This is a genomic window from Ectopseudomonas alcaliphila (assembly GCF_900101755.1).
In the GTDB taxonomy this organism is placed as follows: domain Bacteria; phylum Pseudomonadota; class Gammaproteobacteria; order Pseudomonadales; family Pseudomonadaceae; genus Aquipseudomonas; species Aquipseudomonas alcaliphila.
Genome location: NZ_FNAE01000001.1, coordinates 1 through 55,465 on the forward strand (window position 1 = coordinate 1; position 55,465 = coordinate 55,465).

The 55,465-nt window shown below is 63.7% G+C and carries 56 protein-coding genes, 1 other RNA gene and 1 pseudogene (1 of these 58 cut by a window edge); 27 read left to right on the forward strand and 31 right to left on the reverse strand.

Features of this window, described 5'->3' with window-relative positions:
- The 3 genes and pseudogenes from BLR77_RS24915 to BLR77_RS00010 all read left to right on the forward strand — a co-directional run.
- Positions 1–72: pseudogene (locus BLR77_RS24915) on the forward strand (organic hydroperoxide resistance protein); the annotation flags it as partial.
- A 59-nt stretch (positions 73–131) separates the two neighbouring features.
- Entirely contained in the window at positions 132–392 is a 261-nt protein-coding gene (locus tag BLR77_RS00005; RefSeq protein ID WP_074674865.1) for a DUF2790 domain-containing protein, read from the forward strand.
- Positions 393–428: 36 nt separating this feature from the next.
- Entirely contained in the window at positions 429–1,445 is a 1,017-nt protein-coding gene (locus BLR77_RS00010; RefSeq protein ID WP_074674866.1) for an alpha/beta hydrolase, read from the forward strand.
- Between the two features lie 120 nt (positions 1,446–1,565).
- On the opposite strand, the gene BLR77_RS00015 is transcribed toward BLR77_RS00010, so the two are convergent.
- The 6 genes from BLR77_RS00015 to BLR77_RS25560 all read right to left on the reverse strand — a co-directional run bounded on the left by BLR77_RS00015 (position 1,566) and on the right by BLR77_RS25560 (position 6,736).
- Positions 1,566–2,945 (reverse strand): aspartate aminotransferase family protein, encoded by a 1,380-nt coding sequence (locus tag BLR77_RS00015; protein WP_074674867.1) that lies wholly within the window; start codon positions 2,943–2,945, stop codon positions 1,566–1,568.
- 23 nt (positions 2,946–2,968) lie between these two features.
- Positions 2,969–4,315: a glutamine synthetase family protein gene (locus BLR77_RS00020; protein WP_074674868.1), complete on the reverse strand. Its 1,347-nt coding sequence runs from the start codon at positions 4,313–4,315 to the stop codon at positions 2,969–2,971.
- 28 nt (positions 4,316–4,343) lie between these two features.
- The gene (locus BLR77_RS00025) at positions 4,344–4,901 is read right to left on the reverse strand and encodes a helix-turn-helix domain-containing protein (protein ID WP_017677233.1); all 558 of its coding nucleotides are present in this window, start codon (positions 4,899–4,901) and stop codon (positions 4,344–4,346) included.
- Between the two features lies 1 nt (position 4,902).
- Positions 4,903–6,192 (reverse strand): NAD(P)/FAD-dependent oxidoreductase, encoded by a 1,290-nt coding sequence (locus BLR77_RS00030; RefSeq protein WP_074674869.1) that lies wholly within the window; start codon positions 6,190–6,192, stop codon positions 4,903–4,905.
- Between the two features lie 77 nt (positions 6,193–6,269).
- Entirely contained in the window at positions 6,270–6,569 is a 300-nt protein-coding gene (locus BLR77_RS00035) for an antibiotic biosynthesis monooxygenase (RefSeq protein ID WP_074674870.1), read from the reverse strand.
- Between the two features lie 20 nt (positions 6,570–6,589).
- A complete protein-coding gene (locus BLR77_RS25560; RefSeq protein WP_021489869.1) occupies positions 6,590–6,736 on the reverse strand; it encodes a hypothetical protein in 147 nt (48 codons plus the stop codon).
- Positions 6,737–7,065: 329 nt separating this feature from the next.
- On the opposite strand from BLR77_RS25560, the gene BLR77_RS00040 reads away from it, so the two are divergent.
- Complete coding sequence (locus tag BLR77_RS00040; RefSeq protein WP_074674871.1) at positions 7,066–8,013, forward strand: AraC family transcriptional regulator; 948 nt, start codon at positions 7,066–7,068, stop codon at positions 8,011–8,013.
- Positions 8,014–8,099: 86 nt separating this feature from the next.
- Here BLR77_RS00040 and BLR77_RS25915 read toward each other — a convergent pair whose 3' ends face one another.
- The 6 genes from BLR77_RS25915 to dnaX all read right to left on the reverse strand — a co-directional run bounded on the left by BLR77_RS25915 (position 8,100) and on the right by dnaX (position 13,299).
- A complete protein-coding gene (locus BLR77_RS25915; RefSeq protein WP_083366036.1) occupies positions 8,100–8,315 on the reverse strand; it encodes an acyl-CoA dehydrogenase family protein in 216 nt (71 codons plus the stop codon).
- A complete protein-coding gene (locus BLR77_RS00050; RefSeq protein ID WP_074674872.1) occupies positions 8,231–9,379 on the reverse strand; it encodes an acyl-CoA dehydrogenase family protein in 1,149 nt (382 codons plus the stop codon). The genes BLR77_RS25915 and BLR77_RS00050 overlap by 85 nt, the downstream gene beginning before the upstream one ends.
- Positions 9,380–9,445: 66 nt before the next feature.
- Positions 9,446–10,024 (reverse strand): eCIS core domain-containing protein, encoded by a 579-nt coding sequence (locus BLR77_RS00055; protein WP_074674873.1) that lies wholly within the window; start codon positions 10,022–10,024, stop codon positions 9,446–9,448.
- A 30-nt stretch (positions 10,025–10,054) separates the two neighbouring features.
- Positions 10,055–10,654, reverse strand: coding sequence for a recombination mediator RecR (gene recR / locus BLR77_RS00060; protein ID WP_074674874.1), 600 nt, complete (start codon positions 10,652–10,654; stop codon positions 10,055–10,057).
- Positions 10,655–10,864: 210 nt separating this feature from the next.
- A complete protein-coding gene (locus tag BLR77_RS00065; RefSeq protein WP_003460931.1) occupies positions 10,865–11,191 on the reverse strand; it encodes a YbaB/EbfC family nucleoid-associated protein in 327 nt (108 codons plus the stop codon).
- Positions 11,192–11,214: 23 nt separating this feature from the next.
- The gene (gene dnaX, locus BLR77_RS00070; protein WP_074674875.1) at positions 11,215–13,299 is read right to left on the reverse strand and encodes a DNA polymerase III subunit gamma/tau; all 2,085 of its coding nucleotides are present in this window, start codon (positions 13,297–13,299) and stop codon (positions 11,215–11,217) included.
- A 465-nt stretch (positions 13,300–13,764) separates the two neighbouring features.
- Here dnaX and BLR77_RS00075 point away from each other — a divergent pair, with 465 nt between their 5' ends.
- Positions 13,765–13,986 carry a hypothetical protein gene (locus BLR77_RS00075; RefSeq protein WP_003460929.1) on the forward strand — a complete coding sequence of 74 codons (222 nt, stop codon included), beginning with the start codon at positions 13,765–13,767 and terminating at the stop codon, positions 13,984–13,986.
- 53 nt (positions 13,987–14,039) lie between these two features.
- The gene (locus tag BLR77_RS00080) at positions 14,040–14,327 is read left to right on the forward strand and encodes a DUF3509 domain-containing protein (RefSeq protein WP_017677242.1); all 288 of its coding nucleotides are present in this window, start codon (positions 14,040–14,042) and stop codon (positions 14,325–14,327) included.
- Between the two features lie 131 nt (positions 14,328–14,458).
- On the opposite strand, the gene ffs is transcribed toward BLR77_RS00080, so the two are convergent.
- Positions 14,459–14,555: signal recognition particle sRNA small type (gene ffs / locus BLR77_RS00085), an RNA gene on the reverse strand.
- A 104-nt stretch (positions 14,556–14,659) separates the two neighbouring features.
- The gene (locus BLR77_RS00090) at positions 14,660–16,294 is read right to left on the reverse strand and encodes a methyl-accepting chemotaxis protein (protein ID WP_074674876.1); all 1,635 of its coding nucleotides are present in this window, start codon (positions 16,292–16,294) and stop codon (positions 14,660–14,662) included.
- Positions 16,295–16,489: 195 nt separating this feature from the next.
- On the opposite strand from BLR77_RS00090, the gene BLR77_RS00095 reads away from it, so the two are divergent.
- On the forward strand, positions 16,490–18,082 hold the full coding sequence (locus BLR77_RS00095; protein ID WP_074674877.1) for an esterase/lipase family protein: 1,593 nt from the start codon (positions 16,490–16,492) through the stop codon (positions 18,080–18,082).
- A 136-nt stretch (positions 18,083–18,218) separates the two neighbouring features.
- Entirely contained in the window at positions 18,219–18,497 is a 279-nt protein-coding gene (locus BLR77_RS00100; protein WP_017677253.1) for an HU family DNA-binding protein, read from the forward strand.
- A 45-nt stretch (positions 18,498–18,542) separates the two neighbouring features.
- On the opposite strand, the gene BLR77_RS00105 is transcribed toward BLR77_RS00100, so the two are convergent.
- The 7 genes from BLR77_RS00105 to arcD form a co-directional block, all read right to left on the reverse strand.
- On the reverse strand, positions 18,543–18,836 hold the full coding sequence (locus BLR77_RS00105) for a copper-binding protein (RefSeq protein WP_074674878.1): 294 nt from the start codon (positions 18,834–18,836) through the stop codon (positions 18,543–18,545).
- A gap of 18 nt (positions 18,837–18,854) precedes the next feature.
- Entirely contained in the window at positions 18,855–19,352 is a 498-nt protein-coding gene (locus tag BLR77_RS00110; protein WP_074674879.1) for a cupredoxin domain-containing protein, read from the reverse strand.
- Between the two features lie 117 nt (positions 19,353–19,469).
- Positions 19,470–20,882 (reverse strand): multicopper oxidase family protein, encoded by a 1,413-nt coding sequence (locus BLR77_RS00115; RefSeq protein WP_074674880.1) that lies wholly within the window; start codon positions 20,880–20,882, stop codon positions 19,470–19,472.
- 15 nt (positions 20,883–20,897) lie between these two features.
- Positions 20,898–22,298, reverse strand: coding sequence for a TolC family protein (locus BLR77_RS00120; RefSeq protein ID WP_074674881.1), 1,401 nt, complete (start codon positions 22,296–22,298; stop codon positions 20,898–20,900).
- Complete coding sequence (locus BLR77_RS00125) at positions 22,285–22,584, reverse strand: hypothetical protein (RefSeq protein WP_074674882.1); 300 nt, start codon at positions 22,582–22,584, stop codon at positions 22,285–22,287. The genes BLR77_RS00120 and BLR77_RS00125 overlap by 14 nt, the downstream gene beginning before the upstream one ends.
- A gap of 74 nt (positions 22,585–22,658) precedes the next feature.
- On the reverse strand, positions 22,659–23,054 hold the full coding sequence (locus tag BLR77_RS00130; RefSeq protein ID WP_074674883.1) for a hypothetical protein: 396 nt from the start codon (positions 23,052–23,054) through the stop codon (positions 22,659–22,661).
- Between the two features lie 69 nt (positions 23,055–23,123).
- Positions 23,124–24,551, reverse strand: a complete 1,428-nt coding sequence (gene arcD, locus BLR77_RS00135; protein ID WP_074674884.1) for an arginine-ornithine antiporter — start codon at positions 24,549–24,551, stop codon at positions 23,124–23,126.
- A gap of 167 nt (positions 24,552–24,718) precedes the next feature.
- Between arcD and BLR77_RS00140 the strand changes: the two genes are divergently transcribed.
- The 9 genes from BLR77_RS00140 to BLR77_RS00180 all read left to right on the forward strand — a co-directional run bounded on the left by BLR77_RS00140 (position 24,719) and on the right by BLR77_RS00180 (position 35,902).
- On the forward strand, positions 24,719–25,696 hold the full coding sequence (locus BLR77_RS00140) for an alpha/beta hydrolase (protein ID WP_074674885.1): 978 nt from the start codon (positions 24,719–24,721) through the stop codon (positions 25,694–25,696).
- Positions 25,697–25,834: 138 nt separating this feature from the next.
- Complete coding sequence (locus BLR77_RS00145) at positions 25,835–26,521, forward strand: hydrolase (protein WP_017677262.1); 687 nt, start codon at positions 25,835–25,837, stop codon at positions 26,519–26,521.
- 97 nt (positions 26,522–26,618) lie between these two features.
- Positions 26,619–27,197 (forward strand): antibiotic biosynthesis monooxygenase, encoded by a 579-nt coding sequence (locus BLR77_RS00150; protein WP_074676716.1) that lies wholly within the window; start codon positions 26,619–26,621, stop codon positions 27,195–27,197.
- Positions 27,194–29,176, forward strand: a complete 1,983-nt coding sequence (locus BLR77_RS00155) for an amidohydrolase (protein ID WP_074674886.1) — start codon at positions 27,194–27,196, stop codon at positions 29,174–29,176. Before BLR77_RS00150 ends, BLR77_RS00155 begins: the two co-directional genes overlap by 4 nt.
- Before the next feature lies 1 nt (position 29,177).
- A complete protein-coding gene (locus BLR77_RS00160; RefSeq protein WP_074674887.1) occupies positions 29,178–30,782 on the forward strand; it encodes an MFS transporter in 1,605 nt (534 codons plus the stop codon).
- 44 nt (positions 30,783–30,826) lie between these two features.
- Positions 30,827–31,564: an alpha/beta fold hydrolase gene (locus BLR77_RS00165; protein ID WP_074674888.1), complete on the forward strand. Its 738-nt coding sequence runs from the start codon at positions 30,827–30,829 to the stop codon at positions 31,562–31,564.
- A 31-nt stretch (positions 31,565–31,595) separates the two neighbouring features.
- Positions 31,596–34,607, forward strand: coding sequence for a sensor histidine kinase (locus BLR77_RS00170; protein ID WP_074674889.1), 3,012 nt, complete (start codon positions 31,596–31,598; stop codon positions 34,605–34,607).
- On the forward strand, positions 34,604–35,245 hold the full coding sequence (locus BLR77_RS00175; RefSeq protein ID WP_074674890.1) for a response regulator: 642 nt from the start codon (positions 34,604–34,606) through the stop codon (positions 35,243–35,245). The genes BLR77_RS00170 and BLR77_RS00175 overlap by 4 nt, the downstream gene beginning before the upstream one ends.
- A gap of 87 nt (positions 35,246–35,332) precedes the next feature.
- The gene (locus tag BLR77_RS00180; RefSeq protein WP_074674891.1) at positions 35,333–35,902 is read left to right on the forward strand and encodes a helix-turn-helix transcriptional regulator; all 570 of its coding nucleotides are present in this window, start codon (positions 35,333–35,335) and stop codon (positions 35,900–35,902) included.
- On the opposite strand, the gene BLR77_RS00185 is transcribed toward BLR77_RS00180, so the two are convergent.
- Together BLR77_RS00185 and BLR77_RS00190 are read right to left on the reverse strand one after the other, a co-directional pair.
- The gene (locus BLR77_RS00185) at positions 35,903–36,505 is read right to left on the reverse strand and encodes a glutathione S-transferase family protein (protein ID WP_074674892.1); all 603 of its coding nucleotides are present in this window, start codon (positions 36,503–36,505) and stop codon (positions 35,903–35,905) included.
- Between the two features lie 107 nt (positions 36,506–36,612).
- Complete coding sequence (locus BLR77_RS00190; RefSeq protein WP_074674893.1) at positions 36,613–37,770, reverse strand: aminotransferase-like domain-containing protein; 1,158 nt, start codon at positions 37,768–37,770, stop codon at positions 36,613–36,615.
- An 83-nt stretch (positions 37,771–37,853) separates the two neighbouring features.
- Between BLR77_RS00190 and BLR77_RS00195 the strand changes: the two genes are divergently transcribed.
- The 4 genes from BLR77_RS00195 (at position 37,854) to BLR77_RS00210 (ending at position 42,539) form a co-directional block, all read left to right on the forward strand.
- Positions 37,854–38,375 (forward strand): MarR family winged helix-turn-helix transcriptional regulator, encoded by a 522-nt coding sequence (locus BLR77_RS00195; protein WP_074674894.1) that lies wholly within the window; start codon positions 37,854–37,856, stop codon positions 38,373–38,375.
- A 203-nt stretch (positions 38,376–38,578) separates the two neighbouring features.
- A complete protein-coding gene (locus BLR77_RS00200; RefSeq protein WP_394328033.1) occupies positions 38,579–39,103 on the forward strand; it encodes an RNA polymerase sigma factor in 525 nt (174 codons plus the stop codon).
- Positions 39,100–40,059 (forward strand): FecR domain-containing protein, encoded by a 960-nt coding sequence (locus BLR77_RS00205; RefSeq protein WP_074674896.1) that lies wholly within the window; start codon positions 39,100–39,102, stop codon positions 40,057–40,059. Before BLR77_RS00200 ends, BLR77_RS00205 begins: the two co-directional genes overlap by 4 nt.
- Before the next feature lie 80 nt (positions 40,060–40,139).
- On the forward strand, positions 40,140–42,539 hold the full coding sequence (locus BLR77_RS00210) for a TonB-dependent receptor (RefSeq protein ID WP_074674897.1): 2,400 nt from the start codon (positions 40,140–40,142) through the stop codon (positions 42,537–42,539).
- A 75-nt stretch (positions 42,540–42,614) separates the two neighbouring features.
- Here the strand turns inward: BLR77_RS00210 and BLR77_RS00215 are convergent, their stop codons facing one another.
- Entirely contained in the window at positions 42,615–43,262 is a 648-nt protein-coding gene (locus tag BLR77_RS00215; RefSeq protein ID WP_074674898.1) for a hypothetical protein, read from the reverse strand.
- A 143-nt stretch (positions 43,263–43,405) separates the two neighbouring features.
- Between BLR77_RS00215 and BLR77_RS00220 the strand changes: the two genes are divergently transcribed.
- The gene (locus BLR77_RS00220; RefSeq protein WP_074674899.1) at positions 43,406–44,017 is read left to right on the forward strand and encodes a LysE family translocator; all 612 of its coding nucleotides are present in this window, start codon (positions 43,406–43,408) and stop codon (positions 44,015–44,017) included.
- Positions 44,017–45,207: a benzoate/H(+) symporter BenE family transporter gene (locus BLR77_RS00225; RefSeq protein ID WP_074674900.1), complete on the forward strand. Its 1,191-nt coding sequence runs from the start codon at positions 44,017–44,019 to the stop codon at positions 45,205–45,207. The genes BLR77_RS00220 and BLR77_RS00225 overlap by 1 nt, the downstream gene beginning before the upstream one ends.
- 138 nt (positions 45,208–45,345) lie before the next feature.
- On the opposite strand, the gene BLR77_RS00230 is transcribed toward BLR77_RS00225, so the two are convergent.
- The 5 genes from BLR77_RS00230 to BLR77_RS00250 all read right to left on the reverse strand — a co-directional run bounded on the left by BLR77_RS00230 (position 45,346) and on the right by BLR77_RS00250 (position 50,490).
- Positions 45,346–46,248, reverse strand: a complete 903-nt coding sequence (locus BLR77_RS00230; RefSeq protein WP_074674901.1) for a bile acid:sodium symporter family protein — start codon at positions 46,246–46,248, stop codon at positions 45,346–45,348.
- A 108-nt stretch (positions 46,249–46,356) separates the two neighbouring features.
- Positions 46,357–47,118 (reverse strand): SDR family oxidoreductase, encoded by a 762-nt coding sequence (locus BLR77_RS00235; RefSeq protein WP_074674902.1) that lies wholly within the window; start codon positions 47,116–47,118, stop codon positions 46,357–46,359.
- Positions 47,119–47,334: 216 nt separating this feature from the next.
- The gene (gene pyrF, locus BLR77_RS00240) at positions 47,335–48,036 is read right to left on the reverse strand and encodes an orotidine-5'-phosphate decarboxylase (protein WP_074674903.1); all 702 of its coding nucleotides are present in this window, start codon (positions 48,034–48,036) and stop codon (positions 47,335–47,337) included.
- Positions 48,037–48,271: 235 nt separating this feature from the next.
- Positions 48,272–49,189 carry a response regulator gene (locus BLR77_RS00245; RefSeq protein WP_139202839.1) on the reverse strand — a complete coding sequence of 306 codons (918 nt, stop codon included), beginning with the start codon at positions 49,187–49,189 and terminating at the stop codon, positions 48,272–48,274.
- Positions 49,186–50,490, reverse strand: coding sequence for a sensor histidine kinase (locus BLR77_RS00250; RefSeq protein WP_083366009.1), 1,305 nt, complete (start codon positions 50,488–50,490; stop codon positions 49,186–49,188). Before BLR77_RS00250 ends, BLR77_RS00245 begins: the two co-directional genes overlap by 4 nt.
- Before the next feature lie 232 nt (positions 50,491–50,722).
- Between BLR77_RS00250 and BLR77_RS00255 the strand changes: the two genes are divergently transcribed.
- The 4 genes from BLR77_RS00255 to BLR77_RS00270 all read left to right on the forward strand — a co-directional run bounded on the left by BLR77_RS00255 (position 50,723) and on the right by BLR77_RS00270 (position 53,949).
- The gene (locus tag BLR77_RS00255) at positions 50,723–52,117 is read left to right on the forward strand and encodes an ethanolamine ammonia-lyase subunit EutB (RefSeq protein ID WP_074674906.1); all 1,395 of its coding nucleotides are present in this window, start codon (positions 50,723–50,725) and stop codon (positions 52,115–52,117) included.
- Positions 52,117–52,881, forward strand: a complete 765-nt coding sequence (gene eutC, locus BLR77_RS00260) for an ethanolamine ammonia-lyase subunit EutC (RefSeq protein WP_074674907.1) — start codon at positions 52,117–52,119, stop codon at positions 52,879–52,881. The genes BLR77_RS00255 and eutC overlap by 1 nt, the downstream gene beginning before the upstream one ends.
- Positions 52,882–52,935: 54 nt before the next feature.
- A complete protein-coding gene (locus tag BLR77_RS00265) occupies positions 52,936–53,109 on the forward strand; it encodes a DUF2897 family protein (RefSeq protein ID WP_074674908.1) in 174 nt (57 codons plus the stop codon).
- An 81-nt stretch (positions 53,110–53,190) separates the two neighbouring features.
- On the forward strand, positions 53,191–53,949 hold the full coding sequence (locus BLR77_RS00270; protein WP_074674909.1) for a CPBP family intramembrane glutamic endopeptidase: 759 nt from the start codon (positions 53,191–53,193) through the stop codon (positions 53,947–53,949).
- Here BLR77_RS00270 and BLR77_RS00275 read toward each other — a convergent pair.
- Together BLR77_RS00275 and BLR77_RS00280 are read right to left on the reverse strand one after the other, a co-directional pair.
- Entirely contained in the window at positions 53,900–54,718 is an 819-nt protein-coding gene (locus BLR77_RS00275; RefSeq protein ID WP_074674910.1) for a substrate-binding periplasmic protein, read from the reverse strand. The two genes, BLR77_RS00270 and BLR77_RS00275, sit on opposite strands and share 50 nt — an antisense overlap.
- Positions 54,719–54,794: 76 nt before the next feature.
- Positions 54,795–55,465, reverse strand: partial view of a substrate-binding periplasmic protein gene (locus BLR77_RS00280; protein ID WP_074674911.1) — the 3' portion only. It continues 115 nt past the right edge of the window; the window shows 671 of its 786 coding nt (coding positions 116–786); the start codon falls outside the window, past its right edge; the stop codon is at positions 54,795–54,797.

Below are 55,465 nucleotides of genomic sequence, written 5' to 3' on the forward strand. Positions count from 1 at the left end.
CGCGCGCACATCGTCTGCCCGTACTCCAACGCCACCCGCGGCAACATCGACGTCACCTTGACCATCGTCTGACAGCTAGCAGCCAGCGCTCGCGGCCAAAGCCCGAGCGCGGCCCCAAGAGGAGAACCACCATGAAAACCCGCACCCTGTTCGCCACCGCCCTGACTGCTCTCGCGCTCAGCGCGTCGCTCACCACCCTCGCCCACAGTGCCGAGGCCACGCCCTACCGCTACGGCCAGAACCTGGATATCGCCAAGGTGATTTCCATCGACGTGCCCAACAGCTCGCAGTGCGAAGTGGTCACGGCGAAGATGACCTACCGCAACAGCGCGGGTGACGTGGAAGTTCTCAGCTACGAACAACTCTCCAGCGTTTGCACCAACCAGAACTGACAGCTAGCAGCCCAACTGATCGACAGGAGTTTGACCATGAACATTTCTCGCACTCTGACTGCCGGGCTGCTCGCTCTGGCCGTAAGCAGCAGCTTCGCAGCCGGCAGCCCCGGTGTGGAACGCAACACCCAGGGCTTCCTCGATGCACTGGCAGCCGGTGGCGGTCAGCCACTGGAAAGCCTCTCGCCGAAAGACGCCCGCGCCGTACTGGTAGGTGCCCAGGCCAGCGTCAAGGTGGACCTGTCCGGTATCGTCGTGGACACCAAGGTGATCCAGGTGAATGGCCAGTCGCTCACCCTCAAGGTGGTGCGCCCTGAAGGTGCTCGCGGCATTCTGCCGGGCTTCATGTTCTTTCACGGCGGCGGCTGGGTGCTGGGCGACTACCCGACCCACGAACGCCTGATCCGTGATCTGGTGGTGGGCTCAGGCGCTGCTGCGATCTACGTCGATTACACGCCGTCGCCGGAAGCCAAGTACCCGACCGCCATCAACCAGGCCTACGCCGCGACCAAATGGGTCGCCGACAACGGCAGCCAGATCGGTGTCGACGGCTCGCGTCTGGCCGTGGCCGGCAACAGCGTTGGTGGCAACATGGCCGCCGTGGTCGCCATCAAAGCCAAGGAAGCCGGTACGCCGAAACTGCGCGCCCAGGTGCTGCTGTGGCCGGTAACCGACGCCAGCTTCAACAACGCCTCCTACAACCAGTTCGCCGAAGGCCACTTCCTGACCCGCGGCATGATGGAATGGTTCTGGGACAACTACACCACCGACCCGAAGCAGCGTAACGAGATCTATGCATCGCCGCTGCGCGCCAGCCTGGAGCAGTTGCAAGGCCTGCCACCGGCTCTCGTACAGACCGCCGAGATGGACGTGCTGCGCGACGAAGGCGAAGCCTACGCTCGCCGCCTGAATGCCGCCGGCGTGCCAGTGACCGCCGTACGCTACAACGGCATGATCCACGACTACGGCCTGCTCAACGTAGTGTCGGAAGTCCCGGCGGTACGCTCCGCCATGGATCAGGCAGCACAGACGCTGAAGAACAGCCTCAAGTAAGCGGCTGAAAAACGAAACCCCGCTACCGTCACCGGTCGCGGGGTTTTGTTTTTTGTGGGGCGGCTTTTAGCTGCGGGTTGTTCCTGTCGCGGCTAAAGCCCCTCCCACCGTACTGCGAGATTACGCCAAGCTACGCACCTGCTCCCAGGTCAGATCCAGACACTTGCGCGCTTTCTCCACCAGCTCGTCGATCTCGGCAAGGCTGATCACCAGAGGGGGCGCGATGATCATGGTGTCACCCACGGCGCGCATGATCAGGCCATTGTTGAAGCAGTGGCCGCGGCAGACCATGCCCACGCCCACGTCACCGGAGAAGCGCTTGCGCATGGCCTTGTCCTGCACCAGTTCGATGGCACCGAGCATGCCGACGCCACGCACTTCGCCCACCAGCGGGTGATCCGCCAGCTCACGCAGGCGCTTCTGCAGGTAGGGCGCGGTTTCTGCCTTCACCCGTTCGACGATGCCCTCTTCCTTGAGAATGCGCAGGTTCTCCAGCCCCACCGCTGCCGCCACCGGATGCCCGGAATAGGTGAAGCCGTGGTTGAAGTCGCCGTGCGCCTCGATCACCTCGAACACCTTGTCGCTGACGATCAGCCCGCCCATCGGCACATAGCCGCTGGTAAGGCCCTTGGCGATGGTCATCAGGTCGGGTTTCAAATCGTAGTACTGGCTGCCGAACCACTCGCCGGTGCGGCCAAAACCACAGATCACCTCGTCGGCGACAAAGAGAATGTCGTACTTGGCGAGGATCTCCTTGATACGCGGCCAGTAGCTGTCCGGCGGGATGATCACACCACCCGCGCCCTGAATCGGCTCGGCGATGAAGGCCGCCACATTCTCCTCACCCAGCTCGAGAATCTTCTTCTCCAGCTGGTCGGCAGCCCAGATGCCGAAGGCCTCCGGGGCCATGTCACCGCCCTCACCGAACCAGTACGGCTGCGGGATGTGCGCGATGCCGGGAATAGGCAGGTCGCCCTGCTCGTGCATGAACTTCATGCCGCCGAGGCTGGCGCCGGCCACGGTGGAGCCGTGATAGCCGTTGTCGCGGCCGATGATGATCTTCTTGTTCGCCTGGCCCTTGCACGCCCAGTAGTGGCGCACCAGGCGCAGCATGGTGTCGTTGCCTTCGGAGCCCGAACCGGTAAAGAACACGTGGTTCATGCCGGCCGGCGCCAGCTGGGAGATGGCATGGGCCAGCTCCAGCACCGGCGGGTGGGCGGTCTGGAAGAAGGTGTTGTAGAACGGCAATTGACGCATCTGCGTAGCGGCAGCTTCGACCAGCTCCTCGCGGCCATAGCCGATGGCCACACACCACAGACCGGCCATGCCATCGAGGATCTTGTTGCCCTCGCTGTCCCACAGGTGCACGCCTTTTGCCTCGGTGATGATGCGCGGGCCCTTCTCGGCCAGCTGCTTGTAATCACTGAACGGCGCCAGGTGATGGGCCTGGCTCAGGGCCTGCCACTGGGCGGTTTTCGGGTTGTTCTGGGCGTTGTTCATGGCGCCTCCTTCTATCCGTGACATCAGAGATACCAGCGATATTCCCTGGCGTTGATGTCGTGCATGAAGGCCAGGTGATCCTGGCGTTTGTTCTCGCAATAGACCATGACGAACTCGCTGCCGAGGCCAGCGACGACGCGCTCGCTGGTCTGCATGCGGCGCACGGCGTCGAGCATGTCCTTGGGAAAGTCGACGCCGCTTTCGCGGTCGTCATTCAGCGGTGCGATGGGCTCGATCTTGGCGTCGAGGCCCTGCTCGATACTGGTCAGCAATGCCGCCAGCACCAGATAGGGGTTGGCATCGGCGCCCGGCAGGCGGAACTCCAGGCGCAGGTTGCGCGCGTCCGACTCGGGGATGCGCACGCAGGCGTCGCGATCCTCGAAGCCCCAGCTGGCCTGGCTCGCCGAGTTGACCTGGGCGCCGAAGCGGCGGTAGCTGTTGTGGTTCGGCGCGTAGATCGGCATCAACTCCGGCAGCAGACTCAGGCAGCCTGCCACGGCATGGCGCAGCGGGCGCTGCTCGTCACGCGTCAGCAGGTTGTCACCGGCTTCGTCGTAGAGGCTGACGTGGATGTGCATGCCACTGCCCGGGTACTGCAGGTACGGCTTGGCCATGAAGCTGGCGCGATGGCCGTATTTGAGCGCCACGCCACGGGTCAGCCGGCAGAACAGCGCCGACCAGTCGGCCGCCTGCAGCGGATCGGTGTTGTGGCTGAAGTTGATCTCGAACTGTCCCGGGCCGATCTCGGCGGTGATCACCGTGGTGTCGATGCCCTGCAGGCGCGCGGTCTCGGTGATGTCGCCGAGCACATCGGCGAAACGCGAGAGCCGCTCGATATGCATGTTCGGCTGGTCGTCGGCATCACCACTCAGATCATCGCGCGGGTACTGCGGCAAGCCGTCCTTGAGCGCCTTGTCGAACAGGTAGAACTCCAGCTCGAACGCCACCACCGGACGAATGCCGCGTGCGGCCAGGCGCTGCACCACGCGCGCCAACACCTCGCGCGGCTCGAACTCGATGGGCGCTTCGGTGCCATCGGAGCTGATCAGCATCTGCCCCAGCGGCTGGCGCTCCCAGTTCACCAGCTTGAGCGTGCCGGGAATCAGCCGCCGTGGCGCATCCGGGTCGCCATCGTGGAAGCAGTAGTCGCCGATCTCGTAGAGCCCGCCCTGAGCGCCGAGCAGCACGCAGTTTTGCGGCAACTTCAGGGCGCTGCCGGCGGCGACCTTTTCCAGCATCTCGATGGGATAGCGCTTGCCATAGAAGTGCCCGGGGATGTCCAGGCAGATCAGGTCGACGAAGCGCACCTCGGGATGGGCCTGGCGGAACTGGCGGACTTCATCGAGCAGCTCGACTCGGGTGGCGTTCATTATGGTTATTTCCGGTTTACGAGTAGGTTCAGGTGTAGATCCACAGCACGCGCGCAGGCGTGTCGCCCTGGTTGGCATAGCGCAAGCGCGCGTAGCTCGGCACCTGAAAGGCATCGCCGGGATACAGGGTGGCGCTCTCTTCGTCCTCGCCCAGCCACAGGGTCAGCTGACCCTCGAGCACGTAGCCGGCCTGCTCCGAGCGGTCGCTCATCTGCCGTTCGCCACTGCTGGCACCAGGCTCGAGCAGGCTGTCGACCACCATGAAGGCGCCTTGCAGCGTGGGTGAAGCCATGATGTCGGTGATACCGCCGGCCAGGTACAGGGTGCGACGCTCGTCCGGCCGGGTAACCCAGTCCAGTGCCTTGGGCTTGGGCAGGCTGTAGAAATAGGTGGTGGGTACGTCGAGCGCCTCACTGATGGCGGTCAGATCCTCCACCGTCGGACGCGACAGGCCACGCTCGACCTGCGAGAGAAAGCCCACGGAACGACCGATTCGCTCGGCCAGTTCGTTCAAGGTGACCTTCTTGTGCTTGCGCAGGTCGTGGATGAGCACGGCAAGGGCCGCCATCTCCAGATTCTTGTCCATATCAGAAATAGTCCCTGAGTCGATACCAGGCCTTGCCGATGGCCTCGAGCGGCGCCGCCAGGCGCTCGCCGAATGGGAATTGGCGATTGCGCAGTTGCTGGTACAGCGCCAGTTCGTCGTCATTGCCGAGAATGGCATCACTGACTGCCCGCGCCGCCGCCAGGGTCGGCAGCACACCGTGACCGGAAAAGCCCTGCAGCCAGTAGCGACCGTTCTCGCCGCCGATATCCGGGGTACGGCTACGGGTCACGTCGATATGCCCGCCCCAGGCAAAGTCGATGGTCACACCTGACAGCTGCGGGAACACGCGCTCGAGGAAAGGCCGGGTGGCGGCTGCCATGTCCCTTGGCAAACCACCCAGATAGGTGCAGCCGCCGCCGAACAGCAGGCGGTGATCCGGGGTGCGGCGGAAGTAATCGAGCACGAACTGGTTGTCGGTGACGCAGGCATTGCGCGGCAACAACGCCTCGGCACGCTCGGCGCCCAGCGCTTCGGTGGCAATCTGGTAGGTGCCGACCGGCAGAATCCGCCGTGCCAGGCGCGGCTCCAGATCATCGATATAGGTGTTGCAGGCCAGCACCAGGTTGTCGGCCTGCACGCTGCCCTGCCCGGTACGCACCCGATAGCCCCCGGCATGACGCTCCTGGCTCAGGGCGCGGCTCTGCTCGAAGATCTGCCCACCGGCACGCACGACCGCTTCGGCCAGACCGAGCGCCAACTTCAGTGGGTTGAGATGAGCGGCCTCAGGGTCGTAGAGGCCGGCGCGGTAACGCTCGCTGGCGATCCATTCCGGCATCTGCTCACGGGAGACGAACTGCAGCGCACGGTGCCCCCACTTATAAGCGGCCTCCTTTTGCCACTCATGCAGCTGCGCCACGCGCCGGGGCAGAACCGCCGTCCACAGATGACCACGGCTATAATCGCAGTCGAAGCCATGGCGCTGCGGCAGTTCGCGCAGCTCGCAAGCTGCCCAGGCCATGCCGTCCCACAGACGGCGGGCCCGCTCGAGGCCAAGAGCCTTTTCCAGCGGCGGCATATCGCACGACCAACCCAGTATCGCCTGCCCGCCATTACGTCCGGAGGCCGCCCAGGCCACACGACTGGCTTCGAGAACGATAACCCGCATCCCTGCCTCGGCCAGGCGCAGGGCGGTGTGCAAGCCACTGAAACCGGCGCCGATCACCAGTACATCGCACTGCCGATCATCTTGCAGCACGGGCTGATGGGTAAGTCGATCCTTGCAGCTATGGGCGTAATAGCTGTCGACGTGCTCACTGGCATGGTGAAACATAGATGGCTCATGAAATTTAAAATAATTAATTTCATGAAAATCTATAGAGATAATTTCACAAAGGCAAGCCTGACGGATCAGGCGACCTGCTGCTGCAACTCCATACCGCATTCGAGATGAGTGAACAGCCCTTCGTCTATCGCCTGGGCCAATACCCGGCGCAGGCCTTCGCTGCCGAGGAAAGCGTCGCGTGCCGCTGCCGAGCGCCACTGCCCTTCTACCAGCCAGATCAACGGATCAGTGCGCAGAGGGAACACACGCAGGCGTTCGCAACCTGGGAGATCTCGACCAACCTCATGCAACCGCGCCAGGCACTGCCCCAACCGGTTTGAACGGTCGTGGCGGGCGCGAACGGTCATACGGTGAATGATGCTCATGGCAACCTCCTGGAATTGAATCAATACATACCAGCAGCGTTTCGCTGCAGAACATGGGGCGCTGCGTCCGGCTCGGCAAAAGCCGCTTCGCCAACCGCTCTTGAGTCGAGCCAGGCAGTGGCGAGTAACAACAGGGTCAACGGCGCGATCAGCCATTTACTGGGCATGGCTCGCTCCTTTTATGACATGTGTGGCACCGCTCAGCGGGTGATATGGCTACTGCATGCGTTCGAGCCGGCGCAGAGGCAGCGCTCGATGGCGACAAAGATGAGGCAGAAGGTCATCAGAGCGTTAGTCGATTACTGGTAAATCCTTGCCTAAAACTCCAAGACAGGAAATCGCACCAACCAAGGGCATCGGTCCGCCAACCACCCTTGAAATACTCTGTATCACTGGTCATTTGCCCATTACTGGCAAATATTTGCCTAATCCTGCCGCCCCTCATGACTTGCCTGAAAAACCTGGCTAGGCTTCGCTGACTTTCAGGAGGCTCACCATGCAGTCACCCCTTCATACCGCTGCAACCCTCGATACTCCACTGGCTGAACTCAGCCATGAAATGGCACGTTTGGTTGAGCGCTTCGTGCCCGAGGATGGAATCCATATAACGGCCATTCCCGGTCTGAGGCTGGCACGCGCCACCACGCCCAGCCTACCCATGCAGACGGTATACGACCCTTGCCTGTGCATCATCGCGCAGGGCCGCAAGGAGGTGCGCCTGGGTGACGAACGCTATGTCTACGACCCACTGAACTATCTGGTGGCATCCGTGATGCTGCCGGTCACCGGCCGGGTGATCGAGGCCAGCCCGGATCACCCCTATCTGAGCATCGCGCTGGAGATCGATCCGGCGCTGATCAGCAGCCTGCTCACCGAAATGCCAGCGATTCCAGCCCCGGATGCGGCCTCACAGCGGGCGCTGTTTCTTGATCGCCTCGACCCGCGCCTGCTGGATGCGGTGATCCGTCTGCTGCGCCTGCTGGAAACCCCATCCGACATCGCCATGCTGGCGCCATTGGCATTGCGCGAGATTTTCTATCGAATGCTGCTCAGCCCGCAGGGTCACCGCCTGCATGAAGTGGTCATCGCCGACAGCCAGAGTCAGCGCATCTCCCGCGCCATCGAGTGGCTGCGCAAGAATTTCGATCAGCCGCTGCGTATCGAGGAGCTGGCCCGTGAGGTGAACCTGAGCCCCTCGACCCTGCACCACAGATTCAAGGCCGTCACGGCGTTCAGCCCGCTGCAGTACCAGAAGCAATTGCGCTTGCAGGAAGCCCGCCGGCTGATGCTGTGCGACAACCTCGAAGCGGCAGCGGCCAGCTATCGCGTCGGCTACGAGAGCCCATCGCAGTTCAGCCGCGAGTACAGCCGTTTGTTCGGCGATCCGCCGCAACGCGACATCGCCCGTCTGCGCCAGGCGGCGCAGAATCAGCAAGCATCCTGAACGCCGCCTTCCGTGGGAGGCGCTTTAGCGACGACGGTGCTCAGCAGCGCCTCTGATCGCGGCTAAAGCCCCTCCCACGACACCTGCTACAGCCCCATCTGCTTGGCGATGATCTCGTTCATGATCTCGCGCGTGCCGCCGCCAATGGAAAGAATGCGGTTGTCGCGATACAGGCGCTCGACCAGGGACTCGCGCCATTGAGGCCCAAATGCCGCCTCTACAATCCCATCTGCTTCGAAATGATCTCGTTCATGATCTCTCGCGTGCCGCCACCAATGGAAAGGATGCGGTTGTCGCGGTATAGGCGCTCGACCAGAGACTCTCGCATGTAGCCCATGCCACCCATGATCTGCACCGCATCGTAGGTCAGGCGATCAGCGATATCGGTGGCGAAGTTCTTGGCCATGGAAATCTCCTTGATCACGCTGCGGCCGGCGGCCATCTGTGCCGCCTGGCGGTAGGTGAATTCGCGAGAGACCTCGAGCTGCGTCGCCATCTCGGCCAGGCGATGCTTGAGCACCTGGAATTTGCCTATCGGCTTGCCGAACGCCTGGCGCTCGCGCGCCCATTTCATCGACTCTTCCAGGGCCAGTTGGGCGGTCATGTTGGCCATGATCGCCAGGCTCAGACGTTCGCTCTGGAAGTTGGCCATGATGCAGGCGAAGCCGGCGTTCTCCACGCCGATCAGGTTCTCCACCGGCACCCTGCAGTCATCGAAGAACAGCTCGGCGGTGTCGGACGCCCACCAGCCCATCTTCTTCAGCTTGCGGCCCACGCTGAAGCCCGGCGTGCCCTTCTCCACCAGCAGCAGGCTCACGCCACCGAAGCCGTCGCCACCGGTGCGCACCGCCACCGTGTAGTAATCGGCGCGCACGCCACTGGTGATGAAGGTCTTGCTGCCACTGATGCGGTAATGGTCGCCGTCACGTATGGCGCGTGTCTTGAGATTGGCCACGTCGGAGCCGCCGGAAGGCTCGGTCACTGCCAGCGCCATGATCTTCTCACCGGCCAGTACATGCGGCACGACGCGCTCACGCACGGCGGGCGTGGCCCATTTGACGATGGGCGGCAAGCCGATATCCAGCGAACCGAGACCAGCCACCAGGCCACCGGAGCCGCTGCGCATCAGTTCCTCGTTGGCCGCCACCTTGGCAAACACATCGCCCTCATGGCTGCCGCCGTACTGTTCGGGATAGCCAATACCGAGGATGCCCGCCGCGCCGGCCTTGAGGTACAGCTCGCGAGGAAACTCCTCGGCCTCTTCCCAGTCATCGATATGCGGCAGGATTTCACGCTCGACGAAGCGCCGAACGGAATCGCGAACCAGTTGGTGAGACTCATCGAAATACGATTGTGGGGCGGCCATGCGGGTACTCCCGTTATTGTTTTGGCCACCCTAACCTAGCGCTTGCTTGGTTTTCAAGCGAGCGTTTTACTTTTGCTCACGCAGCGCCTTTCTCACCCGCTCCCCCATTTCGTAAGCCGGCCTTTCGACTGACTGGAAATCGCGCGTATAGCGTCGAGCGAAGCCATCGGTTCCCCATTCGCGGTACTGCTGCACATGCCAAAGCTCATGCGCCCACAGCGCTGCATCCTGCTCGGCGGCATCGGCATTGCGAAACACCACCACATCGACCAGCGTGACGGCCTGCACATCGGGGTTCTGCAGCATGACGGTGGCGGCGTCCATCTCGTCGGTGATGCCTACGCGAAAGCGCACTTCGTCCAGCAACGCATCGTCGTAAAAGGGTGCGAGCTGCGCGCGAATCATCAGAGGAATCGGCTCGATCCCGGCTCGCAGCGCTGCCTGACGTGACTGCAGCAGCCAGGCTTCGAGCCTGGCCGCAGCCATATTCAGGCCGTCCTCACGCACCCGCACCGGATCGGGCACGCACAAGCAGGAAGCGCCCAGGCACACCTGCACCTGCCCGACCGGGCATTGAGCCTGTGCGGCCAGAGGCGCCCCAAGCAGGAGCAGCAGAGCATTACGGCACAGAGTGTCGGCGATCACGGGCACTCCGGGTCGAGAGGGTTTGGCTACTTACAGACTGATCGGGCGCCGACCAGCCAACGCGTGGGCCAGGGTGCCACCGTCGACCAGTTCCAATTCGCCACCCAGCGGCATGCCATGGGCGATACGCGATGCCACCAGACCTTTGCCGACAAGAATCTGCGCGATGTAGTGCGCCGTAGCCTCGCCCTCTACCGTCGGATTGGTGGCCAGGATCACTTCGCTGAAAGCACCGGCATCGATGCGTTCCAGCAGCGCAGGAATACCGATGGCCTCCGGCCCCAGACCATCGAGCGGCGACAGATGCCCCTTGAGCACGAAGTAACGACCGCGAAAACCGGTCTGCTCCACCGCGTGCACATCCATCGGGCCTTCCACCACACACAGCAGGCTGTCGTCGCGGCGCTCATCCAGACACAGCTGGCAGATTTCGTCCTCGCTCAAACTACGGCAGCGCTTGCAGTGCCCCACGCCCTCCATCGCCGCATTCAGCGCCTGCGCCAGCCGCTGACCGCCACTGCGATCACGCTCGAGCAGTTGCAGGGCCATGCGCTGAGCAGTCTTCTGCCCCACACCGGGCAAAATGCGCAGGGAGTCGATCAACTGGCGAATCAGAGGGCTGAAGCTCATGGAAGTCCTGCAAAAGTTGACGGGCAATGATCTGGTGGGCTAAAGCCCACCCTACGAACGGGTGCGTTTTGCACACCATCACCACGGGGCGACCAGACGGTATGCAGTACAAGGCGCGAAAGGCCGCGAGCACCGGAGTTTACGTCTGTAAATGAGGATGCTCGGGGCCTTTCGCAACGCAGTAATGCGTGCCGGCTGGGCGTCACAGGCTCAGAAGGGCATTTTGAAGCCGGGGGGTAGTTGCATGCCGGCGGTCATACCAGACATTTTCTCCTGGCTGTTCTGCTCGACCTTGCGCACCGCGTCGTTGACGGCAGCCGCAATCAGGTCTTCCAGCACTTCCTTGTCTTCCTGCATCAGGCTGTCGTCCAGGGTGATGCGCTTGACGTCATGACGACCGGTCATCACCACGCTGACCAGGCCGGCGCCGGACTGGCCGGTAACTTCGGCATTGGCCAGCTCTTCCTGCATCTTCTGCATCTTTTCCTGCATTTGCTGGGCCTGCTTCATCAGGCCTGCCATGCCACCTTTCATCATGTCGGTATCCTCGGTGTTCAGAATTAACTGGGGGTATCGATAGGTTCGATGCTGTCGTCGCGCACCTTGGCCGCGAACTGCTGAATCATCTGCTGCACCAACGGGTCGGCATGGATCGACGCCTCGGCGCTGCGCTGGCGGTCGGCACGGCGCCGGGCTGCGGCCTGCGCCGGAGTTTCCTGCTCGGGCTTGCACAACTCGATGCGCAATTTGATGCTGCGTCCCTGCTGCTGGTTCAGCGCATCATTCAGACGACGCTGCTGAGTCGGGTTGAACAGCGCACTGTGCGCCGGGTCTAGGTGCAGCAGCCAGTCATCGCCATTGGCTTCGATCAGGGTGCAGTTGGCTGCGATGCTGCCCGTCATGCCGCCCAGGCCAAGCTGCGGGAACAGTGACAGCCATTCAGCTGCCAGACCGGTAGCCGGCTTGGCGGCTGGCAACGGTTCTTCAACCACGGGCGCCACGGTTTCAGCCTGGCCAAAATCGTAGTCGAGGGTTTCGGCGTCCATTTCGACATAGTCGTAATCGCCGAGCGGTGGCTCGTCTTCACCGCCATCAGCATCGGCTACAGGTTGCACGCCCTCACTCGGTGCGGGCACTTCGACCGATGCAACTTGCGCGACTACCGGCTCTGCGGTTTTCACCTCTGGCTCTACCGGCGCAACAGGTTGAACGGGCTCCGCCACAGGCTCGACAGCCTTGGCAGTTTCCCAGGGGACATCAACCACGGGAGCAACCGGCTCGGGCTCGGGCTCGGCGGGCAGATTAGCGGCCGGCGCTACAGGCACTTCAACAGGCTGAACCGGCTCACTCGCGACAGGCGTGACACTCGGGGCCGGCATGACAGGACTCGGCTCAACGGCCGCCGGAACAGCGGGCACCTGTGCAACGGGGGCGACAGGAACTGGAGCAGAAACCACAGGAGCCGGCATAGCGGTGCCGGCCACTGGGTTTTGTTGGGAATCAGCAGTGGCCTGGCTGATCCCCAAGGGCTTTAGCGTGACCCTGGGCGCGTCATCGGCGCCCGCCGGGCGGAAGGCCAACATGCGCAGCAGCACCATCTCGAAGCCGCCGCGCGGTTCAGGCGCCAACGGTAGATCGCGACGACCGATCAACCCCATCTGATAGTAGAACTGCACGTCTTCGGCCGGCAGCGCCTGGGCCAGTTGCAGCACGCGCTCGCGGTCGCCCTGGCCATTGTCGACGGCCTCCGGCAGCGCCTGAGCGATGGCCACACGGTGCAGGACGTTGAGCATCTCCGACAGCACACCGTTCCAGTCCGGCCCCTGCTCGGCGAGATGACGCACCGCCTCGATCAGCGCCCGTGCATCGCCTTCGATCAGCGCATGCAGCACACCGTAGACCTGACCATGATCGAGCGTACCGAGCATGGCGCGCACGTCGGCCGCCAGCACCTTACCCTCGCCAAAGGCAATCGCCTGGTCGGTCAGGCTCATGGCGTCGCGCATCGAGCCATCGGCAGCACGACCGAGCAACCACAGGGCATCGTCCTCGAACGGTACGTTCTCGGCAGTCAATACGTGAGTCAGGTGCTCGACCACCCGCTCCGGCGGCATGTTCTTCAACGAGAACTGCAGGCAGCGCGACAGTACGGTGACCGGCAGTTTCTGCGGGTCGGTGGTGGCGAGCAGGAATTTGACGTGGGGCGGCGGCTCCTCCAGGGTCTTCAACAGGGCGTTGAAGGAACTGGTGGAGAGCATGTGCACTTCGTCGATCAGGTAGACCTTGAAGCGACCGCGACTCGGCGAGTACTGCACGTTGTCGAGCAGCTCACGGGTGTCTTCGACCTTGGTGCGGCTGGCGGCGTCCACTTCGATCAGATCGACGAAGCGCCCCTCATCGATTTCCCGACATACCGAGCAGGTGCCGCAAGGGGTGGAGCTGATGCCGGTTTCGCAGTTCAGGCACTTGGCAATGATCCGCGCGATGGTGGTCTTGCCCACACCACGAGTACCGGTGAACAGGTAGGCGTGGTGCAGGCGCTGGCTGTCCAGGGCGTTGATCAGGGCTTTGAGCACATGCGTCTGGCCGACCATTTCGCGGAACGAGCGCGGACGCCATTTACGTGCAAGAACCTGATAACTCATGGAAAACCGTCATATGAGGAAAGCAAAAGAGGGCTAATCCTAGCGGAGCAACCGGCAAATTGCATCCGCCACCCGCATGCGTGAAGCGGCATCACCCTGACTTGAGAAATAGCGCTGGTTATTTCTTGCACAAAGCATTATCATGCGCGCCGTTCGTACCACGCTGTAAGTCATTAAGGCCTTTGCGCCCCCTCGCTGGTTTCCCGGTTCAACGTCAAGCGCATCTCCGCGCTGCCGCCCTCCCCGATCCCATCTGCTGACTGATCAGGCCGACTCGCCGTTTATCGGTGCAGTTCCTCTGCCTGCCTCCGACGTACCGACCACGCCGAAGAACCGTAACAATGGAACTTTATCGTGCTAATCAAGCTCCGATCGGTTGACATGCTATGGCCGTTTTTCCGGCCAACCACATGGAGCTACACCACGCGCATCGATGCGCACATGCTTTAAGGAATACCCAAAAAAATGAATGCTCAACATCAAATTCAGAAAGCCATCAGCACCCTGACTCACGCCTTCGCTCCGTTCGATTGCCGCATCCAGGCAACTCGCAAGGGCAGCTTCAGCTTTACCCTGGTCGACAAGACCGGTATCGCCCAGTACAGCCAGCGCCTCTACCCAGGCCAGTACAGCGACGAGTCGCTGCAACAGGTGATCGAGCGTACCCGCCAGTCGCTGACTGCATGAACTAAGTCGTCATCCTGAGGTCGAAGGTGACCAACCTCAGGATGGAGTAGGACATGGAACTCACCAACCAACAGCTCGTCGATCACCTGTTCAATCCCTTGCGTGCCAGCTTCAGCTCACCACGACCGGACGGCAGCATCATCCTCGCCCTGCTCGACGAGAGCGACAGCACCGTCTACAGCCGCGTCCTCGCCAAGCCACAGATCAACGACCAGAATGCCTTCGCCCAGAGCCTGGAAGAAATCCGCCTGGAACTGGCCGTTCGCGCCGGCAATATCCCGGCCGATCTGCGCAAGACACTCAAGGAACAGGACAGCGTGTTGAATTACCGCATCGCCTGAGGCTGCAAACACCCAAAAGCCCGCGCCCATAACGCGGGCTTTTTATTGCGCACAGCAAAAAGCCGCCAGATAGACGCTGAGGATTTTGAGGTGAAAAGAGGATGGCGACAGCCTGGAAAACTGGAGGTGGACCCTACCAGCCACACCCCGGCACACGATGTTCCCGCTGTGGCTGCTCCCTTCCGGGCCTGACCAGGTTAACGGGTAATCGTTGCGAGGGGACCGGCAGGGCCACCATAACGCTGCTCGCCATTGCAACGAGCCGCGCCATTGTAACGGCTAAACGCAAACTTACAACTGCTTCAAACACTTAGATACGCGAGACACTCACATCACACCCGGAAACGCCCCACCAACTGGGCCAGCCCGTGGGACAGCTCGGACAGGTGCTGGCTGGCGCGCGTGCTCTGTTCGGAGGTCTGTGCCGCTTCGTTGGAGAGGTCGCGAATATCGCTGATATTGCGGGCGATCTCCTCGGTGACGCTGCTCTGTTCCTCGCAGGCGGTGGCGATCTGCGCAGCCATATCGTTGATGCGCTGAACCGAATCGCCGGTCACGCTCAAAGCCTGATCGACACCCGCCGCCTGCTCGACGCTCTGCCGCGCCCGTGCACTGCCCGAATGCGTGGCCTTGACCGCATTCTGCACACCAGCCTGCAGACGCTCGATCATCTGCTGGATGTCCTTGGTCGACTCTTGGGTACGCGCTGCCAGCGCCCGCACCTCATCGGCGACCACGGCAAAACCGCGGCCCTGCTCCCCTGCCCGCGCCGCCTCGATGGCCGCGTTGAGTGCGAGCAGGTTGGTCTGCTCGGCAATGCCCTTGATCACCGCCAGTACCGCACCGATGTTGGCCGTCTCCTGCTCCAGGGTCTGGATGGTGTCGGAGGCGCTTTCCACCTCCTGGGCCAGTTGACGAATCGAATGAATGGTCGCGCCGACCACCTGGGCACCCTCGCGTGACTGCACTTCGGCGCTCCGCGCCGCATCGGCTGCATTCTGCGCATTGCGCGCCACCTCATGCACTGCCGCGCTCATTTCAGTAGCCGCAGTGCTGACCTGATCCACTGCCGCGTGCTCGCTGCTGATCAATCGATCATTGGCGGCCGCCATGCCGGCGAGACTCTGCGCCGAGTCGGCCACCTCACCAGTGACCCTTCCGACTTCCTTGATCAACGGCTGCAGCTTGTCGAGAAAGCGGTTGAAGGCATGACTGAGCTTGCCCAGTTCGTCCCTGGACAGCACGTCCAGGCGTACCCGCAGGTCGCCATCACCGTCGGCAATCTGTTCGATTCGATGGAGCAGGCTGTGCAGCGGACGAGTCACCAACAACGGGAAGCCCACCACCAGCACCACACACACCAGCAGGCCAATGGCGATGATCAGTCCCTGCTGCCAGACCAGCGCTTCGCCGCGGCCAATGGCCTCGGTGCCAACCGCATTGGCCGCGCTGTCTTCCAATTCACCGAGCTGGTCGATGGCAGTACGCGCCTCTTCGAACTGCGCCTCGCTATCGCCAAAGCTGAGCCGGCTGGCGCCTTCCGGGTCGCTGGAGGCCAGCTCCAGCACCCGCTGCGAGGTGGCCTTCCAGCGCTCGAAGCCGCGATCGAAGTCCGCCACCAATGCCAGCGCCTCGCTGCCGGGCTGCATGTCGGCGAACTTGTGCACACGGTCGTAGGCCTGCTGCAGGTTCTCGGCGTGAGTTTCCTTGAGCGCGGCGACGTGCTCACCCGCGCCCTCACCGAGCAGGCTGCGCTCAGCGACGAAGGCCTGGTAAAGATCGCGGTCGGCGTTGAGCAGCAGGCTGATGGCCGGCAGATGGCGATTGGTCAGTGTGGTACTGGATTCGGCCACCTGAGTGATGCCGCGCACTCCCAACGTCCCCATCGCCACCAGCAAGGCGGCCAACAACAGAATGGGCAAGGCAATCTTCCAGCGGAACCCCAGATCGGCAAATACGCGCAACATGATGGCACCCCAGCATTAGGCAAGTATCAGTAGCTTAGTCGAGCCTCGCCAAGTCGCCGTCTGGCCGTGCCAAAAAGCACGAAAACCCTGGCGCTGAGCTAGTCTTCTGCAACACCACCCGCGCCACTCGTCGCATCCCGCAGTTCGGCCCTGATGAGCATTCCGAGGCACGCGCACGCCACCTCAGGAGCAGCCATGGCCAGTTCGCACAGCCCTTTCCATCCGATCATCTACGTTCGTGGTTATGCCATGACACCGGGGGAAATCGACCAGACCAGCGCCGACCCCTTCTGCGGCTTCAATCTCGGCTCCACCGTCTACCGCGCGGTAGCGGAAAAGACTCGCCAGCCGCGCAAGTTCGTCTTCGAGTCGCCGGTGATACGCCTGGCCTCGGAATTCGACTACCAGGACGTCTACGAAGATGGTTACGACATTCTCGATCCCGAGTGGGCCGCCAACCCGGATAACCGTCTGAGCAGCCGCTCGATCATCATCTACCGCTATTACGACGAGGCCTCGCGACTGCTCGGTATAGGTAGCGCACCGAGCCTGGAGGTATTCGCCAGCAAGCTTGGCGAGCTGATTCTCAGGGTGCGCGAGCTGGTATGCGCCAACCCGAAGAGCGCCATCACCAAGACCGACTTCCGTTGCTACCTGGTGGCCCATTCGATGGGAGGTCTGGTCTGCCGAGGTCTGCTGCAAAATCCCAAGCTGGATCCGGGCGGCGCGGCGCAGCTGGTGGACAAGGTGTTCACCTACGCCACGCCACACAACGGTATCGACCTGCTCGGCATCAACCCGCCAAGCTGGCTGAGCCTTAGCGACATCAGCAATTTCAACCGACAGCGCCTGGCGACCTTTCTGGATCTGGAAGCCACCTACACGCTCACCGAGCGCGTCGACTGGCTACCCGAGGCACGCTTTCCATCCAAACGCTTCTTCTGCATGGTCGGCACCAACCGCATGGACTACGAAGCCGGCCTGGGCCTGTCGCGTACCTTCGCCGGGCATGGCAGCGACGGCCTGGTACGCATCGACAACGCGACCCTCTGCGGCCTGGACGCTCGCGGCAAACCGACAGCCCCCTGCGCCAAGGCCTTTACCTATCGAGCCCATTCCGGCTACTTCGGCATCGTCAACAGTGAAGAGGCTTACCAGAATCTCACGCGTTTTCTGTTCGGCGATGTGCGTGTGGACATCTGGGCTGAAGTCGACGCCATCACCCTGCCCAAGGAGCTGCGCAAGGCTGCAAGCCAGGGGCAGACGGTCAATGCCCTGTACCAGTTCGAAGTGCTCGCCGCACCCCGTGGCAAGCTCTGGTACCTGAGCCGGCGCACCGCCGAGGAGGATTCGGTGGCCTGCCTCGCCCATCAGCACTGGCTCAAGGCACCGCAGGAAAACGGCAAGCTGTACCTCGGCAGCCTGTTTCTCGCTGATCGGGCGCGCGTGAACAGCAGGCGCAAGGGGCTGGCCTATACCCTGACCTTCAACGTGCGGGTACCGGACTACGAGGTGGAGCGCAAACTATGGATCAACCAGCACTTCGAGGGCAGCTATCTGTTCCGTAACAGCCTGGCGCTGGAAATAACCCCGCCCACTACCGGCAGTGACTGGCAGGTGAGCCACGCCTGGCAAAACCAGGGGGTGCACAGCGCCGACCGCAAACTCGATGGCAACATTCAGAAGGATGGAAGACTGGAGATCGAGGTGCCGTTTGACAGCGCCAGCGAACCCGGCATCAGCGGCCGGCTGCGGTTTTTGGTCGCACGCTGGAACCACCAGGACTGATGCGACACTAAGCCCTATCGGAAATGCCGTTGCGGCACTGCCGAACCATGCCTTTTATGTTAGCGTTCCCAAGTTTTCGGCTGTGCCGCCCCATGTCTGCGGCGCCGAACCTCTCACCTGCAAACGGAGTTACATCATGGCAATCACCAAAGACCAACTGATCAGCGACCTGGCCGAGGCCGTATCCCTGCCCAAAGCCACTGTCCGCACCCTGATCGATCAGTTGGGCGAAATTGTCGGCGACGCGCTGGAAAACGACGGTGAGATCACCCTGCCAGGCATCGGCAAGCTGAAAGTGAGTGAGCGCCCGGCCCGCACTGGCCGCAACCCGCAGACCGGCAAAGCCATCGAAATCGCTGCCAAGAAAGTGGTCAAGCTGGTACCTGCCAAGGCCCTGACCGACGGCCTGAACTGAGTGTTCGCCAGCCCAGGCGCTATGCCTGGGCTGGCTCAGCCCTGCTTATTTCACCACCTGCAACTCAGTGACGATGTAGCGGCTGCCTTGCTGCTGCACTTGAAAATTCACTTTCTCTCCCGCTGAAACCCCTTCCAGCAATTCCGGCTTCTCGACCTCGAACACCATGGTCATCGGCGGCATGCCGATACTGGCGATGGGGCCGTGGCGCAGGGTGATCTTCTGCGCACCGACATCGATCTTGCGCACCTCGCCCTGACTCAGCGGCGCCGGCTCGGCAGCCTGCAGCGGCAGGCTGAACAGCGCGGCCATGGCCGCGACGATAACGGTATTTCTCATCATGCATCTCCTATGGGGTCAGTCGGCCAGCACCTGGACGGTGCCGACCATGCCGGCCTGGTAGTGGCCAGCGATCAGGCAGGCGAAATCGAATTCGCCTGCGCGGTTGAAGGTCCAGATCATCTCGCCGCTCTGCCCCGGCGCAACGTGGGCCATATAGGGCTCGGCGTGCTCCATACCGGGAAACCGCTGCATCGCCTCGGCATGTTCATCCAGCGTTTCGCGGGTGCCGATGACGAACTCGTGGAGGATCTTGCCGTCGTTGTGGTGGACGAAACGGATGGTCTCGCCCTGCTTGAACTGCAGCCGATCCGGGGTAAAGCGCATCTGATCGGTCATGCGGATCTCGATGGTGCGGTCGACCTGGCTGGCCTCGCCGGCGATGCCCCAGGGCTTCTGTTCCTTGACCGTTGCCACGGCGTGATGGCCCTTGTGCGCCTCGCTGTGGGCCAGTACCGGACCGGCCACCAGCAAGCCGGCCACGAGCACCAGGGTAGAAAGGGTTGTCTGTTTCATCTGCGTGTTCCTCAAATTGAGCTGGCAGCGTCTCTAATCAGGCGCTGCGTCAAGTCGCTTCGCGGCTAAAGCGCAATGCCGCCCAGCCGCTCCTACATGAGTCGTTTTCAGCACCCGTCAATGCCCGCCATGCCCGCTCGGCTTGCGTACCTGCACTTCCACCGGTGTCTCGAGCGGCTGCTTGAGCGGCATCGACTGGCCACCAGCATCGTGCGCACGGCTTGGGCTGGCCAGTGCACCCTCCCACTCATAGGCCACGGTGCCAGCTGGGTGCTTGAACCAGCCGGGGTCGCGGTAGTCGCCGGCGGTCTGTTCCTTGCGCACCTTGAGCATGGTGAACATGCCGCCCATTTCCACCGAACCGAAGGGGCCGTCGCCGGTCATCATCGGCACGGTGTTGTCCGGTAGCGGCATCTGCATCTCCGCCATGTCGGCCATACCGCGCTCGCCCATCACCATGTAGTCCGGCACCAGCTTGGCGATCTTGCGGGTCATGTCGCGGTGATCGACGCCGACCAGGGTCGGCACGTCGTGGCCCATGGCGTTCATGGTGTGGTGGCTCTTGTGGCAGTGCAGCGCCCAGTCGCCTTCCTCGTCGGCGATGAATTCGAGCTGGCGCATCTGCCCCACCGCCACGTCGGCGGTCACCTCCGGCCAGCGCGAACCGACCGGGGTGGGCCCGCCGTCGGTGCCGGTTACCTCGAACTCGTGGCCGTGCAGGTGGATCGGGTGGTTGGTCATGGTCAGGTTGCCGACGCGCAGACGCACGCGCTCGCCCTGGCGCGCCACCAGCGGGTCGATGCCGGGGAACACGCGGCTGTTGAAGGTCCACAGGTTGAAGTCGAGCATCTGCATGATCTTCGGCGTGTAGGCGCCCGGCTCGATGTCGTAGGCGCTGAGCAGCAAGCAATAGTCGCGGTCCACCTCGCTGATCAGCGGGTGGTGCTCCTTGGGGTGGGTGACCCAGAAGCCCATCATGCCCATGGCCATCTGCACCATCTCGTCGGCGTGCGGGTGGTACATGAAGGTGCCGGGACGGCGGGCGACGAACTCGTAGACGAAGGTCTTGCCCACCGGAATCGCGGGCTGGGTCAGGCCCGCCACGCCATCCATGCCGTTGGGCAAACGCTGGCCATGCCAGTGGATGCTGGTGTGCTCGGGCAGCTTGTTGGTGACGAAGATGCGCACCCGGTCGCCCTCCACCACCTCGATGGTCGGCCCCGGCGACTGACCGTTGTAGCCCCACAGGTGGGCCTTGTAGCCGGGCGCCAGCTCGCGCACCACCGGCTCGGCAACTAGGTGGAACTCCTTGACGCCGTTGTTCATGCGCCACGGCAGAGTCCAACCGTTGAGGGTGACCACCGGGTTGTAGGGCAGCCCGCTGTTCGGCTGCAGCGGCGGCTGGGTGTCGGCGCTGGCCTGCAGCACCGGTTCGGGCAGGGCCGCCAGGGATACCCGGCTGACCGCCGAAGTGGCCACCGCAGCGCCGATAGCGCTGGCCCCGAGAAAGAAATCGCGTCGTGAAACCATCACAGAAATCCTTGTTCAGTGGCCAGCGGCGGCCGGCTCGGCAGCAGCGGCAGGCGCCGCGCCGAGCGAGGGGTTGGGAGTGCCCAGCAGGGCCATGTCGAGGTCGGCGCGGGCCAGCCAGAAATCACGCTGCGCCTGCAGGTAGCCGTCCACCGCCTGTACCTGGCGACGCGCATCGGCGAGCAGATCGAAAGTGCTGATGAACATGCCGTTGTAGCGCAGCAGGTTTTCCTCGGCGATGCGCTGACGCAGCGGCAGCACCTCGGCGCGGTAGTGGCGTGCCAGCTCGAAGGCGTTGCGGTAGGCGTGATAGGCCTCACGCACCTGCGAGCGGGCGTTGATCGCCGTCTCGGCCGCGCGATTGAGTGCCTGACGATACTGCGCCTCGGCCCGCGCCACCTTGGCGCCGCTCCAGTCGAACAGCGGCAACTCGACGCTGATCTCGTAGCCGCGCTGGGTCGGTTCCTCGTTGGAGCGGTTGTTGACCACGCCCAGCTCCAGCACGTTGATGAAACGCGTGGTGCGGGTCAGGCCGAGGTTCTGCGCCAGGCGCTCGGCATCCAGGCGCACGGCCTGGATGTCCTGGCGCTGACTCATGGCCAGGCGCTCCACGTCCGGCAACTGGTCCGCAGTTTTCGGCAGCGCCGGCAGGCGTTCGGGCAGCCGGTAGTCGAGCTGCTCGCCCCACAGACCGAGCAGCCGGGTCAGTTGCTCGCGGCTGCGTACCCGCGCCTGCTCGGCGTGGATCAGGCCGATGCCGGCCTCGGCGTAGAAGGTCTGCTGCTCGGCCTGCTGCAGCTTGCTGAAATTGCCCACCGCGGCCAGGCGCCGGGCCAACTCGGCGCCGGTCTCTGCGGCTTCCAGCACCTGCCGCGCGTAGACCAGGCTCTCCTCGGCGGCCACAGCCTGGTACCAGGCCTTGCGCGTTTCGCTGGCCAGGTCGAACACCGCCAGGCTGGTCTGTCGTTGCAGCTGCTCGAAGCGGCGGCCTTCCAGACGGGAGGTCATCGGCAGGGCGATCAGCCGCGCCAGATTCAGGTGTAGGCCGCGCTCGTACTCGACCTCGCTGCCCTTCTCCAGGCGGCCGTAGGAGAAGCCGGGATTGGGCAGGCGCCCGGCCTGCACCCGCTCGGCCTCGCCGATGCCCAGCTCGTCGAAGGACGCCTGCAGGCCGCGATTGTTGAGCAGCGCCAGCTGCACAGCGGCGTCCAGGCTCAGGGGTTCGGCCAGCAGCTCGGTGACCCGCGCGTCGATCTGACCGCGACCGGCTTCGTCGCGGGCCCACAGCAGTTGCTTGTCCAACTGGCGCTCGCTGGCCTGCTGCACCGGGTCGAAACCGCCGTCCTGGCTGAAACTGGCGCAGCCGGCCAATAGCGACATGGCGCAGAGCAGCGCGAAGGGCTTAGTGATGACCATGGCCACCTCCCTCGGCGGGCTCGGCACCCTGCTCGGCCGGCTGCTCCCAGCCTTCCATGCTGTAGGTACGCCAGCCGCCGATACGGCCGACCAGGTCGTTGGCCGCGCGCCAGTCCTGCAACGGCTCGTCGGCCTGCGCGCGGTAGTCTTTCAGAGGGGAACGGTAATCCTGCGCCGGCACGGCGGCGTTGGCGTCCAGCGGGTCGGGCTGGGCCGCCAGCAGGATGCCGGGCAGCGCCAGGGCAGCGATGCCCAGCAGCCTTCCGGCAAGGGAATGCAAAGTCATGATGTGTTCTCGCATATGGCGGCCAGGCGGCCGCGTGAGCTACAGGCGCCGATTGACGACGCTATCTAAGGGGCTCAGGCGAGAGAAAGACGCGGGGGGCGTTCGGGCGTGTCGGCCACGCCGACGATAAGGCGGTCGGGCCAGGTTGTAGCTGGCTCGACGGTTTGCAGGGCAGAGTCGTTCAGAAACGGCTGGTTGGGCGCTGCGACCCCGACGCAAAAGGCGCACAGGGCACACACGCTGCCATCGGTGGGAGCATCGCTGTCGGCAGCAGGCGCGACAGCCTGATGCGCGCCATGCGCGTTATCGGTAGCCATGTCTTGATGCGTGCCGTGCTCGCTGCCAGTTACCTGCATCGCAGCGCTGCGGTGCACCTGCTCGCACAACTGCATGCCGAGCGCCGCCATGGCCTGTGCCGGCAGGGCCAGCATCAGTATCCAGATCAGGGCGAAACGCAGGGTCTTGCGCATAGAGGTCGCGAAGCCAGAGTCAGAGGGCGATGGGCCGGATTATCCGCGCGTTGGCCGCTTTGTCCAGCACTACAAACTCAGATGCCCGGTATACAGGCCATAGCCGGCCAGCAAGGCAGTCAGCAGCACAGCGGCAAAGATCGCCCACTCGTAGCGAGTGAACAGCCGCTGACCGCTTTCGCTCTTGGCCTTGGCGAACAGCAGCACGCCCGGCGCGTAGAGCAGCGCCGACAGCAACAGGTATTTCACTCCGCCGGCATACAGCAGCCAGATTGCATACACCACAGCCACCAGGCCGATGAGCAGGTCCTTGCGTCTGAGTCCTGCCTGATTCTCGTATGTTTCGCCGCGCACGCAGAGCAACAGGGCATAGACCGCCGACCACAGGTAAGGCACCAGAATCATCGACGACGCCAGGTAGATCAGCGACAGATAAGTACCCTGGGAAAACAGGGTGATCAGCAGAAACAGCTGGATCATGCCATTGGTCAGCCACAGCGCGTTGACCGGCACCTGGTTGGCGTTTTCCTTGTGCAGGAACGCCGGCATGGTGCCGTCCTTGGCGGTGACGAAGAGGATCTCGGCGCACAGCAGCGCCCAGGACAACAGCGCACCGAGCAGCGACACGGCCAGGCCGATACTGATGAATATGGCGCCCCAGCGCCCCACCACATGCTCCAGCACCCCGGCCATGGACGGGTTCTGCAGCGCCGCCAGCTCGGGCTGAGTCATCACCCCCAGCGACAGCAGGTTGACCAGCATCAGCAGCGCCAGCACGCCGAGAAAACCTATCACCGTGGCCTTGCCCACGTCACGGCGGCGCGCTGCGCGCGACGAATAAACACTCGCCCCTTCGATGCCGATAAACACGAACACGGTGACCAGCATCATGTTGCGCACCTGCTCCAGCACGCCGCCGAACTGCGGGTTGCTGCGGCCCCAGATGTCGCGGGTGAAGATCTCGCGATCGAAGGCCAGACCGACGATGACGACGAACAGCAGGATCGGCACCAGCTTGGCCACGGTGGTGATCAGGTTGATCAGCGCCGCTTCCTTGATGCCGCGCAGCACCAGGGCGTGCACGCACCACAGCAGCACCGAGGAACAGGCAATGGCCAGCGGCGTATTGCCCTCGCCAAAGGCCGGGAAGAAGTACCCGAGGGTGGAGAACAGCAGGACGAAGTAGCCGACATTGCCCAGCCAGGCGCTGATCCAGTAGCCCCAGGCCGAGGAAAAGCCCATGTAGTCGCCCAGACCGGCCCTGGCATAGACGTACACCCCGCCATCGAGCTGCGGCTTGCGGTTGGCCAGACTCTGGAACACGAACGCCAGCGCCAGCATGCCCACCGCGGTGATGCCCCAGCCGATCAGCACGGCGCCGACATCGGCCCGCGCGGCAATGTTCTGCGGCAGCGAGAAGATCCCGCCACCCACCATCGAGCCCACCACCAGCGCGGTCAGCGATCCCAGACCCAGCTTGCGACTTTCCCCTGTCATGCCCACCTCGTTCCGGACGCCAGCGATTCCGCTCTCACTCTAGCAGCCCGGCAGCAACAGCCTGATGCCAAAACGGCAGGCCGGTACAAGCTGGATCGACCTCAAGGGCAGAAGATGCCCGACGCAGTAGCGCTATCGATCCTTAAGCCATCATGAGGTGAATCGCCATGCAGCCCTCCCCCAACCTGGGCGCCGGCAGTCCCGGCGTCGAACGCAACACGCAAGCCTTTCTCGAAGCCTTGGCCGCCGGTGGTGGCACACCACTCGAACAACTACCGCCTGCGCAAGCGCGCGCCGTGCTGGTAGGCGCACAAGCCTCGGTCGAGGTCGATCTATCGGCCGTGGAAACCCGCGAACACAGCATCGAGGCCGCCGGCCAGAGGCTGACGCTGGTGATAGTTCGTCCAGCGGGCAGCCAGGGCAGCCTGCCGGGCTTCATGTTCTTCCACGGCGGTGGCTGGGTGCTGGGCGACTACCCCACCCATGCACGGCTGATCCGCGACCTGGTGGTGCACTCCGGCGCTGCGGCGATCTACGTCGATTACACCCCGTCGCCGGAAGCCAAGTACCCGACCGCCATCAACCAGGCCTACGCCGCGACCCAATGGGTCGCCGACAACGGCAGCCAGATCGGTGTCGACGGCTCGCGCCTGGCCGTGGCCGGCAACAGTGTCGGCGGCAACATGGCGGCCGTGGTAGCCCTGAAGGCCAAGGAAGCCGGTACACCGCAGCTGCGTTTCCAGCTGTTGCTGTGGCCGGTTACCGACGCCAGCTTCAACAACGCCTCCTACAACCAGTTCGCCGAGGGGCATTTTCTGACCCGCGCGATGATGGAGTGGTTCTGGGACAACTACACCAGCGACCCGAAGCAGCGTCACGAAATCCACGCCTCGCCGCTGCGCGCCAGCCTGGAGCAGTTGCAAGGCCTGCCACCGGCTCTCGTGCAAACCGCCGAGATGGACGTGCTGCGCGACGAAGGCGAAGCCTACGCCCGGCGTCTGGGCGCGGCGGGAGTCGCGGTCAGCGCCGTACGTTACAACGGCATGATCCATGACTACGGCCTGCTCAACGTGATTGCCGAGGTACCTGCGGTGCGCACTGCCATGCAGCAGGCCGGCGCGGTTTTGCGCGAACACCTGGCCTGAGCGCCACAGCCCGATACCAGAACCGTAGTTCCATCCAATCCAGGCGGCGGCCGCTCTGCAATAGTCCTTTTCGCCTACCCGGCGGCAACGACCGACGGGATGCGTGCATCGTCTACCGCCCACCAACAGGTAACCGCTATGAGCAATCCAAAAACCGAAGTCCTGACCCCGCACAACAGCCAGTTGATCTTCATCGACCAACAGCCGCAGATGGCCTTCGGCGTACAGAGCATCGACCGGCAAGCCCTGAAGAACAACACCGTGGGCCTGGCCAAGGCCGCCAAGATCTTCAACGTGCCGACCATCATCACCACGGTCGAGACCGAAAGCTTCTCTGGCCACACCTACCCCGAGCTGCTCGCCGTGTTCCCTGACGCGCCGCTGCTCGAGCGCACCTCGATGAACTCCTGGGACGACCAGAAAGTTCGCGACGCGCTGAAGAAGAACGGCCGCAACAAGATCATCGTCTCCGGCCTGTGGACCGAGGTGTGCAATACCACCTTCGCCCTCTCCGCCATGCATGACGCCGGCTACGAGATCTACATGGTCGCCGACGCTTCCGGCGGCACCTCGCAAGCCGCCCATGACTACTCCATGCAGCGCATGATCCAGGCCGGCGTTGTACCGGTGACCTGGCAGCAGGTGCTGCTGGAATGGCAGCGCGACTGGAAGAACCGCGACACCTATGACGCCGTCATGGAGCTGGTCAAGGAGCACTCCGGCGCCTACGGCATGGGTGTGGACTACGCCTACACCATGGTGCACAAGGCGCCGGAGCGTGTGCAGCACGGCCCGACCCTGGCCCCCGTAGCGGCGCCCATCTGACCTCATGACGGCGGAAACGCCCTCGACTCGACCCGTGGCGCGCATCGGTGCGCGCCGCTGGCTCGAAAAAACCAAGGCCTCGAGCAGAGTCTCCAGCATGAGCGAGACGCAAGCGGAAACCGTCACCCTGGTGGTGCGCCATCAGGTTCGCCCCAGCCACGTGCCACATTACGAGGCCTGGTTACGCCGCATCATCGCCACGGCCAGCCAATGCCCCGGCCACCTCGGTGTGGACGTGGTGCGCAGCCGTCAGCCCGGCGTGGCGCAGTTCACCTGCGTGCTGCGCTTCGCCAGCCTGCAGCAGCTGCAGAACTGGATCGAATCGGAACAACGCCGTCAGTTGATCGCCGAAGTCGAGCCGCTGCTACGTGCCGGCGATCAGCTGGAAATAGCCGAGAACAAGGAATTCTGGTTCACGCCGGAAACCGCGCAGGCGCCGCCGCCCCGCTGGAAACAGGCCTGCGTCACCTTCCTGGTGATCTTGCCACTGAGTCTGCTGGTGCCGCTGCTCTGGCAACCCCTGTTCCAGCGTATTCCCTGGTTCGGCGGCTACCTGCCGAGCAGCATCGTGATCACCCTGAGCATCGTCCTGCTCGTGGTGTACCTGTTCATGCCCATGGCCACGCGACTGTTCGCCGCCTGGCTGAACCCAACCGTAGACGAGGATCGACCATGAGCCAGGACCCCTCCGACCCGAAACGCCGCCACTTTCTCGCCACCAGCAGCGTTCTCGGCGCCGCCGGGGCGCTGTGGTCCACCCTGCCCTTCGCCGCCATGGCCGGCGACTCATCCGCCAGTTCATCAGGAGGCAACATGAGTGCCGATCTCATTCTGTACAACGGTCGTCTGCACACGGTCGACCGGGAAAAACCGCAGGCCAGCGCCGTGGCCATCAAGGACGGGCGCTTCGTCGCCGTCGGCAGCGACGCCGAAGCCATGGCCATGCGCGGCGATGCCACCCGCGTGATCGACCTGCAGAAACGCACGGTGATCCCCGGCCTCAACGACTCGCACCTGCACCTGATTCGTGGCGGGCTCAACTACAACCTCGAGCTGCGCTGGGAAGGCGTGCCGTCGCTGGCCGATGCCCTGCGCATGCTCAAGGATCAGGCCGACCGTACGCCGACGCCGCAATGGGTGCGCGTGGTCGGTGGCTGGACCGAATTCCAGTTCGCCGAGAAACGTCTGCCGACCCTGGATGAGCTGAACAAGGCCGCACCGGACACCCCTGTATTCGTGCTGCACCTCTACGACCGTGCCCTGCTCAACCGCGCCGCATTGCGCGCCGTCGGTTACGACAAGAACACACCGAACCCGCCCGGGGGCGAGATCCAGCGTGATGCCAGCGGCGAGCCCACCGGCATGCTGATCGCACGGCCCAATGCGCTGATTCTCTACGCCACCCTGGCCAAGGGACCGAAGCTGCCGCTGGAGTATCAGGTCAACTCCACCCGCCAGTTCATGCGTGAACTCAACCGCCTGGGCGTGACCAGCGCCATCGACGCCGGCGGCGGCTACCAGAACTACCCGGACGACTATCAGGTGATCCAGGAGCTGGCCGACAAGGATCAGCTCACCGTGCGCATCGCCTACAACCTGTTCACCCAGAAGCCCAAGGAAGAGCTGACCGACTTCAAGAACTGGACCAGCAGCGTCAAGCTGCACCAGGGCGATGATTTCCTCCGTCACAACGGTGCGGGCGAGATGCTGGTGTTCTCCGCTGCCGACTTCGAGGACTTTGTCGAACCGCGTCCGGACCTCGCACCGAGCATGGAGGCCGACCTGGAGCCGGTGGTGCGTCATCTGGTCGAGCAGCGCTGGCCGTTCCGCCTGCACGCCACCTACGACGAGTCCATCTCGCGCATGCTCGATGTGTTCGAGAAGGTCGACCGCGACATGCCGTTCAATGGCCTGCCCTGGCTGTTCGACCACGCCGAGACCATCAGCCCGCGCAATATCGAGCGGGTACGCGCGCTCGGCGGCGGCATCGCCATCCAGCACCGCATGGCCTTTCAGGGCGAATACTTCATCGACCGCTACGGCGCCAAGGCCGCCGAAGCCACCCCGCCGATCCAGCGCATGCTGGCCGAAGGCATTCCGGTCGGCGGCGGCACCGACGCCACCCGCGTGGCCAGCTACAACCCCTGGACGGCGCTGTACTGGCTGGTCAGCGGCAAGACGGTCGGCGGCACCACGCTCACCCCGCAAGGCCTGTCACGCAACACCGCGTTGCAGCTGTTCACCCACGGCAGCGCCTGGTTCTCCAGCGAACAGGGCAAGAAGGGCCAGATCAAGGTCGGGCAATTGGCCGATCTGGTGGCCTTGAGCGCGGACTTCTTCAGCGTCGAGGAAGAGCAGATCAAGTGGCTGGAATCGGTGCTCACCATCGTCGGCGGCAAGGTGGTGCATGGCACCGGCGAGTTCGACAAGCTCGCCCCACCCACGCTGCCGGTACTGCCGGACTGGTCGCCGGTGGCCATGGTGCCCGGGCACTGGAAGCCGACAGCAGCCCCCATGGCCGCCAGCATCCACCAGTGCATCGGCGCCTGCGCCGTGCATCAGCACCAGCATGACCGCGCGCGTCGCAGCAGCATACCGGTGAGCGACCATCAGGGCTTCTGGGGCGCCTTCGGCTGCTCGTGCTTTGCGTTCTGACATGGCCAACGAAAAAGCCTCGCCGTGGGGCGCACTCAACCACAGCACGTTCCGCTGGCTATGGCTGGCCAGCATCGCCTCGAACATCGGCACCTGGATGCACGAGGTCGGTGCCGGCTGGCTGATGACCGGCCTGTCGAGCAATCCCATGCACGTGGCCCTGGTACAGGTGGCAGGCTCCGCGCCGATGTTCCTTTTGGCGCTGCCGGCCGGCGCCATGGCCGATATCGTCGACAAACGCCGCTATCTGCTCGGCGTGCAGCTGTGGATGGCGGCGGTGGCGACGCTGCTGGCCGTGCTTACCCTGCTCGGGCTGACCACGGTGTGGCTGCTGCTGGGCATGACCCTGGCCATGGGCGTCGGCACCGCGCTGATGATGCCGGCCTGGTCGGCGCTGACGCCGGAGCTGGTGAGCAAGCGCGACCTGCCCTCGGCCATTGCCCTGTCCAGCCTCGGCATCAACGTCGCCCGCGCGCTCGGCCCGGCCATCGCCGGGTTGCTGGTCAGCTTGAGCGGCCCCTGGGCGACCTTCGCCCTCAACGCCCTGTCGTTCTTCGCGGTGATGGCGGTGCTGCTGACCTGGAAGCGCGAACGCCAGGTCGCTACCTTCCCGGCCGAACGCCTGCTGGGTGCCATGCGCGCCGGCTGGCGCTACAGCCGTGCTTCGAAGCCTTTGCAGGCCGTACTTGTGCGCGCGGCAGCGTTCTTCGTCGGCGCCAGCGCCGGCATGTCGCTGCTGCCGCTGATCGTACGTGGTGAATTGAACGGCAGCGCCAGCGACTTTGGCCTGCTGCTCGGTAGCGTCGGTATCGGCGCGGTGCTCGGCGCCATGCTGCTGCCCAAACTGCGTGAGCGCATCAGCGCCAACAAGCTGGTGGCCTTGGCCAGCGCGCTCTACGCACTGGTGCTGCTGGCCCTGGCCTGGGTGCGTGAGTTCGCCGTGCTGTTACCGGTGATGCTGCTCAGCGGTGCGGCGTGGATCGCCGTGCTGTCGAGCCTGCAGATCAGCGCGCAGACCTCGGTGCCGGACTGGGTGCGAGCCCGCGCGCTGTCGGTGTATATCCTGGTGTTCTTCGGCAGCATGGCCGCTGGCGGTGCGCTCTGGGGTTATGTCGCCAGCCAGGCAACGATTTCGCTCGCCCTGGTCGCCGCTGCAGGTTGCCTGGTGCTGGGCTTGCTGCTGACGCTGCATTTCCCACTGCCGGTAACCGAAAGCGAAGACCTCGCCCCGTCGCTGCACTGGCCTGCGCCGATCCTGGCTGACGAAGCCGATCTGGAACGCGGCCCAGTCATGGTCACGCTGCAGTACGACATCGCCACGGAGCATGCGAGCGAGTTCCGCCAGGCGATGACCGAGGTCGCCCGCATGCGCAGACGCAACGGCGCGTTCTCCTGGGGGCTGGTACAGAACAGCGAGAATCCACGGCACTGGCAGGAGTTCTTCTTTGACGAATCCTGGCTCGAACACCTGCGTCATCACGGCCGGGTAACGCGTGCCGAGCAACGCATCGAGGCGGCGGCCAGGCATTTCCAGAACCCGGATGTGCCCGTGCACATCGAGCATTTTCTGATGCCAGCCAAGGATGTGCCCCATGCCACCCCCTGACGACGGCAACTGCCCGAACCAGGGCGTGACCGGTTGAGTGCTACATGCCTCGTCACGCCCTGTTCATTCACGGTACCTGGCTCACACCAGCAATCTGGGAGCCGTTCCAGCGACGCTTCAGCGCCTGCGGTTATCGCTGCACGGCGCCGCCTTGGCCGGTCGCCCAGGGCGGTCGACAACCCGGCATCAGCACCCTCCTCGCCCACTACGAAACACTGGTACGCAGCCTGGAGCAGCCGCCCCTGCTGATTGGCCACGACCTCGGTGGTCTGCTGGTGCAACTTTTGCTCGACCGCGGCCTGGGCCAGGCCGGCATCGCCCTCGACCCACTGCCGCCACGCGCCGGTCTGCTGGGTTTCTGTAGCACCTGGCCATGGCTGTTGCCCTGGATGGGTTGGCGTAACCTTCTGTACATGACACCGCAGTATTTCGCGCGCAATATGGCGCAGACGCTGACACCTGCACAGCAAAGCGCCGCCTATGCACGTCACATTGTCCCGGCGCCCGGCCGGGTGTTCGTCGAGGCTGCGCTGGGCATCGGCAATGCTGTCGACTTCAGCAACGGCGAACGCGGGCCTCTGTTGTTGCTGGCGGCAGGCAATGCCCGCGTCGTTCGCGCCAGCGTGGTGGCCGCCCTCTATCATCGCCACCGGCGCTCGTCCGCCATTACCAGCTTCAAGCAGTTCCCCGGCTACAGCCACTGGCTGATCGCCGAACCCGGTTGGGAGAGAATTGCCGACTACAGCATCGAATGGGCTCAGAACCAAGTTGGACGCTTTTAGATCACACACCCCACAACCTCGCCTCGGCGTCATGGCAGGCCTGTTTTGCCTGGTGTTTTTCAGCACGCTCGCGCTGGCCGACAGAAGCGCTCTGGAGCAACAGCTGGAGCATCGGCGCTGGACGCTCAACGACAACAGCCCCAGCCAGATCGGCGCGTTGGCCGAAGCCCACGACGGCTACCTGTGGCTGGGTACTCACGATTCCCTGTATAGCTTCGATGGCTTCGATTTCACCCGCTATCGCACGCCAGATGGCCGCGAACTGGGCATTGTGTCCAGCCTATTGGCCAGCAGCACCGGGCTTTGGGTCGGCCTGCGCAACGGTGGCGTCCACCTGATCGCATCGATGGAGGAACAACCCAGCAGCTTCGATCTCGCCCACGGCGTGATCTACGCCCTGGCGCAGACGGCAGATGGCAGCGTCTGGGCTGCCGCCAACGACGGCCTGATGCGTTTCGACGGCAAGCGCTGGCAGCAATTGGGCAGCGCGGAAGGCTTTATCGGCAAGAATGCCTTCAGCGTCTTCGTCGACAGCAGTGACCGCCTCTGGGTCGCCGACGAGCAGCGCCTCTACGTCCTGCCACCTGGCGCCCGGAAGCTGCAGGACACCGGCGTTCGCAGCCAACGCACTCGCCAGATAGCGCAAGCCGACGACGGCGCACTGTGGTTGATCGAGAGCGACCGCGAGGGCCTGCTGCACGTAAAGATCGATCAGCCGCAACTGCAGGCGACCCACATATTCATCGGCGAAGGAGCCAATGCCATACTGTTCGACCAGCATGGCTGCCTCTGGCTGAGCACCGCTGGCGGCGGTCTGCTGCACGTGTCCAGGCCCAACGAATATGGCAGCGCCGGCTTCGATGATATCGAGCGGCTTTCTTCACGCGATGGTCTCAGCTCCGACTTCGCCCGGCCGCTGCTCGAAGATAGCGAGGGCAGCCTGTGGATCGGCACACAGAACGGCCTGGATCGGCTGCGCGAACGCCCTCTGCGTCCCGCAGGATTTCCGCCCCAGGCGCATAACCTGGCGATTGCCGCCGATGATGCCGGCAACCTCTGGGCCGCCAGCAGCAACCTACCGCTCATGCGCCTGAATGAGCATGGCCTGCATGAGCTGCCGCTGCGTACCCAGATCACCGCAATCAGCACAGACCCTCGCGGCTCGGTCTGGCTGGCCGGATCCGAGGGTATCTGGCGCAGCACTGGCGAGGAGTTGGAAAAAGTCTCCGTCCTGCCGGTCGAGCATGATCTGGATTCCTCGGTGCGCACCCTGCTGATCGATAATCAGGGCGCGCTCTGGCTGTCGCTCAACCGTCAGGGCCTCTATGTGCTGCGCGATGGCGACTGGCAACAGCTTCCCGCCCCCAGCGAAGATCCGACGCAACTGATGCCGGTGAGCTCTGCGCTCGCCCCTGACGGCAGGCGTTGGTTCGGCTATCGCAACAACCTGATCGTCAGCCATGACGAACAGGGCGAACGCCACTGGGGCAGCGCCGAAGGGCTGGATATTGGCCACGTGACGGCGATGGCTCATGCACAGGGCCACAGCTGGTTCGGCGGCCAACGCGGCCTGGCGCGCTTCGATGGCAAGCGCTTCCAGAATCTGCCGCTAAGCGAGAGTGGTCTGTTCGATAATCTCTACGCGATCATCCCGGTTACCGGCCCTCAGGGCGAAGACCTCTGGCTGCATGGCAAAGGTGGCGTCTTCCAGTTACCGGCCGAGGAGATCGCAAAGGCACTGAACGATCCCACGCATCATATCCATTACCGTACCTACGATCTGCAGGGCGGGCTCGCCAATGACCCACACCAGGTGCTCGCGTTGCCAACAGCGGTGCGCAGCAGCGATGGCCATCTGTGGTTCGTCACCCGCAACGGCGTGGCCGGCGTCAATCCGGATAAGGAGATACATCGCGACAAGCCGCCCAAGGTGCGTATCGCCTCGCTACTGGCGGACGGTGCGAGCATCTCGTTGCAAACGCCGCCCACCCTGCCCGCAGACAGCCAACGCCTGGTCATCCACTACGGCGCCCTGAGCCTGTCCGCACCTGAGGGCCTGCATTTTCTCTATCGCCTCGATGGTTTCGACAGCGAATGGCATTCCGCCGGACGCCAACGCGAGGCGACCTATACCGGCCTGCCGGCCGGCGACTATCGCTTTCGCGTGCGCGCGCTCAATCAAAATGGCGTGGCCAGCGAGCAGGATGCCGAACTCAGGTTCAGCATCGACCAAGTGTTCTACCGCCATCCGCTATTCATCCTGGCCGTGGCATTGGTCGTACTGCTGACCCTGCACCTGCTCTATCGCAACAACATGCAGCGCGCGGCCGAACGCCTGCGCACACGCCTGGAAGAACGCCACGACGAGCGTGAGCGTATCGCCCGCGAGCTACACGACACCTTGCTGCAGGGCGTGCAAGGGCTGATGCTCCACGTGCAGGCCGCAGCGGATAGCCTGCCAGCCGATCAGCCGGCGCGAGACAAGCTGGAAAATGCCCTGGATCGTGCCGATCAGGTGATCGCCGAAGGTCGTGAACGGGTGCGCAACCTGCGCCACGCCCATGAGGCCTCGAACGATCTGCCGCAGACGCTGCACGAGTTCGATCAATTGCACGAACATGCTGATACCGAATATCAGGTCGAGATCGCCGGCACACCCTGCGCCCTCCACCCAGTGGTGCATGACGAGCTCAGCCAACTGGCCCGCGAGGCGGTCAGCAATGCCTTTCGTCATGCCAGGGCTCGCCATGTCCGCGTGCGGCTGGATTACCACCCCCGGCAGTTTTCGCTGCGCGTGAGCGACGATGGCCACGGCTTGCTGGCCGAGTATCTGCAGGGCGCGGAGCCGGTCGATCACTGGGGCCTCAAGGGCATGTACGAACGCGCCGCCAAGATCGGCGGTACGCTGAATATCGACAGCGCCCCCGGCCAGGGCTGCCACGTACAACTGACACTGGCCGGACCATTGGCCTATCGCCAGCAGCTCCCTCGCGCGCGGCGCTGGCTAAACTGGAAACGACTGATCAGGAGCTCGCAGTCATGACCGCTGCCAACCCCATCCGCGTGCTGGTTGCCGACGACCACCCTCTGCTGCGCGAGGGCATCGCTGCCGTGCTTGCCGGGCAGGCTGATATCGATCTGGTCGGCGAGGCCGGCGATGGTCGGGAGGCGCTGGAATGCTTTCGCCGACTGCGCCCCGACGTCACCCTGATGGATTTGCAGATGCCACATATGAATGGTATCGACAGCATCCTGGCGATTCGCGGCGAATGCCCGCATGCACGCATCGCCATCCTCACGACCTACCGCGGTGACGTGCGTGCACTGCATGCGATCCAGGCGGGCGCGCAGGCCTATCTGCTGAAAAGCACCCTGCGCAAGGAGCTGGTGGAAACCATTCGCACCCTGGCCGCCGGCAAACGCCATATTCCGCCCGAGATCGCCGCCGACCTGGCCCAACACATAGGCCAGCAATGCCTCAGCCCACGTGAAGTGGAGGTCCTGCAAGCGGCAGCGCTGGGTTACTCGAATCGCGATATCGCGCTGCAGCTGCGCATCACTGAAGACACCGTCAAAGGCCACATGCGCCTGATCATGGACAAGCTCGGCGCCAACAACCGCACCCACGCGGTGGCCATCGCCGTGCAACGCGGCGTACTGGAGATCGGCACCCCACTTTAGTGTTGTCACCCCTCACCTCCTTGTGAGCTGTGCGCCGCCGCTGGCGCCGCGCATGCTTTACAACCAATCATCCAAGGAGGTTTCGCAATGAGCTCGTTCGGCGAACTTCAGGTAATTGCGCCCTGCCCGCACCAAGTCGGGCACGACCCGCAGCTACTGGACCGTATCGCTGCCTTGCTCAATGAAGCTGAAACGCAACTGCTGGAGGACACGCAAAGCGCCTACTTGCATGTCGAGCAGGCCATGACGCTGCTACGCCAGCTCAACGCCTGCAAGCAGTGCGGCATTGGTCATGGTGCAACCGGCATGACTCGCTGGCAGACGCGACGCCTGGATCAGTACATCAGCGACAACCTGGCCGCCGCCATTCGCACCTGCGACCTGGCCGCCCAACTCAAACTGAGCAGCAGCCATTTTTCCCATATGTTCAAACAGACCTTCGGTATCACGCCGCTGGCCTATGTGGCACGCAAACGCATCGAAGCAGCCAGAGAGATGATGCTGGCCACCGACCAGCCATTGACGCAGATCGCCCACGCTCACGGTTTCTGCGACCAGTCGCATTTCACCCGCACCTTTCGCCGCGAGACCGGACTGAGCCCCCTGATATGGCGGCAGCGTTGCACAACAAAGCCCAAAGCCAGCGCCGAGCCCTGATCAGCCCAGCATGGTCACATGACGTGGATGACTGGCGACGCGCTCGATCCAGGCGCGCACGGCCGGGAAGGCTTCGAGGCTGAAGCCACCTTCATCCGCCACATGGGTGTAGGCGTACAGGGCGATATCGGCGATGGAATACTGCTCACCGACCAGATAGGGCGTGCGCTGCAGCTGTTTCTCCATCACTTTCAGCGCCTTGTAGCCCAGCGCCAGGCAGCGCGCATGCTCGTCAAGACGCGCTTCGGGCATGCCCTGGTAGAGCTGGATGAAGCGCGCCACCGCGACGTAGGGCTCATGGCTGTACTGCTCGAAGAACTGCCACTGCAGCACCTGGGTGCGCAGGCGCGGCTCGCTGGGCAGGAACTCGCTGCCATCGGCGAGGAAGTTGAGAATGGCGTTGGACTCCCACAGGCAGGTGCCGTCTTCCAGCTCCAGCACCGGAATCTTGCCGTTGGGGTTCTTGGCCAGGAAGGCTTCGCTCTGCGTCTCGCCCTTGAGAATGTCGATCGGCACCCACTCATAGGGTTTGCCGAGCAGATGCAGCATCAGCTTGACCTTGTAGCAGTTGCCCGACCGGTAATCGCCGTAGACCTTGAACATCGCGTTGCCCTCCCCGTGTTTCCTTCTTTTACCTGTAGGAGCCGGCTTGCCGGCGATCCGCCTTAGCAAGAGCATCGCCAGCAAGCCGGCTCCTACGCTACAAGCTTCTACTTCGCCTGTGCCTCTTGAATCACCGCTGCCAACCGCCGCAGCCCCTCAGCCAGGCGCTCCGGTGCCACGTGACTGAAGTTCAGTCGCAGGTGCCCGGGGTTGGCGTCCGGATCGATGAAGAACGGCTCGCCCGGCATGAAAGCGACGTTCTGCGCCAATGCCGCATCCAGCAGCGTGCGGGTGTCGAGCGGCTGCTTGAGAGTCAGCCAGAAGAACAGCCCGCCCTGCGGAATCTGCCAATCGGCCAGGTCGCCGAAGTGTTCCAGCAGCGCCGCCTGCATGGCGTCACGGCGGATGCGGTAGAAGTCGCGCAACTCGGCCAGGTGGCCGCGGTATTGCTCGCTGCCCAGCCACTGCAGCGCCTGCCACTGGCCGATGCGGTTGGTGTGCAGGTCGGCCGACTGCTTCAGGCGCAGCAGATGCGGATACAGATCGGGCGTGGCGATCAGGTAACCGACGCGCAGACCCGGCAGCAGCGTCTTGGATACGGTGCCGGTGTAGATCCAGCTGGCCTTCTTCAGGCGGCTGACGATGGGCGTGGCTTGGCCTTCATCGAACACCAGCTCGCGGTACGGCTCGTCCTCAATCAGGGTCACGCCGAACTCGTCGAGCAGCGCCGCCACGGCTTCGCGCTTGGCTTCGCTGTAACGGGTGGCGGACGGATTCTGGAACGTCGGGATCAGGTAGGCGAAAGCCGGCTTGTGGCTCTCCAGACGCTGACGCAGCGCCGCCAGCTCGGGGCCGTCGGCTTCCTGCGGCACGCTGATGCAGTCGGCGCCGAACAGCTGGAAGGCCTGCAGCGCGGCCAGGTAGGTCGGCGCCTCGAGCAGCACCTCGGTGCCCGGATCGATGAACAGCTTGGAGGCCAGGTCCAAGGTCTGCTGCGAGCCGCTGACGATCAGCACCTGGCTGGCATCGCAGGGCACGCCCAGGGCGCGCGCTTCGGCAGCGATGGCCTCGCGCAGGGCTGGTTCGCCTTCGCTCATGCCGTACTGGCCCATGCTCGCCGGCATTTCGGCCCAGTCCACCTTCGGCAGCATCGGCTCGGCCGGCAGACCGCCAGCGAAGGACATCACTTCCGGACGCTGCGCCGCGGCAAGAATTTCACGGATCAGGGAGCTTTTCAGGCGGGCGATGCGTTCGGAGAAGGCCATGGGGTGTCCTGGGGTGCAAAAGTCATTGGAATTAAGTCAAACTGCTTGACCGAAACTACGCCGCCAACCAGAGATACGTCAATATGACTGACCTAAAAAATTTCCCCGAGAAGTTTTTGACGTCGCCTGCCGAGGGCACGCAGTCCGGCCGTCAGGGCGCGCAGGTCATCAAGAATTCCGCTGCTCAGCAGGCCGCCATGGAAGCCTTCTTCTTCGGCTACCAGGCCTTCACTGCCAAGCCCGACGAAATGCTGGCCAAGCGCGGCCTGTCACGCGTGCATCACCGCATCCTGTTCTTCATCGCCAAGTATCCGGGCCTGAACATGACCGAACTGCTGGGTTACCTGGGCGTGAGCAAGCAGGCGCTGAACATGCCGCTGCGCCAGCTGATCGAGATGAATCTGGTGCAGAGTGAGGCCGCAGCGGATGACAAGCGCAAGCGCGTTCTCGGCTTCACGCCCGAAGGCGCCAAACTGGAACAGGCCCTGCGCCGCGAACAGGCGCGCCTGTTGCAGCGGGTGTTCGGCGAGATGGGCGAAGACGCCGTGCGGGGCTGGCTGGAAGTCAATCATGCCCTGGCGCGTAGCCGACACGAACGCACGTAGCCATCACTTCCATATTCCACTCGTAGGAGCGAGCTCTGCTCGCCAACCCTTTTATCCGCGAGCAGAGCTCGCTCCCACCGATTCAGCCTGCCTCCTTCGTTCCTCCGCACCACCGCTCATGTCACGCCAAAGCGTGATTGCACCCTGCCTCGACCTCTGCAATCATATGCGAATCATTATCACCTTAACTTAGATCTCGCGAGGTGCGCGTGTCGGTTCAGGATTCCAGCAATCAGCAGCTGGTCGGTCTGCTTTATCGCGATCACCGTGACTGGCTGTTCGGCTGGCTGCGCAAAAGCCTGAACTGCGCGCAGCGCGCCGAAGACCTGAGCCAGGACACCTTCGTGCGCCTGCTCGGTCGTGCAGACCTGCACAGCCCACGCGAGCCCAGAGCGCTGCTCACCACCATCGCCAAGGGGCTGCTGGTCGACCAGTTTCGCCGTAGCGCGCTGGAACGCGCCTATCTGGAAGAGCTCGCGCAGGTTCCGGAAGCCGTGCAGCCCAGCCCGGAAGAACAGGCGCTGGCGCTGGAACAGCTGGCCGAAATCGACCGCCTGCTCGGCCAGCTGTCGAGCAAGGCACGTGCGGCCTTCTTCCATAACCGCCTGGATGGCCTCGGTCATGCCGAAATCGCCGAACGCCTGGGCGTGTCCCCTTCACGCGTGCGCCAGTACCTCGCCCAAGGCCTGCGTCAGTGCTACATCGCGCTGTACGGGAAGCCGCTATGAGCCAGGTATCGAATCGGGTGCTCGACGAGGCCATCGCCTGGCAGCTGTGCCTGGATTCGGGCGAAGCCAGCGAGCAGCAACGTCATGATTTCGCCAACTGGCTGGCGGCCCACCCGGAGCACGGCCTGGCCTGGCGACGCCTCGGCGGTATCGACCAACAGCTTTCTGCCGCCAACGCACCAATGGCGCGCCGCGCGCTGCTGCAGAGCAGTGTCAGTCGTCGGCGCAGCCTGCGCCGCCTTGGCGGTAGCGCCCTGAGCCTGTTGCTGGCTGCCTGTGTTGCGCTGGCCCTGCTGGCTCAGCAGCGCCCGTTGGGCGATTACCTCGCCGACTACCACACCGCCAGTGGCGAGCAGCGCGACCTGTTGCTCGCCGACCGCAGCCAGGTGCGCCTGAACAGTCGCAGTGCGCTGGATATCGAGTTCGACGACAACGAACGACGTCTGCACCTGCGCAGCGGCGAAATTCTGATCCAGACCGCCAAGGGCGATACCCGCCCCTTCATCGTCGAGACAGACCAGGGACGGCTGCGGGCGCTGGGTACGCGCTTTCTGGTGCGACGTGAAGGCGCCGCGACCGAGCTGATCGTATTGCAGTCGGCAGTCGCGGCAAGGCCGCTGGCCGGTGCGCAGGAACGCATCATCCACAGTGGCGAACAGGTGCGCATGGACAGGCAGCACCTCAGCGACAGCAGCCCCGCCCCCATCGGTGCCGATGCCTGGAGCCACGGCATGCTGGTGGCGGACAACCTGCCGCTGCAGCGCCTGATCGATCAGCTCGGCGAATACCGCATCGGCTACCTGGGCCTCGACCCGAGCCTGGCCGGGTTGCGCATCAGCGGCAGCTTTCCGCTGCACGACAGTGACAAGGCGCTGGCGGCGCTCGCGCTCAGCCTGCCTGTGCGTACCGAGCAGTTGGGCCCCTGGTGGACCCGCGTGGTGCCGGCGGAAAAATAATCGCCCCTGCCCCTGTCATTTTCCCTTTCTGCTTCGGCAAAAGGGCATTGAGATACATTAACTCTTAAGAGAGGTTCGCAATGTCCTTCCGCCCTGCCCCGTTCCGGCACACGCTGCTGGCCCTGACCATCGCCTTCGCCGGCCATGCTGGGCTGGCCCATGCCGAGCCCTACCAGCTGCCTGCCGGCCCCCTGGCGGCCACGCTCAACCAGATCGCCAGCCAGGCCGGGGTGACCCTGAGCATCGATCCGACCCTGACCGAAGGGAAGCGCTCGGCACCGGTCAGCGGTGACTACGAAGCCATCGAAGCCCTCAACCAGGCGCTGCGCGGCACCGGCTTGCAACTGCAAGGCGGCAGCGGCGGCGCCTATAGCCTGGCTCCCGCCGCAGAGGCGGCAATGGCGCTGCCGGACGTGACCGTCAGCGGCAAACAGTTCAGCGAAGGCGACGAGACCGCCGGCTATCGTAGCGATAACGTGAAGAACATCGGTGCCTTGGGCTACATGCGACTGCAGGATGCGCCGTACTCTGTAAGCGTTATACCCCAGGCGCTTCTGCAGAATATTCAGGCAAAATCACTGGATGATGTGTTCAAGCTCGCACCGGCAACCCAGTTCACCTCGCCGACCAACGCCGGCTATGCTAGTGCGGTTAGCATGCGCGGCTTCAGTGATGCCGGGAACCTGAGCATAGCCAATGACGGCCTGCGCTTTTCCAACAGGTACGACGGCGGCAATTTCATCGAGGAGATGGAGCGCATCGAAGTACTCACCGGTCTGTCCGGTTTTCTCTATGGCCCGGCCAGCCCCGGTGGCCTGGTTAACTATGTTCTCAAGCGCCCCACTGCGACGCGCTACAACAGCGTCACGCTGGGTAACGCCGGCGGAGACAACTACTATCTGCACGGAGATTTCGGCGGACCAATCGACGCCGAAGGCACCTTCGCTTACCGTCTAAACGTCCTAACCCAGGACGGCGAGACCGCAATCGACCTGCAAAAGCGCCGCCGCCAGATGATCAGCTTGGCGTTGGACTGGAACGTCAACGAAGACCTTCTAATTCAGTTCGACGCCTCACACAAGAAAAGTGAGACACGCGGCCTGACCAGCTACTGGTACTTCAGCGACCAAGCCTTACGCCCGGATGCCAAGGATTTGGACAACGACAAGCTCTACAGCCAACGCTGGGCCTTCTCCGACAATGAGCATGATCGCCTTGGCAGTAATTTCAAATGGCGCTTAAACGACATTTTCAATTTGCGCGGCGCCTTGGCTTACAGTCAGTACACCAGCGAATACACCTACACCGGCCCGACGGTCGACAACGCTGGTGAGTATACTCAGCCGCTCTACGCCTTTGCTCCAGTGGAAACCGAGGAAACCTCAGCTTACCTTTTCCTTGACGCGGCCTTCGCCACAGGATCCGTTCTGCATCAGGCCACCCTGGGCTATCAGGGCAATATCGCCCGCGTGCGTGACTACGAAGATCACATCCCCTTCCCCGGCCCGCAGTACAACGATGTCGTCGGCACCCCATCGCCTTTCTACGAGAACCCGCAGACAGGCAAGCCGGGCTACTCCATTGGCAACGGCGATCAGCGCCTGTCCTCGCGCACCCAATCCGACAACCTGCTGATAGGTGACGTGATCACTCTGAACGAACAGTGGTCGACCATCCTTGGCCTGACCCGCTCCCGCATTCGAACCTACAGCAACGACTTTGTCTGGGCAGAGGCTTTCGGCTACCCGGAAACAGCCAGCCGCTACAACGCGAGCGAGACCTCGCCTAACGTATCGCTGATCTACAAACCGCTGCCCTGGCTGACCACCTACGCCAGCTACATTGAGGGTCTGCAATCCGGTGGTATCGCCCCCAGCACCGCACTCAATGCAGGCCAGGCCCTGGCTCCGCTGGTCAGTGAACAGTATGAAGTGGGTGTCAAGGCCGAGCTCGGTGAAACCCTATTGACACTCGCCCTGTTCAACATTGATAAACCCAATGCCTATACCAACGGCGCCAGTTACTACGTACAGGACGGCCGTCAGGAGAACAATGGGTTGGAGCTATCGATTACCGGCAAGGTCCTGCCCGAGCTGACCCTAGTTGGCGGCATCACCCTACTCGATCCGAAGGTGAAAAAAACCGCCAACGTAGCCAATGAAGGTAACAAACCGACCGATGTCGCTAGCCAGTTGGCCAAGCTCTACTCCGAGTACGACCTCGTCGCCGTACCTGGCCTCGCCCTGACAGGTGGTGTCTATTACACAGGCAAGCAGTACAGCGATGAAGCCAACCAGCATAGCCTGCCGTCGTTCACTACCTTCGACGCTGGCGCCCGTTACCGTATGCCGCTGAATGACGACAACACCCTGACCCTGCGCACAAACGTGAGTAACCTGACCAACAAGGAATACTGGTTGAGCAGTCACTACCTGGGCGCACCACGTACCCTAACGTTCTCCGCACAACTGGAGTTCTGAGACCCATCGGGTGCGTCACTGCCTGTGACGCACCCGTTCGACCGAAGCCAGATCATGGACAAGAGTCATCAGGTATCAACCGGCGCGCTCACTTAACTCAGCCGCCCCTCTAAAGAACACCAGCATCAGCGCCACGCCGGCCCCAAGCAACGGCAGCAGCGCCACCAGCATCAACAGCACGCTGGCCAGCATCAGCCCGCCGACGATATCGAGCCAGGCCATCACTTTCAGCGCCGGATAGGGGGCTTGCAACTTGAGCAGCCGTATCCCCAGCCAGGTGGTGCATATGCCCATAAGACACAGCAGCGCCATGTAGCCAATGGTCTGCCAGTCCAATCCGGCGAACAGTTGGTCACCGAAAAGCATGTCCACTGCTTCCAGCAGCAGCGTCACCGCAAGCAGCAACCAGATCGGTACGCTGAGGTTGCGCGCGAAAAAGCGGGCTTCGGCAAAGGCTTTGAAACGCAGCAGCAGGTAGCAGCCGAGTAACGCCAGCGCCAGACCAAGCCAGTCGGTGTAGGTAAACAGCAGTTCAGCTTCATCCGTCTCCAGCAGAGCTCCGGCAAATGTAAGCCCGATCACCAGGGCATTGGCCACCACCGAGACCAGTGCCAGCCAGCCCAGCACCTGCAGCTGCCTGGCGCTCCAACCTGGCAACGTCTGTACGCCAGCGCTATCGAGCAACTCCACCTGCGGCGCACTGTAGGGATTGTCCGGTTGCATCGCCTTTATCCTTGTTCGGCAAAAAACCGAGGCTAACCATCCGGGCAGCGCTTTACCAGACTGTACGGCCCAACCCACCGGTGGCTGTACCGCGACGCCACTGCAGCCGCGCAATAGGCTTTGCCAGTCACCGGAGAACGACCATGTCCACCGAACTGCTGCTCGCCTTCATCGCCTTCGCCTTCGTCACCTCGGTGACGCCGGGCCCCAACAACATGATGCTGCTCGCTTCCGGGGTGAACTTCGGCGTGCGCCGCAGCATTCCGCACATGCTCGGCATCAGCCTGGGTTTCATGTTGCTGGTGGCCGCCGTGGGCCTGGGCCTCGGCCAGATGTTCCAGCGCCTGCCGGTGCTGCACGATGTGCTGCGCTATGTCGGCGCCGCGTATCTGCTTTATCTGGCGTGGAAAATCGCCCAGTCCGGCGCGCCGCAAAGCCGCGAGAATCCCGAGGCCAAGCCGTTCACCTTCATCCAGGCGGCGGCCTTTCAGTGGGTCAATCCCAAGGCCTGGATCATGGCCATCGGCGCCATCACCACCTATACGCCGCAGGACGGCTTCTTCAGCAACGTGCTGCTGATCGCCGCGCTGTTTGCCCTGGTCAACTGCCCAAGCGTAGGTTTGTGGACCGTCGCCGGCAGCATGCTGCGCAAGTGGCTGGACAACCCGCGCGCGCTGCGCGCCTTCAATATCGGCATGGCGCTGCTGCTGGTCGCCTCGCTCTATCCCATCATCGTCGACACTGGAACGTTCTGATGCAAGACGCCGCCCCTACTCGTCTGCGCCCGCTGGCGGACACCTCGACTTCGGCCGTGGTCGCTGGCTTCATCGCCATGCTCACCGGCTATACCAGTTCCCTGGTGCTGATGTTCCAGGCCGGCCAGGCTGCCGGGCTGAGCAGCGGACAGATCTCCTCGTGGATCTGGGCGCTGTCGATCGGCATGGCGCTGTGTTGCATCGTGCTCTCGCTGCGCTATCGCGCACCAGTGATGATCGCCTGGTCCACCCCGGGTGCCGCGCTGCTGATCACCAGCCTGCCGCAGGTCTCCTACGGTGAGGCCATTGGCGCCTACATCCTCGCCTCGGGGCTGATCGTGCTGATCGGCCTGACCGGCACCTTCGACCGACTGATGCGCCGCATCCCCGGCTCCATTGCCGCCGCGCTGCTGGCTGGTGTGTTGTTCAAGATCGGCCTGGAAATCTGCGTAGCGGCCGAGCAGCAGCCCTTCCTGGTGATCGCCATGCTGCTCGCCTATCTGCTCGGCAAACGTCTGTGGCCGCGCTACTCGGTGCTCTCCGCACTGATCGTCGGCAGCGTGCTGGCCGCAGTCTTCGGCCTGCTGGACTTCACAGGCTTCCAGCTGCAACTGGCCAGGCCGGAATGGACGACGCCGAGCTTCTCGCTGGCCGCCGCCATCAGCATCGGTATTCCGCTGTTCATCGTCGCCATGGCCTCGCAGAACCTGCCGGGCATGGCCGTGCTGCGCGCCAACGGCTATGACGTGCCGGCCTCACCGCTGCTGACCAGCACCGGCCTGGTGTCGATCCTGATGGCGCCGTTCGGCAGCCATGGCATTCATATGGCCGCCATCAGTGCAGCCATCTGCGCCGGCCCGGAAGCTCATGAAGACCCACGCAAGCGCTACACCGCGGCGGTCTGGTGCGGCGTGTTCTACGCCATCGCCGGCATCTTCGGCGCCACCCTGGCCTCGCTGTTTGCCGCGTTACCGGCGGCGCTGATCCTGTCCATCGCCGCGTTGGCGCTGTTCGCCTCGATCATCGGTGGCCTGACCCAGGCCATGAGCGAACCCAACGAGCGCGAAGCGGCGCTGATCACCTTCCTGGTCACCGCTTCGGGGATGACCCTGGCCGGCGTCGGCTCGGCGTTCTGGGGTATCGTCGCCGGCCTGCTGACTCTGGCCGTGCTGAACTGGGGCAAGCGGTAGCACCCGTACCCCGGATGCAATCCGGGCACACTCTGCGAGGCCGCCCCGGATTGCATCCGGGCTACGGACTCGGTCGAAAGTGGTAGGGGCTTTAGCCGCGACTGTCGCAGGCAAAGCCCCTCCCCCGATTCGCTAGCGCTACGCCCTTTCCCCTTGTGCCACTGGCTCGGCTAGTTCGGCGCCGTGCACGCGGTTGACCCACAAGCCGAACAGCGCCGCCGTGACGAACATGATCAGGCTGTAGATGGCCGCGGGAATGGCCATGGTCGGGTTGTTCAGCAGCGCCGGGCTCAGCGCCAGGGCGATGGCCAGGGTGCCGTTGTGGATACCGATCTCCATGGCGATGGCGATCGCCTGGCGCAGATTGAGCTTGAGCAGCCTGGGCACGCAGTAGCCCACCGCCATGCTCAGCAGATTGAAGGCCAAAGCCGCCCCGCCCACCGAAGGCGCGTAATCCACGAAGGTGCGCCAATCCTTGGCCATCGCCAGCACAATGATCAGCAGCAGGAACAACGCCGAGACGGTCTTCACCGGCTTCTGCATGCGCTCGGCGAAGCCCGGGAAACGGCTGCGCAGCCACATGCCGATAGCCACCGGACCGAGGACGATGACGAACACCTGCACCACCTTGGCGAACTGCAGCGGGATGGCCTGATCGGCGGACATGAAGTAGGCCAGCGACAGGTTGACGATCAGCGGCATGGTCAGAATCGCGATCACCGAGTTGACCGCTGTCAGGGTGATGTTCAACGCCACGTCGCCATGGGCCAGGTGGCTGTAGAGATTGGCGGTGGTGCCGCCTGGTGAGGCCGCCAGCAGCATCAGGCCGACGGCCAGTGCCGGCGCCAAACCAAAGGCCTTGGCCAGGAAGAAGCACGCCAGCGGCAACAACAGCAGCTGGCAGGCCAGACCGATCAGCACGGGTTTGGGAAATTTGGCCACGCGGGCGAAGTCGGCCAGGCTCAGTGACAGGCCAAGCCCGAGCATGATGATGCCCAGCGCAGCGGGAAGGAAAAACGTCAGCAAGGGATCGGCAGTCATTATTGTTATCGCTCCAGTTGAACCTGGCAGGATTTTGCGCAGCCAGGGCCACCGCTGACAGTGGCCCTGCGAGCCAACATTCGCCCGCTAGCTAACGGGATAGAGCAGTCAGATCGCCGTGGCTCCGCCGTCCACCGCCAGCGCCTGACCAGTGGTGAACGCGGCATGATCGCTGCACAGGTAGAGCACGGCAGCCGCGATCTCCTCAACCTTGCCGATGCGCCCGACCGGGTGCATGGCGGCGGCGAACTCGGCCTTCCTCGGGTCGGCTTCGTAGGCGCGGCGGAACATGTCGGTGTCGATCACGGCCGGACAGACCGCATTGACGCGGACTTTCTTCTTCGCGTACTCGATCGCCGCAGATTTGGTCAGACCGATCACCGCATGCTTGGAGGCCGCGTAGATGCTCATCTTCGGCGCGGCACCCAGGCCGGCGACCGAAGCGGTGTTGACGATGGCACCACCGCCCTGGGCCAGTAGCAAGGGGATCTGGTGCTTCATGCACAGCCACACACCCTTGACGTTGACGCCCATGATGGTGTCGAACTCGGCCTCGTTGCCGTCGGCCAGCTTGCCCTTCTCGATCTCGATACCGGCGTTGTTGAAGGCGTAGTCGAGGCGGCCGTACTGGGCCATGGTGGCGTCCATCAACGCCTTGACCTCGGCATCGCGGGTCACGTCGCAATGCACGAAGAAGGCCTCGCCACCAGCCGCGCGAATCAGCGCGACGGTGCCCTCACCGCCTGCTACATCGACGTCGGACACCACCACCTTGAGCCCAGCGGCCGCGAAAGCCTGGGCGGTGGCACGGCCAATACCGGCCGCAGCGCCGGTGACCAGGGCGACCTGGCCGGAGAACGTCATGCTCATGTCTGCTTCCTCGCAGGGATTCTTGTTGAATTGGCGAGGAGTCTAGCCAGCAAGCCAGACGGCGAGCAGCACTATCAGGCTCTGGAGTGGTAGGTCATGCAGGGCGCTGATGGCGACTCCACCAGCGCGGTGCCGCGATCGGCGGGTAGCTCGGATGAAATCCGGAAAAGATCGGACGGCATGCCAGACCGCTCCGGATTTCATCCGGGCTACAGCTCAGGCGCGCAGTTCGGCGACCACCGCAGCCAGCGCCTGCGCCGGATCGGCGGCCTGGCTGATGGGGCGGCCGATCACCAGATAGTCGGAACCTGCATCCAGCGCCTGACGCGGGGTGAGAATACGCTTCTGGTCATCGGCGCTGCTGCCGGCAGGACGAATGCCTGGCGTGACCAGTTGCAGGCGCGGCTGTGCGACCTTCAGCGCCTGTGCTTCCTGCGCCGAGCAGACCAGGCCATCGAGCCCGGCATCGGCGGCCAGGCCGGCCAGGCGCAGCACCTGCTCCTGTGGCGGCACGTCCAGGCCGATACCGGCCAGGTCCTGCTGCTCCATGCTGGTCAGCACCGTCACGCCGATCAGCAGCGGCTTGGCGCCAGCCAGCTTGTCCAGTTCGTTGCGGCAGGCCGCCATCATGCGCAGGCCGCCGGAGCAGTGCACGTTGACCATCCACACGCCCAGCTCGGCAGCGGCCTTGACCGCCATCGCCGTGGTGTTGGGGATGTCGTGAAATTTCAGATCGAGAAACAGCTCGAAACCCTTGGCCTGCAACGCCTCGACCACTTGCGGACCGCTGCGGGTGAACAGTTCCTTGCCGACCTTGACCCGGCACAGCGCCGGATCGAGCTGATCGGCCAGTGCCAGAGCGGCATCACGGCTGGGAAAGTCGAGGGCGACGATGATCGGGGTTTGGCAGGCAGGCATGGGCGGGTCTCGAACAGGATAAAAAACGCCGCGCATTGTAGCGCAAAGCGTCCTGGCACTGGTCGTGACTGAAGCCCGACTCTCAGGCTGGTCCGTAGCCCGGATGCAATCCGGGGCCTTGGCTTCGGCACAAAGGCATCGCGGCTGAAGCCGCTCCTACGGGGCAATGAATTTCTGCAGGAGAGGCTGGGCGGCATTGCGCTTCAGCCGCGAAAACGTTAGGGCAGCCAAACGGTCAGGCGATCAGGCGCTCACGCAGACGTCCCAGCATACCCATCAGGCTGCCCACTTTTTCCTGCTCACGTTCATCACGCGGCACCTCGGCCAGGCGGCTGACCACCTGCCGCGGTTGCGCGCGCCAGATCAGCGCCTGCTCGGCAGCGGCCTTTAGGCCCTTCTCGAACAGACCACGGCGAATCGGCTTGGGCAGGTAGCGGAATATCTGTGCCTCATTGACCAGCCGCAGCAGCGCCTGGGTGTCCTGAAATGGCGTGACCACCAGGCTGAGCAGGCGCGGGTGCGCTTGCGCCAGGGTCTTGAGCAGTGGCGCGGTGTCTTCGCCGGCCAGTTTGAGGTCGCTGACCAGAATGTCCACGCTTTCGTTGTTGAGCTGCAACATGGCCTCGGCCAGGTTGCGCGCGCGCAGCAGGCGGTGCCCGCCGGCAACGCAGAACTCGCCGACGACGCTGAGCGTGTCCGGCTCTTCATCCAGCAGTAGCAGAGACAGCGGCGCGCTCAGCGTCTCGCTGGCGGCCGACGGCAGCGGCTGCGTCTGGCGCACGGCCAGTTCAGCCGCCTGGCGCAGGGTGAAGGCCATTTCCTGCTGGTCCCAGGGTTTGGTCAGGTAGCGGAAGATGCCGCCATCGTTCAGCGCCTCCACCGCGGCATCCAGATCGGAATAACCGGTCAGCAGGATGCGCAGCGTGTTCGGCGCGATCTCACGCGCCTCGGCCAGCAACTGCGCGCCGCTCATCTGTGGCATGCGCTGATCGCTGACCAAAACGTGAATATGCTCCTCGCGCAGGCGCTGCAGGGCGCGCAGCGGATCACTCTCGGTCAGCACCTCGTAGTGACGGCGAAACTGCAGGGCAAGGCTGCGCAGAATGCGTTCCTCGTCATCGACGAAGAGAATCCGAACGGGTGCAGACATCAGGCGCTCCTTTTCATGGTGACAGTAGCGGGCAACGGCAGGCTGATGAGAAAACGCGTGCCACGTCCCGGCTCGGAGGCGACGCGAATCTGGCCGCCGTGGTCCTGGACGATCTTGTAGCTGATGGACAAACCGAGGCCGGTGCCCTGGCCGACCGGCTTGGTGGTGAAGAAGGGATCAAAGATCTTCGCCATGACCTCGCGCGGCATGCCGCGACCGTTGTCCTGCAGCGAGATGTGAACGCCCTGGGCATCGGCCCAGCTGCGGATCTGGATGCGCCCCATGCCATCGATGGCCTGGGCGGCGTTGGTCAGCAGGTTGAGCAGCACCTGGTTGATCTGCGATGGCGCGCAGGCGATGCGTGGCAGTTCGCCCAGTTGCTGCGCCACGTCGGCCTTGTCCTTGATGTGATTACGGGCGATCAGCAACGCGCTGCGGATGCAGTCGTTGAGATCCACCTCCTCGCTCATGGCACGGTCGACACGGGCGAAGTCCTTCAGACCGACCACCAGTTCGGCGATCTGCTCCAGGCCATACAGCGTATCGCCATACAGCTGCTGCAGGTCCTCGGCGAGCAGCTCCGGCGCCGCCTGCTGGCGGGCCTGCTCGGCAGCCTGCAGCGCCTGGCTCAGGCTTGCCTCGTCGCAATCGGGATCATTCAGGCACTGGCCCAGCCGCGCCTGCGCGGCGGCCAGCTCGAACAACGGCTCGCTCAGCTCGCGCAGCAGTTGCACGTTGTTCTTCACGTAGCCCAGCGGCGTGTTCAGCTCGTGGGCTACGCCCGCAACCATCTGCCCGAGTGAGGCCATCTTCTCCGATTGCAGCAGTTGCGCCTGGGACTCCTTGAGGTCCACCAGCGCCTGGCGCAGCACACGATTACGCTGAGCGACGCGCGCCTCCATGGCCTTGAGCAGGTCCAGCACCGTTCCCAGACCGCAGTATTCACCCTGCGCATCGATCAGGATGAAGTCCTCGGTGATCGGGTACTGCAACTGGGCCGTGACCTGCTTGGTGGCCTCCTCGAGGCTGGTTTCCAGGCTGACGATCAGCGGCGCCTCGTTCATCACCTCGCCAACCGGATGGCGACCGCGCAGGTCGCGCCCGAAGCGCTGCATGAAGATGTCCTGCAGTGTGGCGCGACTGACCAGGCCGAGCGGCCGATTGTTCTCGTCCACCACCGGCAGCGAAAGAAACGCGCGGTGTTCGGCCGCCAGGAACAGATCGGCGACCTCGTTGATACTCATCGACGCCGCGAGCGGCGTGACGGCTCGCAATAGCGATTGCAACGCTCTGGCATGGGTCACGAACGGCCTCCCCGTGCTATCGGAAAGCCGCCATTCAAACAGTACCAGGTTGCCATCATGTGACAGGCATCACACGGCCGTGCGCCAGACCGGTGCATCCGCCCTGCCCTTGCACCCTTTTCATTCGCCCGATCTGACGGGCACCGATGCACAGGCTGCATCTGGTCAGCGATCAGGGCTCTGGCATGAGCACTGCACGGTAAGCGCATCCTCTTTGCAGCAGGTTGCAGCCATGCCCTATCAAACCACCATCGGCAGCCTGGTCTACCGCTTTGCCGATCTCAAGACGCTGCTGGCCAAAGCCAGCCCGGCGCGTTCCGGCGACTACCTGGCGGGGCTGGCTGCAGCCACCTACGAAGAGCGCATGGCCGCCAAGCTGGCACTGGCCGAGGTGCCGCTCAAGCGTTTTCTCGACGAGGCGCTGATTCCCTACGAGCAGGACGAAGTCACCCGCCTGATCATCGACCGCCATGACGCCACCGCCTTCGCCCCGATCAGCCACCTGACAGTGGGCGATCTGCGCGACTGGTTGCTGCTGGAGAAGACCGACAGCGCGCGCCTGGCAGCCCTGGCCGCCGGCCTGACGCCGGAAATGGTCGCGGCGGTGAGCAAGCTGATGCGCAATCAGGACCTGATTCTGGTGGCGCGCAAATGCCAGGTGATCAGCCGTTTTCGCAACACCCTCGGGCTGCCCGGTCATCTGGCCGTACGCCTGCAGCCCAATCACCCCACCGACGATGTGCGCGGCATCGCCGCCAGCATGCTCGACGGCCTGCTCTACGGCTCCGGCGACGCCACAGTCGGTATCAACCCGGCCAGCGATTCGCTGCCGACGCTGATGCGCCTGTGGCAGATGATGGACGAAGTGCGCCAGCACTTCGAAATCCCCATGCAGAGCTGCGTGCTCACCCATGTCACTACACAAATCCAGGCCATCGAGGCCGGCGCACCGATCGATCTGGTGTTCCAGTCCATCGCCGGCACCGAAGCCACAAACGCCGGTTTCGGTGTGTCCCTGGCGATCCTGCGCGAAGCCCACGAGGCCGCGCTGTCGCTCGGGCGCGGCACCCTGGGGGATAACCTCATGTACTTCGAGACCGGCCAGGGCAGCGCGCTGTCGGCCGGCGGCCACCACGGCGTCGACCAGCAGACCTGCGAAGCCCGCGCCTACGCCGTGGCCCGCGAGTTCCGCCCGCTGCTGGTCAACACCGTGGTCGGTTTCATCGGCCCGGAATACCTCTACGACGGCAAGCAGATCATCCGCGCCGGCCTGGAAGACCATTTCTGCGCCAAGCTGCTCGGCCTGCCGATGGGCTGCGACGTGTGCTACACCAACCACGCCGAAGCCGACCAGGACGACATGGACAGCCTACTCACCCTGCTCGGCGCGGCCGGCATCAACTTCATCATGGGCATTCCCGGCGCTGACGACATCATGCTCAACTACCAGAGCACCTCGTTCCACGATGCGCTGTACCTACGCAGCGTGCTGGGCCTCAAGCGCGCCCCGGAGTTCGACGCCTGGCTGGCGCGCATGGCCATTACCGAACCGAGCGGCCGCCTGCGCGAGATCGGTCGTGGCCACCACCTGCTCAAGCAACTGCCGCACATCTCGGGAGCCGCGTGATGGCCAATGACCTGATTCAGCAAAATCCCTGGGACGAACTGCGCGCGCACACCTCGGCGCGCATCGCGCTCGGCCGCGTCGGCTGCAGCTTGCCCACCCGCGAGGTGCTCAAGTTCGGCCTGGCTCATGCCCAGGCGCGCGATGCCGTGCATCGCCCGCTGGACTTCGGCGAACTCAAGCATCAGCTGCATGCAGCGGGTTTTCGCGCGCTGAAGGTGCGCAGCAACGCCGAGGACCGGCAGACCTACCTGCTGCGCCCGGATCACGGCCGCCACCTGCATGGCGACTGCCGGGTACAGCTGCAGCACGAACTGCCGGCACCGGAACTGGCCATCGTCCTGGCCGACGGCTTGTCCGCCGTCGCAGTGCAGCGCCATGCCCTGCCGCTGCTGCAGGCCTTGCGCGAACGCTTCGACACCGACTGGGCCAACACCCCGGTGGTGCTGGCCGAACAAGGCCGCGTGGCGATCGGCGACGGCATCGGCGAAGCGCTGCGCGCGCGTCTGGTGATCGTGATGATCGGCGAACGTCCTGGGCTGACCTCGCCGGACAGCCTGGGCCTGTACCTGACCTATGCGCCGCGCGTGGGCTGCCCGGACAGCGCGCGCAACTGCATCTCCAACGTACGCCCGGAAGGCCTGCCCTACGAGCAGGCCGCCCACAAGCTCGACTACCTGGCACGCCAGGCGCTTCGCCTGCAACTGAGTGGCGTGCAACTCAAGGACGACAGCAATCTGCAACCGGTCGCACGACAGGCAGACTGACAAGCCTCGGCACGCGGGGTATGGTGATAGCTCTACTCCCCGTAAGGAATCGTCATGCCCTGGTACGTCTGGCTGCTGCTGGCTCTGGTGTTCGGCTCGGTGATCGGTAGCCTGCTGGTGCTGCGCAGCAGCGCCAAGAAAATGCCCCTGAGCGAGGACCAACTCGAACGCATGCGCAAGCGCGCCGTCGAGCAGGAAGCCAAGGACGAGCGCGAGCGTCAGCGCTAGACGCACTCGTCCCGTCAGGTAACGCCAAGACTGCCCGCAACGCAGCCTGCTAGACTGCGCGCCTTCCCCAGGAGAGGTGCCATGCCCCTGCATCTGCGCTTGCTGCTCCCCGCTCTCACTCTGGCCTTGGGCAGCGGCCTGGGCTTCATCCAACCCACCGGCCTGCTGCTGGGCAGCGCATTCGTCATCGTCCTGCTGGCCGGACAATCGCAACTGCCGAACTGGCTATGGTTGCCTCTTATCCTGCTCGGCGGCATTGCCCTGGCGGCGCACCTCATACCCGGTTTCAGCTCCTGGCAGTTGTGGCAGCCACGTCTCATCAGTGCTGATGCGGCGCCCTATGGCCTACGCCTGTCCTGGGACAAGTTGCTGCTGGGCAGCGCCCTGCTGGCCTGGTGGTTGGGACAACCGCGTAGCCCCGTGATTTCGCTGAAACATGCCTGGCTGGCCTGCATCGCTACCTTGCTGCTGGTACCGCTGCTGGCCATGGCGCTGGGCCTGGTCGCCTGGCAGCCCAAATGGCCGCAGGGCCTGCTGCTGTGGCTTGCGGTCAATCTCGGCGTGGCGGTACTGGCGGAGGAACTACTGTTTCGCGGTCTGTTGCAGACTGCCCTGATCAAGCGCCTGGGCATCTGGCCCGGATTACTGTTGACAGCGGGTCTGTTCGGCGCGGCCCACCTGCCTTTCAGCAGCCTATTTGCCGTGGTGGCGACCTGCGCAGGGCTCGGCTACGGCCTGGTCTTTCATTACAGCGGCCGCCTGAGCCTGGCCATCGCGCTGCACGTAGCGGTCAATCTGCTGCATATTCTGTTGCTGAGCTATCCGCTACGACTGGCGTGACGGCAATACGGTACGGCGAGAAGATGCGTTGCAATTCGCCTTTGACCCTCAGTTGCTCGAGCAAGGCAGCGAAGCGTTCAGGACTTATCGGGGCGCCAGCGCGAATCATCGCATGATGGCGATAGACCTGATCGACACGCTCGGAGATCAGCAACTGGCGTGCATGCTCGCGATTGCGTTCGAGGAAGTCATAGAGATTGGAGCGAGTGACCAGCGCGACGTCGGCCCGCCCGCGTATCACCATCAGCAGATTGCTGTCATGGGAGTGACCGAGGTTGGCGTTGAAGGTGCTGGTCAGGAACTCCGGGTCACTATTGAATTGGGCAAACCCGTAGTGATAGCCGCGATAAAGCGCCAGGCGCTTGCCTTCGAGCTGTTCGAAGTAACTCTGGCCGCGCAGCGCCTCGTTCCTGGCGACGAACAGCTCCGCATCCTCCAGCCTCATATCGACGGCTTCAGCGTCGATGCCCTGCCATCCCCACTGCGGATTCTCGAAAATCGCCATGTCGATACGCCCGCGCTGCAGATCGCCGAAACGACGCACGATGGCGGTGGGCAACATGGTGAAGTGGTATTCGCTCTGCTCTCGATTGAGCGCTTCGAGCAGTTGCGGCAGCAGGCCTCTCGTGTCCTGCAGGTTGGACTTGATCACATAGGGGGGAAAATGCGCGCCACCGACCTTGACCAGCTCGGCCGCACAGAGAGAACCCGCTAGCAAGAGACCCAAGGTACCCAAACATCCGTGAATCCAGCACCGCACATGCCGCATGTCGAGTCCCCAAAAAAATCCTTCTCTCAGTGTAGTGCACACTACTCCAGTCTCTCCTGACCGACTAGATGGATTTTCACTCTACTGACACTTTGTTGCCCAATGCCAGACGATAGCGCCCAAGTAGCCTCGATAGCTCTCCACTGGCCTGCAACTGGTTCAACAGTTCGGCAACTTCAGCCGGGCTCAGCGGCCCCTTGGGCCGTAACAGCACCTGATGGTGATAGAACTGATCCAGACGATCGGACACCAGCAACCGGGGCAGCACTTCCGGGTGCCGGTCCAGAAACAACTCCAGGTACGAGCGCGTCACTACAGCGATATCGACGCGCCGCGCCAGCAGCATGCGCAGGTTGCTATCGTGAGAATAGGTCAGCAGCGCGTTGAAGTTCCGCGCGAGATAATCAGGGTCGGCGTCGAAACTGGCGAAGCCATAGTGATAGCCGTTGTAGAGCGCCATGCGCTTGTCGTTGAAATCCTCGAAATATTCCTGCCCACGCCCCGGCGCCGCCGCGGCGACATAGACTTCCGCATCATCGATATCCAGCCCCAAGGCCAGGTATGACGTGCCCTGCCAACCCCAGCGACTGGACTCGAAGAACATCAGATCGAAGCGTCCGTTCTCCAGGTCGCGGTAACGGCGGGTCGCCGAGGTCGGTACCAGGACGAAATGGTATTGCTGCTGCGCTGCATTGAGCGCGCGCAACAACTCGGGCACCAAACCTTGCGGGTAAGGTGATTCGGGTT

Bases quoted from the DNA above. Each gene is read 5' to 3' on its own strand.
- BLR77_RS00005 (WP_074674865.1), top strand. From the start codon at position 132: ATGAAAACCCGCACCCTGTTCGCCACCGCCCTGACTGCTCTCGCGCTC.
- BLR77_RS00010 (WP_074674866.1), top strand. From the start codon at position 429: ATGAACATTTCTCGCACTCTGACTGCCGGGCTGCTCGCTCTGGCCGTA.
- BLR77_RS00015 (WP_074674867.1), bottom strand. From the start codon at position 2,945: ATGAACAACGCCCAGAACAACCCGAAAACCGCCCAGTGGCAGGCCCTG.
- BLR77_RS00020 (WP_074674868.1), bottom strand. From the start codon at position 4,315: ATGAACGCCACCCGAGTCGAGCTGCTCGATGAAGTCCGCCAGTTCCGC.
- BLR77_RS00025 (WP_017677233.1), bottom strand. From the start codon at position 4,901: ATGGACAAGAATCTGGAGATGGCGGCCCTTGCCGTGCTCATCCACGAC.
- BLR77_RS00030 (WP_074674869.1), bottom strand. From the start codon at position 6,192: ATGTTTCACCATGCCAGTGAGCACGTCGACAGCTATTACGCCCATAGC.
- BLR77_RS00035 (WP_074674870.1), bottom strand. From the start codon at position 6,569: ATGAGCATCATTCACCGTATGACCGTTCGCGCCCGCCACGACCGTTCA.
- BLR77_RS25560 (WP_021489869.1), bottom strand. From the start codon at position 6,736: ATGCCCAGTAAATGGCTGATCGCGCCGTTGACCCTGTTGTTACTCGCC.
- BLR77_RS00040 (WP_074674871.1), top strand. From the start codon at position 7,066: ATGCAGTCACCCCTTCATACCGCTGCAACCCTCGATACTCCACTGGCT.
- BLR77_RS00050 (WP_074674872.1), bottom strand. From the start codon at position 9,379: ATGGCCGCCCCACAATCGTATTTCGATGAGTCTCACCAACTGGTTCGC.
- recR (WP_074674874.1), bottom strand. From the start codon at position 10,654: ATGAGCTTCAGCCCTCTGATTCGCCAGTTGATCGACTCCCTGCGCATT.
- BLR77_RS00065 (WP_003460931.1), bottom strand. From the start codon at position 11,191: ATGATGAAAGGTGGCATGGCAGGCCTGATGAAGCAGGCCCAGCAAATG.
- dnaX (WP_074674875.1), bottom strand. From the start codon at position 13,299: ATGAGTTATCAGGTTCTTGCACGTAAATGGCGTCCGCGCTCGTTCCGC.
- BLR77_RS00075 (WP_003460929.1), top strand. From the start codon at position 13,765: ATGAATGCTCAACATCAAATTCAGAAAGCCATCAGCACCCTGACTCAC.
- BLR77_RS00080 (WP_017677242.1), top strand. From the start codon at position 14,040: ATGGAACTCACCAACCAACAGCTCGTCGATCACCTGTTCAATCCCTTG.
- BLR77_RS00090 (WP_074674876.1), bottom strand. From the start codon at position 16,294: ATGTTGCGCGTATTTGCCGATCTGGGGTTCCGCTGGAAGATTGCCTTG.
- BLR77_RS00095 (WP_074674877.1), top strand. From the start codon at position 16,490: ATGGCCAGTTCGCACAGCCCTTTCCATCCGATCATCTACGTTCGTGGT.
- BLR77_RS00100 (WP_017677253.1), top strand. From the start codon at position 18,219: ATGGCAATCACCAAAGACCAACTGATCAGCGACCTGGCCGAGGCCGTA.
- BLR77_RS00105 (WP_074674878.1), bottom strand. From the start codon at position 18,836: ATGAGAAATACCGTTATCGTCGCGGCCATGGCCGCGCTGTTCAGCCTG.
- BLR77_RS00110 (WP_074674879.1), bottom strand. From the start codon at position 19,352: ATGAAACAGACAACCCTTTCTACCCTGGTGCTCGTGGCCGGCTTGCTG.
- BLR77_RS00115 (WP_074674880.1), bottom strand. From the start codon at position 20,882: ATGGTTTCACGACGCGATTTCTTTCTCGGGGCCAGCGCTATCGGCGCT.
- BLR77_RS00120 (WP_074674881.1), bottom strand. From the start codon at position 22,298: ATGGTCATCACTAAGCCCTTCGCGCTGCTCTGCGCCATGTCGCTATTG.
- BLR77_RS00125 (WP_074674882.1), bottom strand. From the start codon at position 22,584: ATGACTTTGCATTCCCTTGCCGGAAGGCTGCTGGGCATCGCTGCCCTG.
- BLR77_RS00130 (WP_074674883.1), bottom strand. From the start codon at position 23,054: ATGCGCAAGACCCTGCGTTTCGCCCTGATCTGGATACTGATGCTGGCC.
- arcD (WP_074674884.1), bottom strand. From the start codon at position 24,551: ATGACAGGGGAAAGTCGCAAGCTGGGTCTGGGATCGCTGACCGCGCTG.
- BLR77_RS00140 (WP_074674885.1), top strand. From the start codon at position 24,719: ATGCAGCCCTCCCCCAACCTGGGCGCCGGCAGTCCCGGCGTCGAACGC.
- BLR77_RS00145 (WP_017677262.1), top strand. From the start codon at position 25,835: ATGAGCAATCCAAAAACCGAAGTCCTGACCCCGCACAACAGCCAGTTG.
- BLR77_RS00150 (WP_074676716.1), top strand. From the start codon at position 26,619: ATGAGCGAGACGCAAGCGGAAACCGTCACCCTGGTGGTGCGCCATCAG.
- BLR77_RS00155 (WP_074674886.1), top strand. From the start codon at position 27,194: ATGAGCCAGGACCCCTCCGACCCGAAACGCCGCCACTTTCTCGCCACC.
- BLR77_RS00160 (WP_074674887.1), top strand. From the start codon at position 29,178: ATGGCCAACGAAAAAGCCTCGCCGTGGGGCGCACTCAACCACAGCACG.
- BLR77_RS00165 (WP_074674888.1), top strand. From the start codon at position 30,827: ATGCCTCGTCACGCCCTGTTCATTCACGGTACCTGGCTCACACCAGCA.
- BLR77_RS00170 (WP_074674889.1), top strand. From the start codon at position 31,596: ATGGCAGGCCTGTTTTGCCTGGTGTTTTTCAGCACGCTCGCGCTGGCC.
- BLR77_RS00175 (WP_074674890.1), top strand. From the start codon at position 34,604: ATGACCGCTGCCAACCCCATCCGCGTGCTGGTTGCCGACGACCACCCT.
- BLR77_RS00180 (WP_074674891.1), top strand. From the start codon at position 35,333: ATGAGCTCGTTCGGCGAACTTCAGGTAATTGCGCCCTGCCCGCACCAA.
- BLR77_RS00185 (WP_074674892.1), bottom strand. From the start codon at position 36,505: ATGTTCAAGGTCTACGGCGATTACCGGTCGGGCAACTGCTACAAGGTC.
- BLR77_RS00190 (WP_074674893.1), bottom strand. From the start codon at position 37,770: ATGGCCTTCTCCGAACGCATCGCCCGCCTGAAAAGCTCCCTGATCCGT.
- BLR77_RS00195 (WP_074674894.1), top strand. From the start codon at position 37,854: ATGACTGACCTAAAAAATTTCCCCGAGAAGTTTTTGACGTCGCCTGCC.
- BLR77_RS00205 (WP_074674896.1), top strand. From the start codon at position 39,100: ATGAGCCAGGTATCGAATCGGGTGCTCGACGAGGCCATCGCCTGGCAG.
- BLR77_RS00210 (WP_074674897.1), top strand. From the start codon at position 40,140: ATGTCCTTCCGCCCTGCCCCGTTCCGGCACACGCTGCTGGCCCTGACC.
- BLR77_RS00215 (WP_074674898.1), bottom strand. From the start codon at position 43,262: ATGCAACCGGACAATCCCTACAGTGCGCCGCAGGTGGAGTTGCTCGAT.
- BLR77_RS00220 (WP_074674899.1), top strand. From the start codon at position 43,406: ATGTCCACCGAACTGCTGCTCGCCTTCATCGCCTTCGCCTTCGTCACC.
- BLR77_RS00225 (WP_074674900.1), top strand. From the start codon at position 44,017: ATGCAAGACGCCGCCCCTACTCGTCTGCGCCCGCTGGCGGACACCTCG.
- BLR77_RS00230 (WP_074674901.1), bottom strand. From the start codon at position 46,248: ATGACTGCCGATCCCTTGCTGACGTTTTTCCTTCCCGCTGCGCTGGGC.
- BLR77_RS00235 (WP_074674902.1), bottom strand. From the start codon at position 47,118: ATGAGCATGACGTTCTCCGGCCAGGTCGCCCTGGTCACCGGCGCTGCG.
- pyrF (WP_074674903.1), bottom strand. From the start codon at position 48,036: ATGCCTGCCTGCCAAACCCCGATCATCGTCGCCCTCGACTTTCCCAGC.
- BLR77_RS00255 (WP_074674906.1), top strand. From the start codon at position 50,723: ATGCCCTATCAAACCACCATCGGCAGCCTGGTCTACCGCTTTGCCGAT.
- eutC (WP_074674907.1), top strand. From the start codon at position 52,117: ATGGCCAATGACCTGATTCAGCAAAATCCCTGGGACGAACTGCGCGCG.
- BLR77_RS00265 (WP_074674908.1), top strand. From the start codon at position 52,936: ATGCCCTGGTACGTCTGGCTGCTGCTGGCTCTGGTGTTCGGCTCGGTG.
- BLR77_RS00270 (WP_074674909.1), top strand. From the start codon at position 53,191: ATGCCCCTGCATCTGCGCTTGCTGCTCCCCGCTCTCACTCTGGCCTTG.
- BLR77_RS00275 (WP_074674910.1), bottom strand. From the start codon at position 54,718: ATGCGGCATGTGCGGTGCTGGATTCACGGATGTTTGGGTACCTTGGGT.